A 56,614-nucleotide genomic window follows, 5' to 3' on the forward strand; every position below is an offset into this window, starting at 1 on the left:
CGGCCCGGCTCACGTCGGTGGGGCCGCCGCGTTCGCGACGCAGTCGCCAGCGGCGGTCGCTCGGACGTGAGCCACAAGGGGGCCGCGAACACGCCGCGACGAAGTCGCGGCCAGACCAACAGAGCGCTGAAATTCAACACTGTCGGGGGGAGGGACCATACTGCTTAGCGTGGATTCGGACATCGGTGACCGGGATGGTCGCAAGCGCAACGGAACGGCCGTGGATCGGGCCACCGACGTGCCGGCCGCCTTCATCGATGCCAGGGCGCTGATCGGCTGCCGCCATCGCCTGCGTATGGACGCCGCGCACCCCGATGCATTGGCGGGGATCGTCGAGGACGCGGGCGTGCGCCAGCGCCGGGACGCCGCCGTCGCACACCGCGCCCGAGTGCGCGACGCGCTGGTCGGCGCGGACCCCGATGCCTGGGTGGTGATCGATCCCGGACTGCGCGCCGCCGAGCGCGCCGAAGCGACGATGCGCGCGTGCGAAATCGGGGCACGGCACATCTGGGGCGGACTGCTACCGCAGGAGCCGGACACCGGCAGGCGCGGAGGTTCGGAGATCCTGCTGCGCGACGTCGAACGCGGCGGCTACATCCCGATCATCGTGGTGAACCACAAGGTGACCGACCCGCGTCAACCCGAGCGCGCCGACTTCCACCCGACCACCTCGGACCCGTATCACTGGGACCCGCAACCGGATCCGCACCGCAAGCTACGCCAGCAGCCCCGCGACCAACAGCGGCTCGCCCACCTGCACCGGATGCTGCAACGGCACGGCCTGGCCAGCCCCGCGCTGGTCGGCGGCGTCATCGGCTTCGATTTCGATCGCATCCTGGTCCACGACCTGGCGCCGCTGCTGGCCGATTACGACCGCCGCTACGCCGACCGGATCGCGGTGGTGCGCGGCGAGCTGCCCACCATCCCGTCGAAGGTGCCCGAGTGCAGGCAGTGCCCGTGGTGGACGCGAGGAGTCGATGGCCCGAGCTGCGAGGGCTGGCTGATCGAGCATCGTGACGTCAGCCTGGTGGCGCCCGGCTCCCGCGCCGAGGTGCTGCGCAGGCACAACGTCGAGACCATCGATGAACTCGCCGGGTGGGTGGGTGAGGAGCCCGAGGATTGGCAGCACGGCCCGTTCGACGAGGCCGTGGTCACCGCGCGGGCGTGGATCGTCGGCGCCCCGCTGGTGCGGCGGGTCGAGAGCGTGCAAGTGCGGCGGGCGGACGTGGAGGTCGACGTCGATCTGGAGAGCTTCCAGGAGTACGGCGCGTACCTGTGGGGAACGCTGCTGAACGGCGTGTACCGCCCGTTCGTCACCTGGGACCCGTTGCCCACCGAGGACGAGGGCCGCTCTTTCGGCGAGTTCTGGACCTGGCTGATGACGGTGCGCGCCGAGGCGACCGCGACGGGCAGAACGTTTGCCGCGTACTGCTATTCGCGCACGGCGGAAGACAAGTGGCTGTACGAATCGGCGCGCCGGTTCGCGGGCAGGCCCGGCGTGCCGACGGTGGAGCAGGTGCGCGCGTTCGTGGACGGACCGCAATGGGTGGACATGTTCCAAGCCGTCTCCGACCAGTTCATCTGCCCGAACGGCAAGGGGTTGAAGAAGATCGCGCCGGTCGCCGGGTTCTCGTGGCGTGATCCCGAGGCGAGCGGCGAGGCGTCGATGAGCTGGTACCGGCTCGCGGTCGGCTACGACGGCGCCACGCCCGACGCGACCCAGCGCACCCGTTTGCTGGAATACAACGAGGACGACGTCCGCGCCACCCAGGTGCTGCGCGAATGGATGACCACCCGCGCCGACGCGGAGGTTGCCGGTCTCGCCGATTTCCGGCAGGTTCCCGATGCGCGGTCGCCCGGGACCGTCGCGGGTTACGCGGCGGCCCCACCTTCGGCTCCGTAGTCATCGCACGGCGGTACCATCGCGACCGTGACAGAGCACGTCGAACAACTCGAGTTCCAGGCAGAGACCCATCAGCTGCTCGAGCTGATGATCCATTCCGTCTACTCCAACAAGGACACCTTCCTGCGGGAGCTGATCTCGAACTCCTCCGACGCGCTGGACAAGCTGCGGCTGGAGTCCTTCCGAGACAAGGATCTGCACGTCGACACCTCCGACCTGCACATCGAGCTGGAGGTCGACAAGGACGAACGGATCCTGACCGTCCGGGACAACGGCATCGGCATGTCGCGCGCCGAGGTCGTCGATCTGATCGGCACCCTCGCCAAGTCCGGTACCGCCGAGCTGCGCAGGAAGCTGAACGAGGCCAAGTCCGAGGCCGCCGCCGAGGAGCTGATCGGCCAGTTCGGCATCGGTTTCTATTCGACCTTCATGGTGGCCGACAAGGTCACCCTGACCACCCGCCGCGCGGGCGAGGCCACCGCCACCCGGTGGGAGTCGAACGCGGGCAGCTCCACTTACACGATCTCCGAACTCGACGAGGCCCCGCAGGGCACGTCGGTCGCGCTCCACCTCAAGCCGGTGGACGAGGAGGATCACCTCTTCGACTACACGCTGGAGTGGAAGCTGCGCGAGATCGTCAAGAAGTACTCCGACTTCATCTCCTGGCCGATCCGCATGCAGGTGGAGCGGACCGTCACCGAGGGCGAAGGCGAGGCCGCCGAGGAGAAGACGATCCTGGAGGACCAGACGCTCAACTCCATGAAGGCGCTGTGGACGCGCCCCAAGAGCGAGGTCTCCGACGAGGAGTACAAGGAGTTCTACAAGCACGTCAGTCACGGCTGGGACGATCCGCTGGAGATCATCCCGCTGAAGGCCGAGGGCACGTTCGAGTACCAGGCGCTGCTGTTCATCCCCTCGCACGCGCCGTTCGACCTGTTCACCCGTGAGCACAAGCGCGGCGTCCAGCTCTACGTCAAGCGGGTGTTCATCATGGACAACTGCGAAGAGCTGATGCCGGAGTACCTGCGCTTCGTCAAGGGCGTGGTGGACGCGCAGGATCTGTCGCTCAACGTCTCCCGGGAGATCCTCCAGCAGGACCGGCAGATCCAGATGATCCGCAAGCGTCTGGTGAAGAAGGTGCTGTCCACGGTCAAGGATCTGCAGGGCGCCGAGGATCAGGCCGGCTACCAGACCTTCTGGAAGGAGTTCGGCCGCGTCCTGAAGGAGGGCCTGCTCTCGGACTTCGACAACCGCGACACCATCCTCCAGGTCTCCTCGTTCGCCTCGACGAACTCCGAGACCGAGCTGACCACGCTGGCCCAGTACGTGGAGCGGATGCCCGAGGGGCAGGACACGATCTACTACATGACCGGCGAGACCCGTCAGCAGGTCGAGAGCTCCCCGCATCTGGAGGCGTTCAAGGCCAAGGGCCGCGAGGTGCTGATCCTGACCGACCCGGTCGACGAGATGTGGGTCGGTTCCGTACCGGAATTCGACGGCAAGGCGTTCCAGTCCATCGCCAAGGGCGAGGTCGATCTGGAGACCGAGGAGGAGAAGAAGGCCTCCGAGGCGCTGCGCGAGCAGCAGGACAAGGACTTCGCCGATGTCCTCACGTGGCTGGGCAAGACGCTGGAGGAGAACGTCAAGGAGGTGCGCCTGACCAACCGGCTCACCACCTCTCCGGCTTGCCTGGTCGGTGACGTGTTCGACTTCACGCCGATGCTGGAGCGGATGTATCGCGCCTCGGGCCAGGCGCTGCCGGAGAGCAAGCGGATTCTGGAACTCAACCCGACCCACCCGCTGGTCACCGGCCTGCGCGACGCGTACGCGGCCGAGCGGGAGAAGGCCGACGCCGGCACGGCGACCGAGCTGTCGGAAACCGCTGAACTGCTGTTCGGCACGGCGGTGCTCGCCGAGGGCGGTGAACTCAAGGATCCGGCGCACTTCGCCCACATCCTCACCGATCGGCTCACTCGCACTCTCTGAACCATCCGCGACCGGAGGACCAGCAATGTCCTCCGGTCGCGGCCGGTGCGGTCGGCGGCGTTTCGGCCATTTCTCGGTTACGGTGACGGGCGGGATGGCATATTCGCAGGACTGGGGAGTTCGCCCCCGGGTGGCGCGGTTAGATGTGGATGCCTGAAAGGATCGTCACGACATGTCCGCAAACCCGCTTGCCGTCGCCGAGCCGTGGGATCTCGTCGCCGACGGATATGACGAGTTCGCACCCGCGATAATGCAACCGTTCTCGGCGCGGGCGCTCGAGTTCGCCTCGCTCTCGCCGGAATCGCGCATCGTGGATGTCGCGGCGGGGCCGGGCACGCTCAGCCTGCTGGCCGCGGCTCACGTGGCGCAGGTCGACGCCATCGATTTCGCGGAGTCGATGATCGCGCGCTTGGCGAAGAACGCCGCTGCCGCCGGGCTGGTGAATATCCGGGCGCAAGTGGGTGACGGACAAGAACTGCCGTACGAATCCGACCAATTCGACGCCGGGTTCTCCATGTTCGGACTGATGTTCTTCCCGGACCGCGCTCGTGGGTTCGCCGAGCTGTTCCGAGTGTTGCGGCCGGGCGGGACGGCGGTGGTGTCGAGCTGGGCGCCGATCGCGGACTCGCCGCTGATGCGGATGATGTTCGGTGCCTTGACCGCGGCCGACCCGGACATCCAGGAGCCGCAACCGAATTTCCTGAGCCTGGAGAACCCGGAGGTCTTCGAATCGGAGATGCGCGGTGCGGGCTTCGAAGCCGTGTCCATCCAACGGCATTCGATCGCGCTCACCTTCGGCAGCCCCGAGGAGATGTGGGAGACCATGGTGCGCAGCAGCGCCCCGTTGGAGCTCATGCGCCACAACGTGAGCGCGGAGGTCTGGGCGCGGCGCGCCGCCGTCATGAAAGCGTTTCTCGCCGAGAAGTACCGGCCACACTGCCCGTTGTCCACCACGGCCTACCTCGGCATCGGCCACAAGCCGGGGGAATGAGAACAGCGCGCGACCCTTCGGTGAAGGGTCACGCGCTGCCGGGACTGCGGAGCGGAATTACCGCGGCGCCATGCGCAGCGCGCCGTCCATGCGGATGGTCTCGCCGTTCAGGTAGTCGTGCTCGATGATGTACTGCGTCAGCTGCGCGTACTCGTCCGGACGGCCGAGGCGGGACGGGAAGGGCACGCCCGCCTCGAGTCCCTTGCGGTACTCCTCGGTGACGCCGGCGAGCATCGGGGTGTCGATGATGCCGGGAGCGATGGTGTTCACCCGGATGCCGAACTGGGCCAGATCGCGCGCGGCCGGAACCGTCATACCGTGCACGCCGCCCTTGGACGCCGAGTAGGCGATCTGACCGATCTGCCCCTCGAACGCGGCGACCGAGGCGGTGTTGATGATGACGCCGCGCTGGCCGTACTCGTCCACGGCGTCGGTCTTGGCGATCGCGTCGGCGGCCAGTCGCATGACGTTGAAGGTGCCGAGCAGGTTGACCGTGATGACCGTGCGGAACAGCTCCAGGTCGTGCGGGCCGTTCTTGGACAGGATGCGGCCCGCCCAGCCGACACCGGCGCAGTTGACCACGATGCGCAGCGGGGCGCCGGACTCGACGACCTGCGCGACGGCCGCGCTGACCTCGTCGTTGCTGGTGACATCGGCGGGAATGAGGGTGACCCCGGCGGGCACGTTGTCGCCGGCGCGCTCGATCGACTGCGGTACGTCGAGCCCGAAGACGGTGGCGCCGAGATCGGCGAGACGCTTGGCGGTGGCGGCGCCGAGGCCCGATGCGCCTCCGGTGACAATGGCGGCGGAACCCGAAATCTCCACGATGGTCCTCTCGTTTGTGACAGCCAGTTGGCCCTTCGTCAATGGCACCCTAACCGGTACGCGGCGAACGGCCCTGCACGGCTCCCGCGACTCGTTTCCGGCGCGGGCCCTTTCCGGCAAGTCGGCGGAACCGACCGAGCAGAATGGAACAGCCCAGTCAGCTCGACCGAACACCCGGAGTCACCGAATGACCGAATCGGCCACCAGCGCACGCCTCCCCCGAGGTAGGCACGGCCTGCCACGGGAGCAGGTGATCGCTTCGCAGCGCGAACGAATCCTCGTCGCGACGGCGGAGGCCATGGCCGAGAACGGTTACATCGGAACGTCGGTCGCGGCGATCCTCAAGCGGGCTTGCGTGTCCCGGGAGACGTTCTACGAGCAGTTCCGCTCCAAAGAAGACTGTTTCGAAGCGGCCTATCAGCGCGCGGTGGATTTGTTGCTCGACCGGATCGCCGTCGCCACCGAGAGGGAAGACGGGGCGGCCGATACCGACGCCGTGGCGCGGATGGACCGGATCCTGCGCGCCTATCTCCAGTATCTGGTGGACGACCCGGCCAGCGCGCGGTTGTTCTTGGTCGAGGTCTTCGCGGTGGGGTCGGCCGCCATCGCGCGCCGGGCCCAGCTGCAGGAGCGATTCGTCGAGTTGATCGCCGCCGTGCTCGACGCGCGGACCGACCAGCAGCGTTTCGCCTGTCAGGCCCTGGCCGCGGCGGTCGGGTCGATGGTCACCGCTCGGATCGCGGCCGGAGACTCGAGCGGTCTGCAGGCGCTGCGGGAACCATTGCTGGATCTGTTGCGTCAGGGTGGCGGACTGTACGGGGCTGCGCTGGACTCGAGCGACGAGCCATCCGCGTGAGCAGCAGCGCCGCACCGGCCAGCGCGGGAGCCAGCGCCGCGAGCCCGGCGACGGCGACACCGCCGAGGGCCGGTGCGGTCGCGCCGAGCAGGGTCGCCGCGCCGAAGTAGAGGAACAGCAGGCCCGAGCCGATGCCGATCGTGTGCTCCGGCAGATGCTTGCCGACCAGAATGCCAACCGCGATGGCGAGCGCGTCGGCGGCGACCATGCCGATGGTCGAGCCAAGCCAGACGCCTACCCAGTCGTAGTCCGTGGCCAGCGCGGCGGTCGCGAACATGGTGCGATCGCCCAGCTCGGCGAGCAGGAACGCGGACAGCACCACGAAGAACGGCGCACCGCCCACTTTCGGCGCCTTCGGCTCCGGGTCTTGCTCGCCGGTGCCGAAGTGCTCGCGCAACGTCCACAGGCCGACGGCCAGGAAGGTGACGGCGGCGATCAGCGCGATCGCCGTGGTGGGCAGCGCCGCACCGAGGAAATAGCCGATGCCGACCGAGATCAGGTGCACCGCCGCGGAGGCTGTCGCGATGCCGCCGAGCACCACCCACCAGCGGTAGCGCAGCGCGAACGTCAGCGCCATCAGCTGGGACTTGTCACCGAGCTCGGCGAGGAAGACGACGCCGATGGTGAGCAATACGGTGGCGATCATGTGTGGCGGCTCCAAGGTCTCCGGCCTGCCGACCGGAGATATGGGGACGCTCCGGCCGACAACGAAATGGTTGTCCAGGCCGAAGGTCTCGCCCACCGGCCGGAAGCCGGTTCACACAGCCGGACCCGGCCCGAGCGGGCTCGGCGGGTCAGTATGTCGACTGTGCGATTGGGGGCTACTCCCCTTCGCTGCTTGCGACTCTACCGCCACGTTCCGCTCGTGCCAACCCGCTGTAATCGAAATCGCAATGCGCACAATAAGTTTGGCGATCCACGTGCGGAATTTCGGTTACCCTCACGCGGCCAGCAGCATAGCCAGAACCGCGGTGTCGGGATCGCTGATCGGGTCCAGTCCGACCCGGCTGACCAGCGAGGTCACGGTTCCGTCCGACTCCGCCTCGACCCACGCGGCACGGTGTTCCAGCCCCAGGTGGGGCACGCCGGGCAACAAGACGCACCCGGAGGCCGCACCCGCGCATTCGGGCAGCGTCGGGCGGGTTTCGGACGGCGGATGCAGCATCAGCAACGCCGGTGGCACATGGTCGGCGAAACGGCCGGGTTCCACGGCCTCGTCGCCGAGCACGGGCCCTTCGGCCAGCACCAAGCCGACCGTGCCCGGGGCGGGGTCGTCGGGCAGGTCCTCACGGACTCCGAACACCGTCGAGGTGGTCAGCAGCCCGGGTAACGTGGCCACACGCACCGCTAGGACCAGCACCTGCGCCCACTCCTTGGTGGTGTCCGGCCAGCGGCCGGAGATCAAGAAGCCACGCAGCGACCCGCGCGAATGGAACGGCGTGATGCCGATCGGTTCGTTCGTGCGCATTCCTGCCTCCCGTTGTCGAACCCGGGGGCGACCTTGCCCGTCCCTTTGGTGTGGATTTCCCGAATATGAACCACGAGTCACCTGGCACACAAGTACCAAAGAGTGCCAATCGGGCGGCCGGGGGCGTGGAGGAGGGCAATCCGGCTGCGCACTCGACGGATCCCGCCCCACCTCAGGGACTCCGGATACGCGCGGGGCGGGTGGCGTTCTCGGCAACATGTCCGCGTCACCGGAGAACAGAACGGGCCCGCGAATCCGGCCGCGCGTGGCGGACGGATTCGCGGACCCGGTTCCGGCGTGCCGAACAGGCTCAGCCGAAGATGAGGCCCTTGGCCTGCGAAGTCGCCTTGGCGAAGCGCTCCTGCACGTCGGCCCAGTTGACGACGTTCCAGAACGCGGTGACATAGTCCGCCTTGACGTTCTTGTACTGGAGGTAGAAAGCGTGCTCCCACATGTCGACCTGCAGCAGCGGGATGATGCCCAACGGGACGTTGGCCTGCTGGTCGTAGAGCTGGAAGGTCAGCAGCTTCTGGCCGAGGGTGTCGAAGCCGAGCACCGCCCAGCCGGAACCCTGCAGGCCGTTGGCCGCGGCGGTGAACTGCGCGCGGAACTTGTCGAACGAACCGAACTGGTCGTCGATGGCCGCGGCCAGTTCGCCGACCGGCTTGTCGCCGCCGTTGGGGGAGAGGTTCTTCCACCAGATGGAGTGGTTGACGTGCCCACCCAGGTGGAACGCGAGGTTCTTCTCGTGCAGGAAGATGGCGCTGTGATCGCCCGACTCGCGAGCGGCTTCCAGCTTCTCCAGTGCGGTGTTCGCGCCCGCGACGTAAGCGGCGTGGTGCTTGGAATGATGAAGCTCGTTGATCTGCCCGGAGATGTGGGGCTCCAGGGCGCTGTAGTCGTAATCCAGATCTGGCAGCGTGTACTCGGCCACGTTGTCCCTTCCTATGTCGGGCTGGTTGTGCCCCGTTCCGGACACAGCCAACCATCATTCGTACACCCGGTCGATTCCAACTCGGGCCCGCGCCCGCGCATTCCGGTGACGCCGCTCACACCTAGCGCGTCGCGCACCGTCACATCACGCACATCGGCCCCACTGGAAACTCACGCGTAGCATCGAACCATGTCGTGGTACGACGAACTAGTGGGGCGTCTGAGCCTCCCCGAACCCGCCATGGTCGCTCCCGAGCAAGCCCTGCCCGGCCGGGCGGAACCGCTCGACGTGCCGGATACCCACTACGTCAACGGTCACCCGATCCGCCCGCCGTTTCCCGAGGGGCTCCAGCTCGCGGTCGTCGCGATGGGCTGCTTCTGGGGCGCGGAGAAAGGCTTCTGGGAACTCGACGGCGTCTACTCCACGGCAGTCGGTTATGTCGGCGGGTACACGCCGAATCCCACCTACGAAGAGGTATGCAGCGGACGGACGGGCCACGCGGAAGCGGTGCTCGTCGTGTTCGATCCCGCGGTGATCGGCTACGCGGGCATCCTCAAACACTTCTGGGAGAACCACGATCCCACCCAAGGCATGCGGCAGGGCAACGACCGCGGCACCCAATATCGTTCGGCCGTCTTCACCTTCGGCGCCGAGCAGGCCGACCTCGTCGGCTCGACGGCCGAGTCCTACGGTAAGCGGCTGGCCGCGGCGGGATACGGGCAGATCACCACGGAGATCACGCCGCTGCCCGGGCTGGCGGCCTTCTACTATGCCGAGGGCTATCACCAGCAGTACCTGGCCAAGAATCCCGGGGGATACTGCCCCGTCCACGCCACCGGAGTGAGTTGCCCGGTTGGCACGGGCGCCTGAGCGCCGAGGTGCGACGAACCGCACCCGAATGTGCGGTTCACTCGCGACGGTTCGGCGATCAGAGCGGCGGCGCGATTCCCGGACGACTGGCTCGCGGGTCGCCCGCATCGTGCGCCCGCCACCACCGCGCGCCGCCCGCGACGAAGTCGGCCAGCGGGATCTGCTTGCCCCGCGCGTCGTGCACGGTGATGCCGTCGAACCACACTCGGACGTCCAATTCGCGCGGATCGATGCCCTCCTCCTGGGAGAACTCCAGAACATGTGCGGATTCGCGATCACCGATGCGGGTGTCGAAGCTGAGCAACTCGCTCCACAGCGCCCAACTGCTGTCGTCGAGATCGATGAACTCCCAACCGTGCAGCCGCCCGCCGCCGAAACTACGGATCGCCTCGTCCAGGCCTTCCAGTCGCAGCGGCAGCACCCTGGGTTCCAGGTCGTCCCAATGCTGCGTCCGCAGTGACGCGGCGACCCGGCTCACGCCGGTGAACGTCACCTGCACCCGATAGTCCTCCGCCGCCGTTCCGCGTTCGGGAAGAGTCAGCACTTCGAGGTCGAGTCGCAGTTCTGCGGCGGCCTCGTCGATCGCGAGGCCGAGGCACGTGGCCTCGGACAACGCGATATTGAGCCCTGCGATGTCCATTCCGTGGCGTAGCCCCCTGCTCACGTTCATGCGCCCAGGCTACCGATCGTCTTCGCCGGATCGCGGGATTTCGGCGGCGTTCTGGATTCGATGGAACCGAATGCGCCTCGGCGCCGTCCAAGTAGATATCGGACCCTCTTCGGCCGCGGGTTCCGATGTCGGCGACGAATGGCCGCTCCGGGATTGGTATGGAGGGGAGTCCCGGATCGGCCATTCGCATCGCTCGACCGTTAGGGGCTGATCCGTACTTCGATCAGGTAAAGCGCGCCGAGAACGGACCAATGGTTCGCAACGACAGCAGGTCGATAGCTGATCAGTTGCTAGAAAGCCGGTTCAATCCGGCGAAACGCCTTCGACACCTGCGCCTTGTGGATCGAGCTGTGGATTATGTGGATAACTTCGCCCGAGTTATGCACAACCAGCATCGGGCGGGTGCGCGGTCGAGTTCCGGAGGGGAGAACATACCCGAAGTCGTGGCTCCCTGTCGAGGTCGCTCCCCTGGCATGGAACTGCACGGCGGTCCGCCACGCATGGCAGGATCGAATCTGTGACGAGCCCCCACGTTCCGTCGGTCACGGTGGAGGACGTGCCTGCCGAATTCGACAGCAGCGCGCCCGCGTCGGCCGACACGCCGCGATCGATCCTCCTCGACGTCTGTGAGGACGACGAGTGGCGGCTCGGACACGCCCCGGGCGCGATCCACATCCCGATGGTCGACGTTCCCGCCCGGATCGACGAGCTGGAGTACGACGCGGATCTCTACATCATCTGCAGGCAGGGCGGTCGGTCGCTTCAGGTGGTCGAATATCTCACGCACATCGGCTATGAGGCCATCCAGGTCAACGGGGGCATGGTGGCATGGCAGCACGCCGGCCGCCCGCTGGTCGCGGAGGGCGACCACGAGGCGAAGATCTACTGACGAAAGAACGAGGTGCGCGGGTGAGTACGGTGGTGCAACCTTGTGCGCGCTGCGGTGCGCGCTGGGCCGTGCAAGGGGCGCCGATGCACTGGTGCCCGCGCTGCCGCGGCGTACTCCTCTCGCCGGGGCCGATCGACGCGCCCGCCGACCGTCGCAACTACCGCTGGGTGGCGCGCAAGCCCGACCAGCGAGGTCGGCGAGCGCAGTCGTCCGTCCGACCGGCCCCGCCGAGCCGCACGCCTCGGTACACGCAGATCCCGCGCTGGGGCCTGATCGACCCGCCACCGCACGCGGGCGGCGCGGCGCGTCGCCCGTTCGGCAAGTTGACCCACTCGGTGATCAGACTGCTCGTCGCGACCGCCGTCGTCTTCGGACTCGCGGCCGTCGCCGAACTGGCGCGCTACGGGGTGTTGCTGCGCAACCGGACGCGCCTGATCCACCCCGCCGTCCTCTTCGCCTCCGACGCGTTCGTGATCGGCGCCGGAGTGCTCGCGGTCGTGCTCGCGCTGCTGGCGGCCGCGGCCACGGTCGGAAGACTGATCGAGATCAGGCGCTCGGCCTACGCCGCCACGGGCAGGCGCGACCCGCGTTCGCCGCGAGCGCTCGCGTTCGGCTGCCTGATTCCGGTGGTCAACCTGTTGTGGCCGGGGGTCTTCCTGAGCGAAGTGGCCGCGTTGCAGGGTGATCCCAGGACGGGACGGGCGGTTCGGATCTGGTGGGCCGCGTGGGTCTTCGGCGGCCTCGTCACGGTGGCCGCGCTACTGTGGCGGACCGCGGATTCGTTGCAAGCCGAGGCGGACGGGGTGCTGTTCACCGCGTTCACCGACGCGGTCGCCGCCGTGGTCGCGTTGCTGACCCTCTGGGTGTTGCGCACGATCGAGGGGCATGACCTGCTCGGTCGCGGCCGGACCGCGCGCCGCTGGCTGATCGCGGTCGACCCCGCGGTGCCGGTGATCGAGCCGGTGCATCCCGGCGGACGTGCACAGGCGGGCGCTGACGCGCACGAGGACAACGGTGCTGAGGACCGTGAGCAGGAGGAGGTTATGGCCAAGTGAGCCAGGGCAGTCGCGCGCCGTTCGTCGTCGCGCATCGAGGCGCCTCGGCGGCGCGCCCCGAGCACACGCTCGCCGCCTACGAGTTGGCGCTCCAGGAGGGCGCCGACGGCGTCGAGTGCGATGTCCGGCTGACCAGGGACGGACATCTGGTGTGCGTGCACGACCGCACCGTCGACCGGACCTCCTCGGGCAGCGGTCTGGTCAGCGAGATGACGCTGGAGGAGCTGCGCGCACTGGATTTCGGCGCCGACGGCGATCCGGCCTCGGTGCTGACCCTCAGCGAGCTGATCAGCCTGGTGCTGGACTGGCGTAGCAGGCCGACCAAGCTGTTCATCGAGACCAAGCACCCGGTCCGCTACGGCGCGCTGGTGGAGAACAAGCTGCTCGCCGAGCTCCAGCGCTTCGGCATCGCCACCCCCGCCTCGGCGGATCATTCCCGCGCGGTCGTCATGTCGTTCGCGGCCACCGCCGTGTGGCGCATCCGCCGCGCCGCCCCGCTGCTGCCCACCGTCCTGCTCGGCGAATCGTCGCGCTACCTGGGCGGATCGGCGGCCACCACCGTCGGCGCCACAGCCGTCGGCCCCTCGGTGAAAACACTGCGCGAGCACCCCGACCTGGTCGACAAGGCCGCCGCCGCCGGCCGCGCCACCTACTGCTGGACCGTCGACGACCCCGACGACGTCCAACTGTGCGCCGACCTCGGCGTCAGCTGGATCGCCACGAACCACCCCGGCCGCACCAAGTCCCTGCTCCCCGCCGCCTGACCCGGTTCCGCCGGAAGGGGTTGTCGTGGCTTCCACAATCCTCGATCGTCCGTCGCTGCGACGCACGCCTCGAGGAGAGCGGAATACGGTGCGGTGCGCCACGCCCACCCGGTGAAAGTAGTTTGCGCAATCGCGCCCTGACGCGACCACGCCACCTCAACCCCCTGTTTCGAGCGAAGCGAGACCGAGCATCCGCCGTTCGCGGCCCGGCTCGCGTCCGAGTGGCCGCCGCGTCCGCGCCGAAGTCGCCAGCGGCGGTCGCTCGGACGCGAGCCACAAAGGGGCCGCGAACACCCAGCGCCGCAGGCGCTGGAAAAACAAACACAGCCGAAAAACACGGTAGGTTGACCCCTCGTGGGTAAAAGCAAGCGCAACAGTCCTAAGCCCGGTGGGAACCGGGCGCAGCGTCTCGCCGAGCGGCGGGCGGCGCAGGAGCAGGCGGCACAAGTCGTCACCCGTCCGTTCGAGGGCCTGGCCGCGGAGTGCGATCTGGTCGCGCTGCGCGAATTCGTTCCCTCGGCCACCGCCCGGTTGACGCTGGCGGCCGAGGTCGCGGCGGAGCGGCCGGTCGTGCTCGCAACGGTGCTGCCCGGCGCGGTGGCCGCGTTGGTGCGCGCCGGTGACGAGCCCAGCGGTTACGTCGGCGCGCAGGTGCAGTTCCAGGGCGCGGATCCGGCCGCCGATCTGGCCGCGGCGATCCTATGGACCCAGTCCGCCGAGCCCGGTGATTCGCTGACCTCGGTGGAAAGCGTCGCGGGAGGCCCGCGGCTGGCCGATGTCATCGATCCCGCCGCGAGCCTGGACTTGACCGTGCACCAGGACTTCGACTGGTGGGTGCCCGCAGGGGTCGAGCCGGACCCGCAGGTCGCCGCCACCATCGAGCAGGCCAAACAGGCGATCATGCCCTCGGCGCGGCTCGGGCTCGCCGCCGACACGATCGGTGCCGCCTGGTGGGTGGACGCGGGAGAGAAGGCGCATATCCGCTGGGTGCGGCCGGAGGACGAGGACGCGCTCATGCTGGCGCTGGCCCGGTTGCACGCCTCCGGCGGTCTGCACCTCGGCGAAGGTTCCCGATTCGCGGGGTCGTTCCGCACGCATGGAGTGCTGGTCCCGGTCTTCGACCTGGACCGCGAGCGGCACCCCGACGAATGGGTCGAGCCCGCAACGGAATTCGGCGCTCGCCTGTCCGAGGCGCTGGCCGTCGACGCCCCGTTGACCTCCGACGAGCGGCGCTCCCGCGACGGCCTGCGGTCGCGTCAGGTCACCTTGCGCTGAGCCCGGATATCGGGAAACTTCGGCGGAAAGGCTCTTTTTCGGCGGCCGTGTTTTCCGGTTGCCGCCGGTGCAGCTGGGAATATAGGAAAGACTCACCAAACCACTGCGAAATGTGGTGGAACCGTCGTTCGTTTACGCCGACATTCCGACTCGCCGTCCGATAGAACGCTCAACAGCGACAGGCCCGGTTCCTGATACGGAACCGGGCCTGTTTCACCTATTCGGCGAACGCCGTCAGACGGAGCCGCCCGCCGCCGAAGGCGCGCCGGAGGCGTCGCTCGGGCCGCTCATTTCCCGGGCGACGAATTCCTCCAGGTCGAACAGGTTCGATCCGGCGCGATCGGCGATGGTGAGCAGGGTGGTCATGTTCGCGACTTCCTCGACCTGCTCCTTGAGGAACCACTGCATGAACTGTTCGCCCAGGTAGTCGCCCTCTTCGCGGGCGGTGCTCGCCAGCTGGATGATCTGCTCGGTGACCGTCTTCTCCTGGGTCAGTGCGAGCGCGATCGGCTCCCTGGCGTTCTCGAACCGCGATTTCGCGGCATCGATGCCGGAAATATCGACGCTGATATCCCGGTCCAGGAAGTACTGCACGATCATCATCGCGTGATTGCGTTCCTCGACGGCCTGCTTGTAGAACCGCTTGGCCAGCTGCGGGAGATCGGCATTGTCGAACCACACCGCAATCGCGATGTATTGATGCTCGGCATTGAATTCGTGCCGGATCTGATCGTGCAACAGGCTGTGAAATTTGCTGCGGGGTGATTCCGGATGGCTTGACATGGCATCGACATTAGCGCTGGTCAAGACCCATGTCATCCAAGTGCAGCCTTATTGAGGCTAGTGTTGCCTAATTAATTCTTCGCCACTCCAGCCATTTTCGGCGCCGGGATATCGGTGCGCGGCCGCGGCCGTGTCTCCCGGGCGACGAACTCCTCGACGTCGAACAACTGCCCGTCGGCACGGTCGATCACGGCCAGCAACGTGCTCATCCCGGCGACGTTCTTCACCTGATCGGCGAGGAACCACCCGATGAAGCGTTCGCCGAGATAATCGCACGGAGGTGCGGGCAGTGTGGGCCAGATCGCTGATCCGGGCGCTGCGGACCTGCTCGATATCCAGCAGCGAAGCGACCGCGCCGCGCGGGCTTTCGAAGGTGGACTCGATCTCGTCCAAGCCGCCGATCTGCACCGGGAGATCCCGGTCCAGCAGGTACTGCACCATGCGCAGCGAATTGCCGTAGTGCTCGCGTGACCGGTCGTAGGCGTGTCCGGCCAACTGTGGCAGTCTGCGTGAGTCGAAGTACACGGCGGCCGCGAGATATTGCTGGGCAGTGGTGAATCCGTGACGAATCTGGGTGCGCAGCAAGTCGGGAAAGGACTCGTCGGCCTCGTCGATGTCCGGCATGGCATCGACGCTACCGCGTCAGCAGGTCCTCCGGGATCGGACGGTCGCCGGCGAGCGCGTCGAAGAACCGGCCCGCTTTGGCCTTGTCCCATAGCAGGACGTTGCCGCTGTCGGTGTCCTCGAATCCGCCGACCGGTACCGCCGTGGCAATGGTGTCGCCACGCAGCGCCCAGCCCAGGCCGCCCAGATCCCAGATGTGGTCGCCGTTGTCGACCTTCAGCGACTTGGCGGTGTCGGTGGCCAACGGCCAGAGCTTGAACGGATTGGCCAGCGTGGCCCCACTGGTCGCCTTCTTCAGCAGGGCGGCCATGAAGATCCGCTGGTTGTTCATTCGGTCCAGGTCGGCGAGCGCGGTCGCGCGACTGCGGACGAAACCCAACGCCTGTGGTCCGTTGAGTCGCTGGCAGCCCGCGGGCAGGTCGATGCCGGCGAGCGGGTCGTCGATCGGTTTGGGCACGCACACGTCGATGCCGCCGAGCGTATCGACCACGCTGGCGAAGCCGCCGAAGCCGATCTGCGCGTAGTGATCGATCCGCAGGCCGGTGGCGATCTCCACGGTCTGGACCAGCAGCGCGGGGCCGCCGATGGCGAACGCGGCGTTCAGTTTGTCCTTGCCCTGGCCCGGGATGCTGACGTACGAGTCGCGCGGCAGGCTGACCAGCGTGGTCTTCCCCGACTGCGGCACGTGCACGAGCATGATCGTGTCGGTGCGCTCGGGGCCCACCTCACCGCCGGTGGCGAGTTCCCGCTCCTGCTCGGCAGTCAGTCCGCCACGGCCGTCGGACCCGACCAACAGCCAGTTCGTGCCGGGTGTGTCGCCGACGCGCTTGGCGTAGTTCGCCAGCGCGGGGATGCGGTTGAGCGAGTTGTCCAACTTGATGACGGCGCCGACGGCGGCGAGCACCAGGACCAGCAGGATCACCAGGAACCAGCGGAAAGGGTGGCGCTTGCGGCGCGGTCGTGGAGCCCGCGGCGGACGCCCGCCGCGTGGCGGCACCGGTGGGGGGCCTTCGCGGAACGGCCTCGGTTTCCGGGGCGGCGTGTGCGGCGGACCTTCGTGATACGGAACCGGCCGCTGTGTCGGCGCGTGCGACGGAACTTCGTGATGCGGCACCGGGCGCTGCGTGGGGGCGTGCCTGCGGGCCGGGGGAGGCGGCGGCATTCGACGCGCCTGTTCGGGCGGGACCTGCGAATACGCCAGCGGCTGTGCGTGGGGGTCGGCGGTTCCATCACGGCGCACGACCTGCGTGGGCTCGATCGGCGGCGGGCCGCCGGACCCCGGAGGCGGCATTCGACGGCGCATCGGAGGTTCACCGGGTCTGCCGGGCGGCGGCATCCGGCGCGTATGCGCGTTGCGCTGGGGGTCGTCGCCGTTCATCACTGGAACTCTACTTATCGGGCGGTTGTGACGTGCCGCATGCGGACGCGGGCGCACGCGGAAGCGGCGCTGTTCCGTAATTCGCAGGCGGCACCAGGTTGTTAGCGCTGCCGAGGGCACAGTTGCGTCACGGCAGCCACGAAACATGGCCGCGCAGAACGGTGTAGCCGATGTAGGCGACCGCATCGATGGTCGCATGGGCGAGGACCAGCGGCCACAGCCGATTGGTGCGCTGCCAATAGCGGCCGAATATGACGCCCATCATAAAGTTTCCGAGCCCGCCGCCGATTCCTTGGTACAAGTGATAGCTGGCCCGCAGCACAGCCGAGGCCAGCAGAGCCGAGTTCGCCGACCATCCGAGCCTGCGCAGCCGGGTGAGCAGGAACGCGACCACGATGACCTCTTCGGCCAAGGCGTTCGCGCAGGCCGAGAGGACGAGCGCGGGCAGTCGCCACCAGTAGTCGCCGAGCGAGGCGGGGACGATCGTCACGCTGACGCCGAGTGCGTGCGCGGCGAGATACAGCCCGAGTCCCGGCAACCCGATGATCGCGGCCAGCGTCAAGCCGGGTAGCACGTCGGCGCGCCAACGGAGCCGGTTCGCCAGCCCGATCAGTCGCGGGCCGATGCCCCCGCGCCACAGCAGATATAGGCCGAGCGCGGCCCAGCCGAGCAGCCGCAGCACGCTGAGCAGCTGGAACAGCAGGTCGATGGTGGACTGCGTGGCTCGCGACGGATTCAGCGCGACGGTCCGTCCGCCGATCCCGCCCGGGGCGAGCGCGCTCTCCACCAGCGAGAGCGCGGCGCTGAGCCCGCTGAGCCCGAACGTGACCAGCAGCACCACGGCGATCTCGAGTTTGATCGCCAGCCGCTCCCGATCGGTCGGCTCGGCCTCGTCCCACTCGGCTCTGGACTCCGCACGCATGGGTCGAATCTATTGCGCTCGTCCGCCGCGGCGTGCGGCGCGTCGGTATGTGAACTGCCTGGTGCGTCGTCGGCGTCTCCGCTGCGGCGCATGCTTCCGGGCCTGGTGTCCCAACCCGGCCCGCCACTCGGTCGAGCTCGGACATCGGGTCTGCGCGCGCTGCGGCGAGCAGCCGCCTCCGGCTCACCGGAGCATCCGTCCAAACGACGGTTCACCGGAGGAGGGTGCGACCAAGCGGCGCTGGATCAGCCCGGGCACGATGCGCTCGAGGCAGCCGGACCGCTCACCGCGGATTCGCCACAGGTCGGGATTGAACGAATCGGTGTGGTTGACGTCCGTCGTCCGCCCGCGTTGAACGAATCGGTGCGATTGTCGTTCGCCGCGTTGGTGTGCGTGTCAGCCGAGCAGCCAACCGTGCGTCGAGAATGTGTGCGCCCAGCCGATGCGCCGCCCGTCTCTCACCCTCATTCCCGCCGCTGTCACCAGCAACGCGGTCAGCGCGGCCGTCGCGCGGGTCGTCGAGTCCGGCGCTCCGCTGCGCATCGTGGTCAACTGCGGCGGTTGTCCACAACATCTGCGGGCAGGGGCCATGGAACGCTATCTCGTCCGTCTTCTCGGGCCGGTCATCCCGTTCTTCGCCTTGGTACTTCCGTTCGCCGGCCCGATGCCGCTGAAGATCGTCTTGATCGTGCGGCGGGTCAGATCCGGCGCAATCCATTGAGGAACGGGCAGCCCGCCAGCGTGCGTACGGCGCGGCTGAGCCCCTCGATGTCGTGCGCCGGTGCGCTGAACGGCAAGCGGAAGTCGTGGTCGCCGTCGTGTCCTTCCACCCGCAGCGTGAGCCCGTACCGGTCGATGGCCAGCGGGTGCACGATGCCGCGCCGCAGGTGTGGCGGCAGATGCCTGGCCAGCTGGGCGACGACGTCGGCGTGATCGGCCTGCATGTGCTGCAGCCACGCGGATTCCATGGCGCAGAACGGATCCGGCTGTGCCAGGCGCAGTTCGTCGCTGCGCACCGATTCCGCGCCGGTCGAGTCGGCCACCACCTCGGAGTCGATCACCAGCCGCAGCAGGGTGGCGCCGAAGCCGATGTCGAGCAGGCCCGGATGCGGGTAATCCTTGGCCACCTCGGTGGCCAGGGCGCGCTGCGCCTGGGTGGGCACCGCCCGTACCCAACCGCGCAGCCAGACCAACGCGCGCACCGGCTCGCGCAGCGGCAGCGGGGCGTGGTCGGTGAGCTCCAGCACCGCGGGCGCGCCGTGGTCTCCGGAGTTGCCCGCCAGGATCGCGGCGACCGAGGCCGTCGGCACCGCGATCACGGCATCGCCGCACTGCTGTACGTGGTGCACGGACGCGGGCGTCGGATCGATGCCCGGCATGGCCAGCACCGCTTGCTCCGCGTGCGCGCATGCGCTGCGCACTCGCTCGGCGGTGGACGGTGCGAAGGTCGAGGACGGACGCGGCATACAAACCTCCGTGGAGCGTGGCGCGCTTGACTGTTGATTAGGTTACCCTAAGCTAAGTGACGAGGCGGGGTTCCGCAAGCGTTCCGATCCGGCTGATCGCAGCGAACTGGATCGGTTCCGGTCGAACCGGGTTGTTACGGTGAGGGCGTGTCGGAAGGGACGGAATTCGCAGAACCGGTGCTGGTGACGTTGTCGACGCCGCCGCGGCGCAGTCTGGTCGACGGGCTGGTCCGCAACATCGGCGCAAGTCCCGCCGCGCCGACGCTGGAGCTGGACGCGCCCGACACCGGGATCGCCGACTTCCTCGCACACGTGGCCCACTCCGATACCGGCTTCGTCGCGCGCACTTCCTCGGGGGAACGGGCGCTGGCCATCGTCGCCGCCACAGCCGCCGCCCTGTGCGGCGAGGACATCGGCGCGGCCCTGCGCGCCCCCGACATCGCCTTCCTGACCTCGCTGAAACCGCCGGCCGTCGAGGCGGTCCGTTCGGTCCTGCGCGCCATCGAGACCGAGGCCGCGGACCGGGTGAACGCCGCATTGCGCGTGCTCAACGGAGGTTGAACACCGCTAGGGCGGTCCTGGAACAGATGACCCGGACCGGCAGGCCCTTCGCGATTGGTGGGGAGCCGGGCGAGCGCGCAAGTAATCTCGTAACCGTGCCGCGAATCGCGTACTTCGGGCCGTCCGGAACTTTCACCGAGATGGCTCTCGCTCAATTGGAATCCTCGGGAGCCTTCGCCGGGCCCGTCGAGCGGATCGCCGTGCCCAGCCAAGGCGCCGCGCTCGACTTGATCCGTTCCGGTGACGTCGATGGCGCGGTGGTGCCGATCGAGAGTTCCGTGGAGGGGTCGATCTCGGCGACGCTCGACTCCCTGGCAATCGGTCCGCGCCTGCAGATCGTCGCCGAGACCGAACTCGAAGTGAGTTTCACGATCCTCGGCAAGCCGGGCACGGCGTTACCCGACGTGCGCACTCTCGCCGCATACCCCGTGGCCGCCGCGCAGGTCCGGCTGTGGGTGGCGCGGCATCTGCCGCAGGCGCAGCCCTACACCTCGGCGTCCAACGCCGCCGCCGCCGAGGACGTGGTGGCGGGCCACGCGGACGCGGCCGTGTCGACCGCCCTGGCCGGAGAGCGGCTGGGATTGATCGCGCTGGCCTCCGGGGTGGCCGATCACGAGCAGGCGATCACGCGGTTCGTGCTGTGCACCCGGCCCACGGCGGCGCCGCCCGCCACCGGCGCCGACCGCACCTCGATCGTGCTCGAGCTGCCGAACGTACCGGGCTCGCTGATGCGCGCCTTCGCCGAGTTCGCCACGCGCGGTATCGATCTGACCAGGATCGAGTCCCGGCCCACCCGAACGGGCATGGGCACCTACCGTTTCTATCTGGACTGCGTCGGGCACATCGACGACACCGCGGTGGCCGAGGCGCTCAAGGCGCTGCACCGCACCGCGCGGATCCGCTTTCTCGGATCTTGGCCGGCGACTTCCGCGACCGGTACGCCACCACCGTCGGACGAAGCATCCGCGGAGTGGTTGATCCAGCTGAGAAAGGGGATGGCCGACCTATGACCGGGAGGTTGATTCTGGTCCGGCACGGCGAGACCGAGGGCAATGTCGCCAAGCTGCTGGACACCCGGATTCCCGGGTTGCCCCTGACCGAACGCGGTGCGGCACAAGCGAAGACGTTCGGTGAGGGCCTGCTCCGCCCGCCGCAGGTGCTGTTCTCCTCGGCGGCGCTGCGCGCGCGCCAGACCGCGAGCTACATCGAGGCGGCGACCGGTGTCGCCGCCATGGTGCTCGACGGACTGCACGAGGTACAGGCCGGCGACCTGGAGGGAGAACACAGCGAGGAGGCGCACCAGACCTTCCAGCGGATCTACCGTGCCTGGCACGAGGGCGATCTCACGCTGCGGGTGCCCGGCGGCGAATCCGCCCAGGATGTGCTGGATCGGTACCTGCCCGCGATCGAGGAGCTGCGGAATACGTATCTGTCACCGAATGACGCCGCGCACGGTGACGTGATGGTGGTCAGTCACGGTGCGGCCATGCGGCTCGTCGGCCGCACGCTCTCGGATGTGCGTCCGCCGTTCACCACGAACAACCACTTGGACAACACCGAGACCATCGAACTGGTACCGAAGCCGGACGGCGGGTGGGAGTGCATTCGGTGGGGACGATTCACGCCGCCATTCGGCTACGAGGTCGCACCGACTTCGGACGATCCCATGGGTTAGCGACGCTCGCTCGGTGCTTCAGGACAGCTTCGGATTCCGCGGGAACTCTTCGCGTTCCGGTAGGAAGTTGATCAGATCCTGCACGGCCGTGCGCAGTCGCGCGGGAGTCCCGCTGCTGAGCGACGTCCACTTCACACCGTCGTCGGACCTGCTCGCGGTCGCGATGAATCGGCCCGCGCGCGTGTTGAAGACGGCGATGTGGTTGTCGGCCGCGTCTCGGGTGCCATCGCCGTAGATCACACCGACGATCTCGGCATACGAGTGGATCTCGACCAGAGCCGCGGCCAAGGTCTTCGCGTCCTGGGCCGGGTTGCCCACCTTCGCCAGCCGTTCCGCGGTGGCCGCGGCGTCGCCGGTGTCGCCGAAGATCGTGGCCAGCTCTTCGGTCGGGGCGTTCATGCCGTACAGCTCGAGCGGCTCGGCATAGCCGAGTGCCGCGAGAACCGTTCCGGGCAAGTCGTTTCCCGCCTCGTCGATGACGTAGGAGTCCTGTCCCCGAAGGGCGACGACCGGGAGGTCGACGCCCTTCGCCAGACAGAAGCGGCTCACCCAACCATCGACGACCAACCGCAGCGCGATGATCCAGTGGGGCCGGTGTAGCGCGCGGAGCCGATTCTCCAGATCACGATGCAGCACATCGTCGATCAGGAGTTCCCGCTGGGCGAGCGACTCGGCGGCCGCGTCCATCGCCGCTTTGTGGTCGGTCAGATTGTCGTACCGTGCCCTCGCGTTCAGGACGACGGGAACCTCGATCTGCAGTTTCTCTACGAGGAACTGCATTTCGTCGAGCGACAGGACGACCGCGTCGAGCGTCGACGGGCTGCGGCCCGCACCGAGTACGGTCACCTAACCGTCCCGGTGAGGTCACCGCCGATGACCCCATCGGCGGTGAAGCGGCCGTCGTTGAAGTGCTCGGTCGACCGCAGGTAGTCCCGGCCGTCGTGTTCGGTCTCGTCGTCCTCGTCGCTGCGCGCCTGGTTACCGAGCAAGGGGTTGCCGTTGCCGGTGTTGGCGGGCCGGACCGGCGCCGCCTCGACGCCCTTGACCGCGACGCTCTCCTGCACCGGAGCCGTGCTGCCACCGATCGTGCCGTTGGAGCCCCAGCCTTCCGGAAGCTTGAGCGAGCCGCTGCTGATGCCCGCCGCCGATCCGAGACCGGAGAACGACACGGCACGCGTCGCCGCACCGGTAGCCGTGGCTGCCGCACCGATACCCATGGCCATGGGAGCCATGCCAGAGAAGGAGGGCGCGGAGCTGGTGGTGGCCGCCGCGATCGCGCTGCCCGCGACATTTCCGACGGTGGAGACACCGGTGGTGGCGATCGAGCCGACGGCCTGAGCGGCCTGGGTGGCAGCGCTCGCCACCCCGGGGTTGCTCAGGAACGCCTGGGTGGCGGCCACGGCAGCCTGGATCGGATCGGCCGGGACCTCGGTGGTCGTGTCCGCCGCCTGCTCGGGACTTGCCGTCCCCGCGCCCTTGGCGATCGCCGGCGGCAACAGGAACTCGGCGGGCGTGGCGACCATGGCGCTGGTCGCGGCCTCATAGGTCTCCATGACCAGCGCGGCACGGATGTCCATCGCGTTCCTGGCGACTTCGGCGGCTTCGAACGCACCGCTCAACACGCCCGGCGGGTTCGCCGACGCGGCCAAAGCGGTGTTGACGGCCGCGATCTCGGGCGGGCTCGGCATCGCCAGCGCGGCGACGGTGTAGGCGGTGGCGTTCGCCGCGGCCTTGGCGCCCATCGCGGCCGCCTGCACGCCCTGCTGCTCGGACCAGCCGAGGAAGCCGGTGAGCTTGCCCAGCGCGGCGATGCCGTTGATGCCCTGCATTCCGACGCCGAGTTCGGCCATCACCCTGGCGACCGTCGTCGTCGCGTCGATCCAGGCGGCGGTGAGCCCGCCCCATGCGGTGGCGGCGGCCGAGATCGGAATCGCGTGCGCGCCCGCGTGAAGTGTGGCCGAATTGATCTCCGACGGGCGCGCCGCCCAGATCACCCCGGTGACTCCTGCAACCATGTCTGACTTCTCCCCTGCTTAAAGCGTTGCTGATGGATCTCGCTTGCGGAACTACACCTGGATGGCGCTGATGCCGGCGGCGCGGACCACGTCGCCCGCGACGTGCTGGGCCAGCTGCATGCGCAGCGTCGCCGCGGCGTGGTGGCATTCCAGAATCGCCTGCGCGATCGCGCGATCGTGCGACATCGCCCCCTGATTGAAATGGCTCGCGCTGAGGAAGGAGACTTCCTCCGCCCCGGAGGGCAGCACGTGCGTCGCGGGCGCGGTGATCGCCGCGGCGGCGGCCAGACGTTCGGCGACGAGGTCGAGTTCGGCCGCGGCGGCGAGAATGGCTTCGGGTGCGATCAGTACATGTCCAACCATGACTCGACTCCTTCTAGTGGCTGTGGGGCGGAACCACGAGAATTCCCCCTTCGAGTGATAGGACGCGACAGCAACGCGATCGGTTCCATCGAATCCCCAATTTTTCGATCTCCGTGCCGATTACACACCCACCGCTGGTGGTGCGCAATACAGCTCGGTTCAGACTATCCCCATCCCAGCTGATGCAGGCGGTCTTCGTCAATGCCGAAATAGTGTGCGATCTCGTGGATCACGGTGATCGCCACCTCTTCCACCACTTCGGACTCGTCGGCGCAGTGTTCGAGGATCGCCTCGCGGTAGATGGTCACGGTGTCGGGAAGCGCTCCGCCGTAATGACTGTCACGCTCGGTGAGGGCGATGCCGTGATACAGACCGAGCAGATGTGGATTCTCCGGATCGCGCGGCTCGATCAGCACGACCACGTTGTCGATCGCGCGGGTCAGCTCGGGCGGGATGAGATCCAGTGCGTCGCCGACCAATTCCTCGAACCGGTCGGCGGACATCGTCACGGGCATCGGCGCTCGGCTACCTCGGCTGGGGCTGCGGCGGCAGGGGCGCGGCGCCCGGCAGCGGTGCGGGCGTGGAACGTCCGTTGTTCGGCGGCGGCACCGGAGCCTGGCCGTTGATCAGGATCTCGCCCTTGGCCGACCCGGTGATCGGCGCGAAGCCCTCCCGATCGGCTCCCTTGCCGATCATGCAGTCCAGCTTGCGGCTGCCCGCCATCCAACTGCGGGCATCGATGTAGTCGAAGAACAGCGTGAGCGTCTTGTTCCGGATGACGTCCGGCCCGCCCAGGTAGTCGGTCGACGTGCGGGTGCACTCCTCCTCGACGAACTTGTCCTGGTCGTCCTTCGCGGGCGGGCCCCCGTTGAAGTGGGCGGCCAGATCGACGGTGGAGACGATCTCCACGGCGTGCGGCTGGGCGCAGTCCACCGGATCGGTGGGCAGGTTCTGGTTGATGCCGAGGCACACGCCCGCCTCGTACACCTTGGACTGATCGTGCTCGGTGGCGCTGCCGACCGACGGCGGGGTGCCGACGCTGGCCGCGATCTGCAGGCCGCAGCGCAGGGTGCGGTCACCGTGCTGCCAGCCGTCCGGGCTCGGATACATCAGCCCGACGATGTACTTGCCGCGCGGATCGAACCGGCCCGACATGTACTTCTGCACCGCGGGCACGCAGTGCTCCTCTTTCAACTCGGTCAGGCGCAACGAGTCCGGGAACCGCGAGCCGGGACCGAACTCCTTGCCCGGATACCTGCTCATGTCGATGTCGGCCGCGACCTCGAACATGTGCTTGCTCGAGCAGTTCACCTTGGCCAGGTCCGATCGGTCCGGCTTGGTCCAGCTCAGGCAGTCGCCCTTCGCCGCGGTGCCGAACTCCTTCTCCAGCACCGGCTGCGCCGGGGCGCCGGGATTGTGCGCCTCCAGGCCCTTCTCGTTGTCGAAGCCGGTGACGAACAGCGTCACCAGGGCCGCCACCACGGCGCCGACGGCCACCGCGAGCAGGCCCCAGCGCAAGGTGGGGGCCGACAGATGCAGATCGCGCAGCTCGCCGTCGGCGAGGGCGGCTCTGGCCGAGTCGAACGAGCGCCGTACCGAGTCGGCGCGCGACGAAGCGCCGCGCTTGGGCGCCTGCGGGGACCGGGACATGCGTTCGGATGACATCGCGGTCCATCATGGCAGTGTCGGTGCCGCGGTGCCACGACCTGCCCCGATCGGCGCGGCACGGGCCACGAGCGATTCAGCCGCGCAGGGCCGAAAGGAAGACGCCGGGCAATCGGGCGGGGTTGGCGTCGGCGTAGAACTCGGTGAGCCTGCGCCCGGTGGTCGCTGCGGTGGCGTTGCCGACGAACCACGGCGGCTTCGGAGAGAGGGCGAGTTCGCCGCCCAGCAGCGAGCGCGGCACCGGCCGGAACGGGCCGTGCACCACGGTGCGCTCCACATCGTCGAGCAGCAGGGCGTTGTGCACCACGCCGATACCGCTCTGCACGTCGTCGAGGGTGTGCCCAGGGAATGCTCCCCAGGCGGCACGCGGCGCGAGGAAGGCCAGACCGGTCCAGCTGTTCACCGCGATCGCGCCGTAGCGCAGCCGTTCGATCGCGCGGTCGAAGGCGACACCGAGCCTGCGGATGGTCGTCGGATCGGCGATCAGGTTCGCGCCGAGCGTGCCGGTCAGCTCGGCGTTGGCGAAGTCCACCGCGCGTTGCAAGAACTCGCCGCCCGTGTAGGGCAACTCCACCACGCCCAGCACGGGGGAGAAGTACTCCGTGCGCAGCAGCGGCGAGCCGGTGCGCGGCAGTCCGCCGACCAGCACCCGTCCCGCGCCGAGACGCTCGGCCTCCGGGTACGAGGCCAGCGCGTCGGCGACCCGCGCGTCGCTGCCCGGGTAGTAGGCCGTGCGCTGTGGCGCCCGCTCCATGGCCAGGCGGAGTTCGGCGAGGAACTCGTCCTTGCGGTCCCACTCGGAGCCGATCACCACCGCCTGCGCGGCCACGCAGTTGTAGCCGCCGTTGTGCAGCCGTTGGGTGGCCACGTGCTCGGCCTGGTAGCGCAGATCGGCGTCGGACCAGTCGCCGGGCACCACGATGGTCGGCGAGACGCCGCCCAGTTCGCTGCTGATCGGCTTGTCCAGCAGTGGCCGGTTGTGCTGCTTGCGTTCCGCGCCCTCGGCGCCAGGGCCCCACACGATGGCGTCGTGGGTCTGCGCGCTGCCGGTCATGTGCACGTGCGCGACGTCCGGATGACGCACCAGGTAACCGCCCTGCTGCGCGCCGCCGGTGAGGATTCGCAGCGCGCCGATCTCCAGCAGCGGTTCGAACACCATCTCGAACACGGTGAACAGCGGGTCGGTGATCGGGTTGAGCTTCAGCGCGACCACCCGGTTGTGCGCGAACAGCTCGTACAGCGCGTCCAGCGGCGGAATCGAGGTGATGTTGCCAGCGCCGAGCACGGCGCCGATCCCGCCGGTCGCGGTGGGATCGAGCTGGGCGAGTCCGGCTCGCCGACGGGCGGCGTCGGCGTCGACGCCGGGACGCAGCCACACCTCGCCGCGGAAACCGTTGAGCAGCAAGCGATCGTAGACGCCGAACGGGAATACCGGCACCGCCAGTCGCCCGCCCGGCGCCTTCCGCAGCGTGATGCCCGCCAGTGGACTTCGCCCGGTCTCCAGCGCGGCCAGGGTCGCCGACAGCGCGGCCGTGGCTTGCAGCAGCGTGAGCGGCCCGGACATCCACTCCTCACCGACCAGCGCGGAGTGCTCGCCGAGATCCTTGACGACGCAGGCCGCGCGCACCCAGTCCTCCGCGAGGCGGCCGGTCCTGGCGTGGATCTCGTCGAGCAGCGCGCGGCGGCGGCGCAGCGACGTCGCGGCCCACACTTTCTCGCCCGCCGCGAGATCGGCCAGCGCGTTGTCGATGGCCGTCTCGTCGAATGGGGTGCCCACAAACCCACTATGCGCGCGATCCGAGGTGGATGGTCCGCATCCTGGGATATCGGCGTGAAAGCGCAACACACCGACTACTAGGCTGGTGGCCCATGATCGACCTCCGATTCCTGCGGGACAACCCGGACGCGGTCCGCGCCTCGCAGCGCGCCCGCGGCGAAGACCCCGTTCTCGTCGACGCGCTGCTCGAGGCGGACGCGGCGCGGCGTGCCGCGGTGGCCACCGCGGACAACCTGCGCGCCGAGCACAAGGCGATGGGCAAGCTGATCGGTAAGGCGAGCAAGGACGAGCGGTCCGCGCTGCTGGCGCAGGCGTCGGAGATGTCGGTCAAGGTCAAAGAGGCCGAGGCCGCCCAGCACGCCGCAGACGTGGATCTGGACACCGCGCACCGCGCCATCTCCAATGTGGTGCAGGACGGCGCGCCCGCGGGTGGCGAGGCCGATTTCGTCGTGCTGCAAACGGTCGGCACGCCGCGGGAGTTCGACTTCGAGCCGAAGGACCACCTGGAGCTCGGCGAGTCGCTCGGCCTGATCGACATGGAGCGCGGCGCGAAGGTCTCCGGCGCCCGGTTCTACTTCCTGACCGGCTACGGCGCGCTGCTCCAGCTGGGAATGCTGCAGCTGGCCGCGCAGAAGGCGGTGGCCAACGGCTTCACCATGATGATTCCGCCGGTGCTGGTGCGCCCGGAGGTCATGGCGGGCACGGGGTTCCTCGGCCAGCACGCGGCGGAGGTCTACCACCTCGCCGACGACGACCTCTACTTGGTCGGCACCTCGGAGGTGCCGCTGGCGGGCTACCACTCGGACGAGATCCTCGACTTGAGCGACGGCCCCAAGCGCTATGCGGGCTGGTCGTCGTGTTTCCGCCGGGAGGCGGGCAGCTACGGCAAGGACACCCGCGGCATCATCCGGGTGCACCAGTTCGACAAGGTGGAGATGTTCGTCTTCACCACGCCCGACCAGGCCGACGCCGAACATCAGCGTCTGCTCGCCTGGGAACAGGAGATGCTCGCGGCGATCGAGGTGCCCTACCGGGTGATCGACGTCGCGGCCGGTGATCTCGGCAGCTCCGCCGCGCGCAAGTTCGACTGCGAGGCGTGGGTGCCCACGCAGCAGACCTACCGGGAGCTCACCTCGACCTCCAACTGCACCACGTACCAGGCGCGGCGGCTGGCCGTCCGCTATCGAGACGAGAACGGAAGGCCGCAGATCGCCGCGACCTTGAACGGCACGCTCGCCACCACCCGCTGGATCGTGGCCATTCTGGAGAACCACCAGCAAGCCGACGGGTCGGTCCGGGTGCCGTCCGCCCTGGTCCCGTTCGTCGGTACCGACGTGCTCCGACCGACGAATTGACAACGGACGAATGACGTTCAGGTAAATAGCTACTGGTTCGCCATGCCGTATTCCCGGGATGTGGCAACCAGGGGGATTCCTTATGTCTAGGCTATTCGTCGTGCGAGGAATCGGGTCTCGCGGCGATACCCGAACCCGGGTGCGGGCCGCGTCTGCGTTGGCGACGGCTATGGTCATGGCTCGGACCACCGGGGCGTTCTACGTCATGGGCGGGGTGCTCGGTCTGCTGATCACCGCCATCGCCCCTGGTGAAGAGGGTAATCGTCCGCTGGTAGGCGGGGCGGCAGCGGTGGCGCTGGTGCTCGGTCTCACGCTGCTCGCTTGGGGTCCACGGCTGCCGCATTCGATTCATCACGTCTATGTCGCGATCGCGACGGTGTTGGTGACGATCGCGGTGCATTCGTTCCCGAACACGGTGGGCGCGATCAGCCTCGCGGCGTTCTATGTCTTCATCGCGTGCGACGCGGCCCTGTTCTTCGCCTGGTCGCAGGCCGCCGCCCATATCGCGTTCGCCTTGGCGCTGTGCCTGTGGGTGCTGCCCGCGCGGCCGGTGACGCCCGGGTTGCCGTGGTGGTCGGGCCTGATCCCGGCCGGCGTGACCTTCGGTGTCGGCGTCGTCGTCGGGATCCTGACCAGGATGGCGTCCGAAGCCGACATCGACGTGCTCACCGGTCTGCTCAACCGGCGTGGTTTCGACCGGGCGCTGAACACCGCGATCCAGCAGGCCACCAGGTCCGGGCACGGACTCGCGCTGGTGCTGGTCGACCTGGACCGCTTCCAGAAGATCAACGACCATCTCGGGCACCGCGCCGGTGACGCCGTTCTGCAGCGGGTGGCCGACACCTGGTCGAAACTTCTGGCTCCCGATCAGCGCCTGGCGCGTTACGGCGGGGACGCGTTCGCCTTGCTGCTGCCGAACACCACCGAGCAGGCCGCGATCCTGCTCACCGAACAGCTGCGCGCCGCGGTGACCACCGGCTGCTCGGCAGGCGTGACCTCCTGGCAGCCGGGCGAATCGGGGTCGCTGCTGGTCAGCCGCGCTGACGTCGGCCTGTACCGGGCCAAGCAGGCCGGACGCAACCGGACGGTACTGGAGTCCTCGCGGCAGCTGCCGCTGGCGGTGGAACTGCGCGAGGCGATCGACCGGGGCGCCCTCGACGTGCACTACCAGCCGATCGTCAGCCTGACCGAAGGCGGCGGCAAGGCCGTCGGTGTGGAGGCGCTGCTGCGCTGGTCGTCGAGCGCGCAACCGGATGTCACCACCGAGGGCTTGATCCGCGTCGCCGAGGAATACGACCTCATCGCCGATCTGGACGAACTGGTGCTGCGCCGGGCCTGCGCGGACGCCGCCCGATTGCAGGAAACCTTCGCCCAGCTGGATCTCACACTGAACGTGAACGTCAGCGGGCTGGAGCTGGCCGAGACCGGTTACGCCGACCGGGTGGCGGGCATCCTCGCCGCCACGGGGTGGCCCGCCGACCAGCTGGTGCTCGAAGTGACCGAAAGTGAGCTGGCCGCCGAATCCCAGACCGCGATCGAGAATCTGCACACCCTGCGCGACCGTGGCGTGCGCATCGCCATCGACGACTTCGGCACGGGATACTCCTCGCTCAGCCGACTGGCCACGCTGCCGAGCGACATTCTCAAGGTCGATCAGTCCTTCGTCGCCGCGATCCGCTCGGATTCGCCCGCGCCGCCCTTGCTCGGCGTGATCGCCGCGCTCTCCAACGCGCTGGACCTGCAGGTCATCGCCGAGGGCGTGGAGACCGAATATCAGGCCGCCGTGCTCACCGAACTGGGCTTCGCGCTCGCGCAGGGGTATCACTACAGCGATTCGCATCCGGTCTCGGAGCTGATCAGCGACCTCAACGAGAACAAGGGCCGGATCGGCCAAGGCGTCACCGACCGGGAGCTGGGCGACGGAGATTCGGTTCCGGCGAACGGCTGGGTGCCGTTGCCCTGATTCGCGCGGCGACCGATTCCCTTCGACGCGCCCGAGCGGTAATTCCCTTGACGCCGCGAGGCAGGGATGGCCATGCTGATCGGCATGCGGTTGCTCGTCTACGCCTATTGATTCGCTGGATCGCCGCGCGCCCGTCGGACGGGTAGCGCGCGTACTTTCAGTCTGCGCTCGCTGACGGTTCGGGCGGTGCTCTTCAAGAGCACCGGTGAACTGATTCCGCTGTACGCGCTGTATGCCCTGCTGTTCGCCGACCACGGCATGAGCACGGGGCAGATCTCCTTGCTGTTCGCCATCTGGTCGATGACCTCGTTCCTGCTCGAGGTGCCCTCCGGTGCGTGGGCCGACACGGTTTCGCGGCGCGGACTGCTCGTGCTCAGCGGTGTTCTGCTGACGGCGGGCTTCGCGCTGTGGACGGCGGCGCCCTCCTTCACGGGCTTCGCCGCCGGGTTCGTGCTGTGGGGTACCTCGGGCGCTCTGGCCTCCGGCACCTTCGAAGCGTTGCTGTACGACGATCTCGCCGCCCGCGGTGCGTCGTCGACATATCCGCGCATCCTCGGTTACACCCGGGCCGGTGCGGAAACCGCCGTCGTCATCGCGATCGTCGCCGCGACGCCGCTGTATCTCATCGGTGGCTATGCCCTGGTCGGCTGGGCCAGTGTCGCTCTGGCCGCCGTGCACACGCTGGTCGCGCTCTCGCTGCCCACCGCGCCGAAGGCGGTGTCCGCGGCGAACGTCGATGATCTCGAAGAGGACGAGTCGGCATCTTTCGCGTCACCTTCCGTGGTGGCCGGTGAGACGGGCGGCTCCGCGGGTTCGAATGCGGATGTACGCGGGTCCGTCTCGGTGATCGAGGGCTATGACGAGACTCGGGATGATCAGGCGGACGTCACGAGAAGATCGGGAACGTTCGCGCGCTACCTCACCATGCTGAATGCCGGTGTGGGCGAGGCCCTTCGCGTGCGGATGGTGCGCTACGGCGTGCTGCTGGAGGCGCTGCTGTTCGGGATCACGGCGTTCGACGAGTATTTCGCCTTGCTGGCGGAGGAGGCGGGCGTATCGACGGCCGTCGTGCCACTGCTGGTCGGACTCACTGTGCTCGGTTCGCTGACCGGGTCGGTGCTGGCGGGGCGCACCGAAGGAATGTCGGGCCGGACGATGTCGATCGCGGTGGGTGTCGCGGGCGTGCTCTTCCTCGTCGGCGCGCTGATAGCCGGTCTCGCGACCGGTCGTCCGGACGCGGTGTACTTGCTGACCACCCTCGGCTTCGCGTCGATCGGAATCTCCTACGGCATCGTCTACAACGCGGGCATCGTCGCGGCCGCCCGCCTCCAAGACGCCATCGAGGGTCCCGCCCGAGCGACCGTCACCTCGGTCTCCGGTCTCCTGGGCGAGGTGATCGCCCTAGCGGTCTTCGGATTCGCCGCCCTCCTGACCCTCCACGCCGCCATGTCCACCCTCTTGGCCATCCTCGGCGCTTCCATCCTCGCCATCGCCGCCCTCATTCCCCGCTGGCTCCCACCCCGTCACTGACCACGAGTGGCACACCATCGAGAGCGCTTCTCGCGAAATGCCGAAGTGATGTGCCACTCGACGATTGGGTAGCGTGCGGGAGTGCGGTTGGGGCTGTTTGCGGGGTTCGGGATCGGTGCCGGGGTGGCGGTGCAGGGGCGGATCAATGGCGCGTTGGGGGCGCGATTGGAGGATGGGATCGCCGCGGCCACGATCAGTTTCGGGGTGGGACTGGTCGTGTTGGGCGTGGCGTTCGCGGTGAGCGGGCGGCTGCGGGACGGTGGGCGGCGGGTGCGGCTGGCTCTGGCCGAGGGTGGACTGCGGCCGTGGCAGTTGCTCGGCGGGCTGTGCGGCGCGTTCTTCGTCGCGTGCCAGGGGCTGACGGTCGCCGCGATCGGCGTCACCGCGTTCACCGTTGCGACCGTCGCGGGGCAGTTGCTCAGCAGCCTGGCCGTCGACCGGCTCGGGCTCGGTCCGAGTGGGCGGACGCCCGTCACCGGGGTGCGTCTCGTGGGTGCGGCGCTCGGGGTGGCGGCGGTGCTGGTAGCCGGATTCGGGCACCACCGCGCTACCGGTGGTCTCTCCGTGCCCGACGCGCTACGCGGCACGCCGACCGTGTTGTTGATCGCGCTGCCCGCGCTGGCGGGCATCGGCCTGGCTTGGCAGCAAGCGGTGAACGGCAAGGTGGGCGCGGTCGGCGGAGCCATGTCGGCGGCGATGGTCAATTTCTGCGTCGGCCTGGCCGCGCTGCTCTTCATCGAGGCCGTGGTCATCGCGACTTCGGGCGGCCCGGCCGCATTCCCAACCGAGCCTTGGCTCTACACCGGCGGTTTCATCGGCGTCGCCTTCATCGCCCTCGCCGCCCTGGCGGTGCGGTGGATCGGCGTGCTGCTGCTCGGGCTCACCTCGGTGGCGGGACAGTTGCTGGCCTCTCTGGTCCTCGACGCGCTCACCCCGACCAGCGCGGGCTTGTCCGCCACCGCGATCGTCGGCTGTGTGCTGACGTTGGTCGCGGTCGCCATCGCGACTCGGTCGCAGTCCTGAGGACACTCGCCCGACATTCATGTTCGAAGTGCATGAATGTGGGAGGGTGCGCTCATGCTGATCGAATACGGGGTGTGGGTTTCGCGGCTGGGACTGACTGCCGTCTTCGCGCTGTCGGCCTGGGGCAAGCTGACCGATCGCGGCGCGGCACGGCAGGCGGTGAGCGATTTCGGGGTGCCGCTGCGCTGGGCGTCCGCGGTGGCCTGGGGGTTGCCGATCGCCGAGGCGATGATCGCGGTCGGTGTGCTGTTTCCATGGGTTTGCGGCCCGGCGGCGCTGGCGGCGCTGCTGCTGCTCGCCGTGTTCACCGTGGCGATCACGCGCTTGCTGCGCCGGGGTGAGCATCCTTCCTGTTCCTGTTTCGGTGCTGCGAGCGCGGCGCCGATCGGACCGAGGACGCTGGTGCGCAATGCTCTTCTCGCGGCGCTCGCCGTGGTTGTCGGCATCGGCGCGCAGACACATCCGCGCGTTCCGATGGGTCTGCCCGCCGACAACGCGGTCGGCTGCGCGGTTGTCGCCGCAGTGGTCGCGGTGCTGGTCTGGTTGACCGGCCAGCTGCGTGTCCTGCGCCGCCGAGTGGACGAGCAGGCGTTGTCCACGCTGGGCGCTGAGGGCTTGCCCGTCGGTGCGGTGGCGCCGGAGTTCGAACTGTTCGGCCCCGAGGGAACGAAGACCACGCTCGAGGATCTCTTGGCCTCGGCGAGGTCGGTGCTGCTGGTCTTCGTGCACCCCGGCTGCGAGCTGTGCGCGGCGCTGGCACGGGAACTGCCCCGCTGGCGTGCGCGAACCGGAGACGCCCTCGCGATCGTCGCGGTCGGCAACGGCGATGCCGCCGAGCAGGCCGCGTGGGGAGCCGAGCACGGGTTGGGCGACATTCCCTCGCTCGTGCAGCAGGGCAACGAGGCGGCCCTGCGTTACCGGGTGCGCGGTACGCCGTCCGCCGTGCTGATCGATCCCGAGGGACGTGTCGCCGCGCCGGTGGCCAGAGGGGGCATCGCGATCCGCGAGTTGATCAGCACGGTGCGGGCAACGCCGCGCAAACCGGCGCGCGACAAGATCCCGGCCGGGGCCGCGCGTTAGTTTCGGGGCGTACCTCTTTTTCTGCCGCCGAGACCGACCCGAGTCCGGTTATCTACTGGTTAGCAAATTTCTAGCAAATCTGCGGTGATGCGCCGATAGGATCGAACCGCACCGGTGCGGAATTCGCCATCCAACCAACACGACCCATCGACAAGAGGGGAAGACATGGCGCTCTTCGCATTCACCGACTACTCCGGCAAAGAGTTCGTCATCCAGCTGACCAACGAGCAGCGGATCGCCGAAGCACGCCGCATCCTGTCGGGTGACGAGCAGATGTCCGTCCACGTCATGGGCCGGATCCGGAAGATGCCCGCCCCCTACAACCCGGGTTGGGACTTCCATCTGGACCCCGACACCATCACCTTCTTCACCATGGCGATCGAAGTCTGCGACGCCAGCATCATGTACGTGAACGATCACCTGGACGAGGCGTGCGGCGCGTTTCTGCCGGGCTGCTTCTGGTGTCCGTGGTCGTCGAAGTTGACCCGCGAGGTCGCCGACCGGTAATCGGTTGGCAAACGCTTCCGGCCGGCGTGTGAACGCCGGCCGGAAGTCTCGGATTCAGTCCAACTTGCGCGAGCGCAATTCGTGGCTCTTGGACGTCTTGCACCGTCCCGACTCCAGGTCCCACTGCCAGCCGTGCAGGTTGCAGGTCAGCGTGTTGCCTTCGACCACGCCGAACTTCGACAGGTCCGCCTTCAGGTGCGGGCACCGCCGCTGCACCTCCCAGCCGCTGAGTTCGGTGGAGGCGGAGTCGTCGTGCGCCTCGGAGAACCAGCCGTCGGCGTAGGCGATCCGCTCGTCGGTGAGGCACTTGAAGAAGGTGTAGAGGAACTCGTTGTATCCGCCGATGCGCCAGGCCTGGAAGCGGGTGGACAGGAAGATGGTGTTCACCCAGTCGGGCTCCCGGTCGCGCAGCACCGTGCGCACCAGCTCCGGCGCGATGCGGAAGCCGTAGCGGTAGCGCCCCTCGCCTTCGATCGGCTCGCGCACCGTGCGCTTGGGGAAGTCCAGCACGACGGTCTCCTCGCCGATCACCAAGCCGACCGGGTAGCCGATGCCGTCGCAGATCACGTCGCTCTGGGCCATGATCGGCTCGAACACTTTGCGCAGCGGCTCCAGCAGCGAGCCGTCGCCGCGCTCCCAGGTTGCCTTCTCGGCCTCCAGTACCGGGGCGAGGCGCTGGGCCATCCGTTCGATGTACTCGGCCTTGTTGTCGTAGATCTCGGCGGGGTCGCTCGGGTGGGTCAGGGTCAGCTCGGCGCCGCGCACGTCGGCGACCGAGCCGGGGATCATCAGGATCCCGCCCGCGTTGCCGTGGATCTCCATCTGCTCCAGGAACACCTTCTGGTCGGGGAAGATGTTGCCTTCGTCACCGCGATCGTCGTTGAGGTAGCGCAACTCGTCGTCCAGGAACACCGGCGGACCCGCCGACGGCACCACCCAAGTCGCGCCGACCTGCTCGATGTAGCTGCGGGCGCGGTCCATGCCGCGCTGACGCTTCTGCTTGCCGAAGTTCGACTTGGTGCGGGCCGGGATGTCGTAGACCATCGGGTACCAGATCGCGCCCGAGTACTGCAGCAGGTGGATGTCGACATGGCCGAAGGCGTCCTGCAGCACGTCCATGTCGACCGGGCGGGCGTCGTTCATGTTGAAGCAGGTGGTCTCGCCGTCGGAGACCACGAGCCCGGAGTCGCCGATCGGGCCGTCGGCGGGCGCGCGCAGCGCGATGATCATGACGTCCAGGTCCCCGCCGGGGCCGGTCACCGTGTGCTTGACCGAGTCCTCGGTCTCGAAGAACTTGTGGAAGCCCAGCTGCTCGAGCTCCCGGCGCAGATCCGGCACGGGATAGTCCGGCAGCAGCACGGTCGCGTCCTTGTTCACGTGCTCGGCCAGCGTCTTCGCGTCGAAATGGTCGCGGTGCAGGTGCGAGACGTAGAGGAAGTCGCATGCGCCCAGCTCGTCCCAGTCCAGCTGGGTGTTGTCGGGGAACGGGAACCAGGAACCGAAGTACGCGGGGTTCACCCAGGGATCGCAAAGGATCGACCCGGCCGCGGTGCGGATGTGGAATCCGGCGTGTCCGACGCTGGCGATCTGCACTAGCTGCTCCTCCTGCTGTTTACCAGCCAACCAGGGTAGTGGTTACGGCGAGACATCGCCGATGCAGTAGCCGTCCGTCCCGGAGCGCAAGGTGAAGGTGCGGGTCTGCGTCACACCGGAGGAGTTGGTCACCGGCACGAGCACCGCGATGTAGTCGGTGTTCACCTGCTCCGACCGGATCTGCTGGTCGGCGAACTCGGTGGCCCCGGTGAGCACGCCCTGGTTGTTCGCCAGCGGCGCGGGGCTCGGACGCCCGGTGCCCTTGGGATCCCAGGACGCCGGGGACGCCTTACAGATCAGAGGGTAGTCGCCTTCTTTGTCGGCGGGGTCGAGCGGAGTGCCGACGAAGCGGGAGAGGTACCGGCGCACGGTGTGCCGGGCGTCGGCGTCGTTGTAGGCGATCTCCGCACCGGCCGTCGCGACGCGCGGGCAGGCGTAGCCGGTCTCGATCTCGGCGCGCTGGACGGCGACGGTGGTGGTCGGGCTCTTCCAGACGACGGCGTCCTCGCCCGCCGTGCCGGGCTGGGCCAACGCGGTGAGGACGGCCTGCTGGTCTCCGTACATCTCGGCGACGTTCCTGGGCGCGATGGTCCAGCACTTGTCCTGCATCTCGGCGATGGTGTGCGAGCGCAGGTCGGCCGCCCAGCGCCGCATCGCCGGGGCGGCGGCAGGCACCCCCGCGACCGCGCCGACCGGCGGAGCGTCGGCGGGAACCGGCGGAAGCGCGGAGGTGCTCGGCGGGGGCGTGGCCGGGACGGCGGCCGGCGGTGTCGTGCGAACGGCCGCCTGCGGCGGGGTCTCCTCCGGAATGCCGACGACGGAATCGCATCCGGTCAGCGCGATCGCAGCGATCAGGGCGGAGCCGCAGGCCAGCGCGGCGCGGGTCGCTCGCCCGGCCCGGTTCCGCTCGCGTGCTGCACTGCGGTCGTACTCGCGCGGTACCGATCGGGCGCGTTCCACTTCGACGATCCTCTTCTCTCCGGACGTGCGGTCGGGGCTGCTCATGCGTCCTCGCTCCGGCGCGGCGCGCGGCGGCGGCGAACTGCCGATGGGGACGAGCAGCGACTACGCTAGCGGACTTGTGGAACCCGTCTACCGGACGATCATCGGCCTCGCCCGTACCGTCTTCTTCATCGAAGGTCTGAAGTTCACCGTCAAGGGCGATGAACACATTCCCGCCCGAGGTGGCGCCGTGCTGGCGGTGAACCACACCGGCTACATGGACTTCACCTACGCGGGCCTGCCGGTGCGCACCCCGAAGCGCTACGTCCGGTTCATGGCCAAGAAGGAGGTCTTCGACGACAAGATCTCCGGCCCGATCATGCGCGCGCTCAAGCACATCCCCGTCGACCGTTCGGCGGGCGCGGATTCCTACAAGGCCGCTGTGGACTATCTGCGCCGTGGCGAGCTGGTCGGCGTGTACCCCGAGGCGACGATCAGCCGCAGTTTCGAGATCAAGGAATTCAAGTCCGGCGCGGCGCGCATGGCCATCGAGGCGGAGGTGCCGATCATTCCGATCGTCATCTGGGGCGCGCAGCGGGTCTGGACGAAGGGGTTCCCGAAGCGGCTGGGCCGCACCAACACGCCCATCTCGATCGCGGTCGGCGAGCCGATCCAGCCGTTCGAGCCCGCCGCCGAACTCACCGCCAAGCTCCGCTCGACCATGCAGGAAATGCTGGCCGACCTGCAGAAGGACTATGTGCACGAGCCCGGTGCGTACTGGGTTCCGGCCCGGCTCGGCGGCAGCGCTCCTACCCTGGAAGAGGCGGACGCGATGGACGCCGCCGAAGCCGAGGCGAAGGCCGCGCGCAAGAACGCGGCGGGGCAGTAGCGGGAGGCGTGATGGCGCGCGAACCGGTTTACGACATTCTCACCGGATTGGCCCGCGCCATCTTCTTCGTGCAGGGTCTGCGCCTCGATATCCAGGGCAGGCAGCACATTCCGCGTTCCGGCGGCGCGGTGCTGGCGGTGAATCACACGGCTTATCTGGATTTCATGGAAGTCGGACTGGTCGGGCGCAAGTCCGGCCGCAACGTCCGGTTCATGATGAAGGCCGAACTGGAACACGGCATCGTCGGCTTTCTCATGAAGCACTGCAAGGCGATCGGCGTCGATCGCACGGCCGGAGCCGAGTCGTACGCCCGCGCGGTGACCGCCTTGCGCGAGGGCGAGGTGGTCGTGGTCTATCCCGAGGCGACGATCAGCCGCAGCTTCGAGTTGAAGGAATTCAAGTCCGGTGCGGCGCGCATGGCGGTCGAAGCCGGGGTCCCGATCGTTCCCCTGGTCATCTGGGGCGCTCATCGGATCTGGACCAAGGACATCCCCAAGCAGTTGGGCCGCCATAATTTTCCGGTCACCATCCGGATCGGCGCACCGATCCCACCCGATGAACCGGCCGAGAAACTCACCGCCACCTTGCGGACGCGGATGAGTGAGCTTTTGGATCTCGCTCAACGCGACTATCCGATGGTGGAAGGCGCCCGCTGGGTCCCCGCACGGCTCGGTGGAACCGCACCGACTCTCGCGGAGGCGGCTGTGCTGGAACGCGAGGAGATGGAGAGGCGGCGGCGCGCGAAGGCGCGGTGACGGCGCTGTACCCGCCACGCTGCCGTGTCACGAGGTCGGGCAAAGGACCTCGTGACACGTCGTAGGGCGGCACTCGATCAGGCCGCGTCGAGCGCTGCGGTGATCTTGCGGACCATCTCGACCAGGACGGGGCCGGGCGCGCCCTTGTGGGATCCGGCGGCTGCGTCGATGGCGACGAGGACGGTGCTGCGGAAGTTGTCGGCCTCGGCCGGGTCCTGATTCGCGAGCAGCCTCATCGCCGCGGTCAGGGCAGGCAGCACATGGTCGGCGAGTTCGGCGACGTTCTTGCCGTTCAGGGTGATGTCCTTGGACTTCGCGGCGAGTACGTGCCCGACCAGGCCGGTTGCCGACGACAGGGCGATGCTGCCGTGCGTGGCGGCCTTGTGGGGTGAGCCGGTGGCGTCGGCGGCGACCATGAGCGATACGGCGCCGTAGGCGGCGGTGCGGACGGTGGCCTTGTCCTGGTCGGTCAGGGTGATGGACATGGTGGTGTGCTCCTTCGAAATGTGTGTGGGGGGGTCGGCGGGCCGGTCAGTGGCTCGGCGAGCCGTACTGGTCTCCGGCCGGTGCGGTCTGGCGGACGGCATCGGCGATGGCGCGGAAGTCCTTGCGCAGGATCGCGCCGTGGTTGCCGGCGACCTTCGCGCCGATCCGGATGTTCGGATTGCGGGCGCACACGCCGTCGAGGCTGGTGCGGATTCGCTCTTGCTCGTCGCCACGGCTTCCGAACGACGTCCCCGAAGCAACCACATACCGCACCGGAACAGTGCTGCGGTCCAGCAGGGGACCCAATTCACGCTCGCGGGAGAGCTTGCCGAGCTCGATGTTGCTCTCGGCCATCTGTTCGGCGGTCATCCGCGGGGTCAGACCGGTCGGGCGCAGCAGCGGCGTGAACCAGCTCAGCCGCTTGAACAGCTTGCGGATCCGCTGCTCCATGGCCTCGTCGAGCCAGTCGTACGGGAACGCGCCGTCGACCAGCACCGCGCCCATGGCACGGTCCGGATTCCGGTCGGCCCAGTGCGCCGCGACGACTGCCCCGTAGGACCAGCCCACCAACAGCGCCCGGTGCACGCCTCTGGCCGCCGAGACCGCATCGACGTCCCGGACGGCGGCCTCGAAGGAATAGTCCGCCGAACGCCGGGATTTGCCGCGGGCGCGCTCGTCGAAGGTGATGTGCCGGTAGCCGGGGCCGAGCTCGGCGATGACCCGCCGCCAGTAGCCCTGAGTGGCGAACTGGCCATTGCAGTAGATCACGGGGATACCGGGACCGCCGGTGTCGGTGACCGCCAGGGCGGTATCGTCCACCGGCACCGTGCCGGTCCACTTCGAAGCGCGGGTCGGGTTGCTGTTCTTCTTCATGGCAACAACTCTCGGCGTCCGGGCTGACACTGCCCTGACACCCGCCTGACACGGCCACTGACACCGTGTTTCGCGGCGGCGGTTGTGCTCAGCCCGAATCGGGTGCGTTCTCGACCGCCCTACGCGAGCGGCGGTCGGAACATCCGACTACCGCCCGGTCCGCAGGGTCTTCAGTACGCTCCGTCACCCCGGGCCACCACACCGACCGTGCGCGCGATCAGCCGCAGGTCCATCCGCATGGACACGTTCTCCACATAGGACAGATCGAGCCGCACGGCGTCTTCGAGCGGAAGGTCCGACCGGCCACTGACCTGCCACAAGCCGGTCAGCCCCGGCTTCACCAGCAGGCGTCGGCGCATCATGTGGTCGTAGGTGTCGACTTCCCGCCGCACTTGCGGTCGCGGCCCGACCACGCTCATGTCGCCGCGCAGCACGTTGAGGAACTGCGGCAGCTCGTCGAGACTGTACTTGCGCAGGAATCGTCCCACCGGCGTGACGCGGGGATCGATCTTCATCTTGAAGAAGACCGGATTTGCACCCTGCTGTGCGATCAAAGCTTCGGCATATCGGTCGGCATCGTCGTGCATACTGCGAAACTTGATCATGCGGAAGGGCAGGCCGTATCGGCCGATGCGTTCGGACAGGTAGAAGACCGGGCCGCGGCTGGTGGTCTTCACCGCGATCGCGATCACGAGGAACACCGGCAGCAGCAGTAGCAGGCACATCGTCGCGAAGACGATGTCGAAGGCCGTTTTGCTGACCGACCGAGCCCGCTCGTACTGCGGTTCGGCGATGTGCATCATCGGCATTCCCGCGACCTGCCGATTGGTGAGCCGGGATATGGCGATGTCGACCGCCCCTGGCGCCAGCATGAACTCGACTCCCAGCGCATCCAGTTCCCAGGCGAGCCTGCGCAACTCGGTCGGACCGAGATGCCGGGTCGGACCGATGGCGACGGTGTCGGCGTGGGTGTGCAGGACCGCCCGCAGCACGGCGCTGTCGTCGCCGACGACCGCGACCGTGCCGCCGGTGAACGCCAGCGGCGCGTCCCCTGATTGCCCACCCGGCACGCAGGCGCCGACAACGTTGTACCCGGTGCCCGGGTCTGTGGCGAACGCCGCGGATATCGCCGCGGCCGCTTCGGCCGTACCGACCACGAGTACGGCCGAACGATAGCGTCCCCGGCGGCGTGCCCTGGCAAGCTGGTGGCGCCACCACAGTCGTCCGCCGACCACCGCGAGTACGCCCGCAGGAAAGGCGATCGCGAGATACCCTCGGGCGAACTTGATTTCGAGTGCCAGTGACGTGAATGCCAGTACGCCGAACAGGTGCATCGTCGCCGACATCAGCCGCCGGAATTCCTCGACGCCGCTGCCGACCAGCTGCGGCGCACGGCTGCCCGCACTACCGAGGATCGCGAACCAGCCCGCGACCAGCGCCCCGGATACCATCGTGTAACCGACCCGGTACGGCCCTTCCCAGGCCAGCGGCGGGGCGCCGCCCTCATTGAAACGGATCAGCTGCGCACTCCCCACAGCGATGGATACGGCGGCGAAATCGGTGATGGCGAGGCGGCGTACGTACTCCGATCGCCAGGCCTTACGGGTCGAGACGGTAGCCGGGGTAACCGTGAAGGATCGTGGGATTTCGGCGGTCCCATGCCATTCCGGGACAGCCTTGGATTTCATCAAGAGAACACCCCTCCTGGGGCAACGGTGGAATTGCTACCCGATCCGAGGATCGGCTGTCCCGGCAGCGTCCCGACCGCCTCTACCGAGCGCTTCCTCGGCACTTGATCGGCAAGTGTCACAACATTTCTCGCCGGTCAGAAGGTGTGCGCGAGGCAGCGTGATCGGGATGTTAACTGATGCGAATCCACCCAGCGACCGATTGTGATGCGCGTTTGGAATAACACCACGAATGTGAATACGTAATGTGCCCTATATCACAGTTAGTAACGCGGATGTGTAACCCGGCCGATATTGCCGTCGGTACGCTGAAGGTCGCAACAGGTGCGGTCGGTACCACGAATGACGTTCTCGTCGCGCGCATCTCGTGATACGCCGGGCAGCTTCTGCTTCCGTGTGCCGCGACAGGCGTTCCGGCGGGCCGGGGCGTTTCGAGCAAAGGATCGGATCTGTGCGCTGTCGACTCTGTGACTCCGACAGGCTGTCCAGCATTCTGGACCTCGGCGCCACGCCGCCGTGCGAATCGTTCCTCACCGCCGATCAGCTCGACCTGCCCGAGCCGACCTATCCCTTGCACCTCCGGGTGTGCGCCGACTGCCTGCTACTGCAGATTCCGGCGCTGATCACGCCGGAGGACACCTTCACCGAATACGCCTACTTCTCCTCCTACTCCGACAGCTGGGTCCGGCACGCGGGCGAGTTCGTCGACACCGCGACCGCACGGCTGGGGCTGGGCAGGAACTCCTTCGTGGTAGAGGTCGCCAGCAACGACGGCTACCTATTGCGCCACGTCGTCGACCGCGACATCCGATGCCTGGGCATCGAGCCATCGGCCAACGTCGGAGCAGCGGCTCGCGAGTCGGGCGTGCCCACCGAAACCGCCTTCCTCGACGAGGATTCCGCACGCCGCGTCCGTGCCGAACACGGCCCCGCGGATCTGGTGATCGCGAACAACGTCTACGCCCACATCCCGGATCTGCGCGGGTTCACTCATGCGCTGCGCATCCTGCTGGCGGATGACGGCATGCTGACCATCGAAGTCCACCATGCGCTGAACTTGGTCGAGTCCGGTCAGTTCGACACCATCTACCACGAGCATTTCCAGTACTACACCGTGCTGTCGGCGCAGCGTGCGCTCGCTGTCGCCGGATTGACCGTGGTAGATGTCGATCGGCTACCGACGCACGGCGGATCGATCCGGCTGTGGGTGCGCCCCGATGCCGCCGCGGAGGCGGTGAGCGACCGGGTGCGGGTGGTGCTCGACCTCGAGCGCGCCGCCGGACTGCACTCGGTGGCCGGCTACACATCGCTGCGGGAGCGTGCCGAGTCGGCGCGGCATGAATTGCTTCGGTTCCTGCTCGACTGCAGGCACCAGCGCAAACGCGTCGCCGGATACGGTGCACCGGGCAAGGGCAACACACTGCTCAACTACTGCGGGATCCGACCTGACCTGCTCGAGTACACCGTCGACCGCAACCCCTACAAACACGGCAGATTCACACCGGGAACGCGAATCCCGATCCACCCGCCGGCCCGGCTCGACGCCGATCGCCCGGACGTGATCGTGGTGCTGCCTTGGAATCTCGAGTCCGAGATCACCGCACAGTTGCGGCATGTCGCCGAGTGGGGCGGTCGGCTCGCCTATCCCTTGCCCGAGCTGCACGTGATCGACCCGGCGTTTCCGGCCCGCACGGTGCAGGCCGGAGCCGAGTCGAAAGGAAACCGGCGCCGATGAAAGTCGTCTTGTTCTGCGGTGGCTACGGCATGCGCATGCGCGGAGGCAGCGATGACATGGTGCCCAAGCCGCTGCAACTCGTCGGCCCGCGGCCCTTGCTCTGGCATGTGATGCGGTACTACGCGCACTACGGCCACACCGAATTCATCTTGTGCCTCGGATACGGCGCCGAGCACATCAAGAATTTCTTCCTCACCTACCGGGAGTCGGCGTCCAACGACTTCGTGATCCGCAACGGCCGGGTCGAGTTGCTCGGCAGCGACATCGATGACTGGACGATCACCTTGGTCGATACCGGCGTGGAGTCGGCCATCGGGGAGCGCCTGCGCCGGGTGCGCGAGCATCTCGGCGACGACGAGCACTTCCTGGCCAACTACGCCGACGTCCTCACCGACGCTCCCCTGGACGAGATGATCACCCAGTTCCACGCTTCGGGGGCGGCGGCATCTCTCATGGTGGTGCCGCCGCAATCGTCGTTCCACTGTGTGGACCTCAGCCCTACCGGCGAGGTCAAGGACATCGTTCCCGTGGCGAATATGCCATTGTGGGAGAACGGCGGCTATTTCGTACTCGGCCGGGAGATCTTCGACCTGCTGCCACCCGGTGGAGATCTGGTGGAGGACGCCTGCGGAGCGCTCGCAGGCCAGGGCCGGTTGTTCGGTTACCGCCACGACGGATTCTGGAAGCCGGCGGATACATTCAAGGAGCGCGCCGAGCTCGACGCGGCCTACCGCAGCGGACACCGGCCATGGATGGTGTGGGAGCCGTGATCGCGCTGCTTCCCCCGCGGCCCGCCGAGATCGCCCTGCTCGGCGCGCACTGCGATGACATCCCGATCGGCATGGGCGCCACGCTGTTGTCGCTGACCCGCGACCATCCGGGTATGCGGGTGCGCGCGCTGGTCCTCTCCGGTGCGGGCACCGAGCGCGAAGAGGAGGAACGGGCGGCGCTCACCGCCTTCTGCGCCGGACGGACACCGGAGTTGACGGTGCTCGACGTCCCGGACGGACGAGCACCGGCGCACTGGGATCGGATCAAGACGGCCGTAGCGGAGTTTCGCCGGGCGGGTGAACCGGACCTGGTGTTCGCCCCGCAACCGGTCGACGCGCACCAAGATCACCGCACGCTCGCGGAGCTGGTGCCGACCGAGTTCCGCGACCACCTGATCCTCGGCTACGAGATCCTCAAGGCAGAGGTCGACACACCGGCGCCGACCGTGTTCCACCCGGTCGACGCGGAGCTGGTCCAGCGGAAATCGCAACTGCTGCACCGGCATTACCCGTCCCAGACCGGTCGCGACTGGTTCGACGAAACCGCGTTCCTGGCCCTCGCGCGGATCCGCGGCGTGCAGTGCCGCACCGAGTACGCCGAAGCCTTCGTGGTGGACAAAGCCGTCATTCGATGGGAGAAGCAGTGACAACGATGCGAGTCCTGGTCACCGGGCATCAGGGATACCTGGGCACCGTCATGGTCCCGATACTGCGGGCCGCCGGGCACGAGGTCATCGGGCTCGACACCGGTTGGTTCGCCGACTGCCTACTCGGCGAGTTCGCCGGTGACCCGGTGGGCCTGCGCCTCGATCTGCGATCGGTGGGGATCGAAGACCTCCGCGGCATCGATGCGATCGTGCATCTCGCCGCGCTGTCCAATGATCCTCTGGGCGCGCTCGCGCCGGAAGTCACCCATGAGATCAACCATCGCGCCTCGGTGCGTCTGGCTCGGCTCGCGAAAGAAGCCGGTGTGTCACGGTTCCTGTACGCATCCACCTGCTCGGTGTACGGGGCCGCCGGAGACGAGCTGGTGACCGAGTCGGCGCCGCTGCGGCCGATCACCCCGTACGCCGAGTCGAAGGTGCGGGTCGAAGACGACGTCGCGGCGCTGGCCGACGACCACTTCGTTCCGGTGTTCCTGCGCAACGCCACCGCGTTCGGATTCTCGCCTCGCCCCCGCGCTGACATCGTGCTCAACAATCTCGTCGGTCACGCCGTCCTCACCGGTGTGGTCAAGGTGCTCTCCGACGGCACGCCCTGGCGGCCGCTGGTCCACGCCCGCGACATCGCGGCAGCCTTCGAACGCTGCCTCACCGCACCGGCATCGGCCGTCGCCGGCCGGGCGTTCAACATCGGGACCGAGCGAAACAACCTCACCGTTGCCGAGATCGCCGAGTCGGTGGTGGCCACCGTGCCGGGGTCGCGGCTGCTGGTCACCGGCGAGACCGGGGCCGACCCACGCTCCTACCGGGTCGACTTCTCCGCCGCTCGCGCGGTGCTCGGGTTCGAGGCGCAGTGGTCGGTGCCCGACGGCGCCGCCGAACTCTACCGTGAGTACACCGAACGCGGCCTCACCCAGGACGCCTTCTTCCAGCGATTCACGCGACTCACGTGGCTCCAGCGGCTGCGCGCGTCCGGCGCGCTGGACCCGCGGCTGTGTGCGGTCACCGCGCCGGCGACAGGGTAGCCCGCAGATGCTCCCATCGTCCCGCGTTCGCGTCGCGATCCGACACCACCGTCACCGGCAGGGGCCAGGCGATCGCCAAGTCCGGATCATCGAAGGCGACGCCGAGATCCTCGGCGGGATCGTGCGGCCGATCGATGCGGTAGCACACGTCGGCGGTGTCGGTGAGCGCTTGGAATCCGTGCAGGAATCCCGGCGGCACGTACAGGTGCCGGAACTCCTCGTCGTCGAGCCGGAACGCCTGCGTCCGGCCGAACGTCGGCGACGACGGCCGGATATCGACCAGCACGTCGTGCACCGCGCCGTGTGCGCAGCGGACCAGCTTGGCCTCGCCGCGCCCGGATCGGCCGTGCATGCCGCGCACCACCCCCCGGCGCGACCGGGACTGCGAGTCCTGCACAAAACTGGCGGAAATTCCCGGAATCCCCAGGTGGGAGTCGAATTCGGCGGCATCGAAGGTCCGGGTGAAAAGGCCCCGGTCGTCCCGGACGGGCGCTGGGATCAGCACCACCACGTCGGCCAGGTCGGTCTGCTCGATACGCACACCGGCATCGTGTCATGACCGGCCGCTGCCGCGCCTGCTCCGGCGCCGTTCTGCACACCGTCCTGGATCTCGGGACGGTGCCCGCGGCCGATGATTTCCCGCCCGCGGCACGACCGGTGACGCCGGCGGAGACCACGCATCCACTGCGGATGGTGCGGTGTGCGCGATGCGAGCTGGCACAACTCGCCGAAGACGACACCGTGGCGTCCGAACCCCGTGGAGTGGAGCCGCAGGCTCTCCGTGATCAGGCCGCTGACGCGATTGCGCGGGTCGACGCGGCCGGCCTGCTGGGCGGCAACACGGTCATCGAATTCGGCAGTCCGCACGGTGGTTCGTGGCTGCCGTTGCTGGCCGAGCGTGGCTGCGCGGAAGCCGACGCGGCGCGGGCGGACCTGGTTCTGGACTGTTTCGGCATCATGCACGAACCCGACCAGCGTGCAGCCTTCGCCGCCCGCGCCGCGGCCGTCGCCCCGGGCGGATTGTTGCTGTTGCAGTACCACTCGCTCGCCGCCATCGTGGCACAGCGGCAGTGGAACGCGTTGCGCCACGGGCATTTCGCGTACTACTCCCTGCATGCGCTGAGCCTGGCGCTCACCGGCGCGGGCATGGGCGTGACCACCGCGTGGGAGTTCGACCTCTACGGCGGGACGGTGCTGGTGGCAGCTCGGCGCGGCCCCGCAGCGCCCGACCACACCGTGCGCGAGATCCTGTCCCGCGAAGGAGAGCTCATCACCTCGGAATCGCTGCGCCGGCTACAGCGGTTCGTGGACGATCACGTGCGCGCGCTGCGGACCTGGCTGATCGATGCGGCCGCAGCCGGGCAGCGAGTCTATGCCTACGGGGCGGCGTCCCGGGCAGTTGCCCTGCTGTCGCTGGCTGGTGCGCACCAGGGGCTTGTCGCAGGCGTCGCCGACGTCGCGCCCGCCAAGCAGGGACGCCGAATGCCCGGCACCGACATCCCGATCATCAGCCCACGGGAGCTGATCGCGGCAGCACCCGACCGGGTGCTGTTGACGCTGCCCGACCTGCTGGGTGAAGTGTCGTCCGGACTTCCGGAACTCGACGGTCGCTGGTTCCTCGACGATCCCCACGGACCCAGAAAAGGAGGTGGCGACGACCGCCACACCCCCCGGGCCGCCCCCGGCCAGCAGTTCACGAGCGAAGGACAGCCGTACCGATGAACACCACCCCTCGGATGCGCCGACACCGGCTGCACTGGCCCACTCACTCGGTCGCACCGGCCACGGCGCTGATGATCGTGGCTGTCTTGCCGATGTGCGGCGGCACCGCCGCTGTCGACGGCACGAGCTCGACGGTGTGATCGACAGTGGACCCTACCGGACAGAAGCGACCGCGATCGTGCTCAGCGGCCTACCGTTGCCCGCGCGCGCACCCGCAGCCGCGTCCCCAACGCCCGGACCAGACGCAGATCACCGGCCAGCACGTCGGCCGGACGCACGAGATCCGGGTGATCGGCGCCCAGGCGATGATGGAATCGCAGCTGCTCGGTGAGCTTGCTACGGGTCGAGGTGCGACTGCACAGGTTGAACGAGGAGTTCCGCCACGCGGCAACGATGTCACCGAGCCCGACGAAAGCGCCGCGGCTGCCGACGCGGGCGAACAGGTCCACATCCATCGGAAACACCAGGTCGCCGCGCAGTCCGCCGACGGCGTCGTAGTCGGTACGCCGGAACATGGCGGCCGCGGTCGGGCCGAAGTCGGCCGGTCCGCGGCGCACGATCATCCGGGCCAGATGGCGGCTGCCGTGCCTGCCGACCAGCTGCGGCAGCCCAAGCCCCGTCTCGAGCATGTCGCCGGACTCGTCGATCACGTCGAACCTGCCCGCGCACAACGCGATCGCGTCGTCGTCGAACTCCACCGACTGCGCGGTGAGGGCGCCGGGACGCAGGATGTCGTCGGCGCAGACCACCTTCACGAGGTCCCCGGTGGATTCCCGGATCGCCCGGTCCCAATTGGCGCCGATCGGCAGTACCCGATCGTTGCGCAGCACACGCACGCGCGGATCGCGCCGCGCTCGTGCGATGTCACCGGTGCGGTCGGTGCTCGCGTTGTCGAGGATCACGACTTCGAAATCGAGATCTTGGGCCAGCACCGAGTCCAGGGTCGCGGACAGAGTTCGTTCCGCGTTGTAGGCCGGCACGCACACCGACAGTTTCCGCATCCCAAGCCGCCCCTTTGCCAGAATCGCGATCGTACATTGCCTCGTAATTGCCGAAACTATGCCACATTTCACCGCGAGTTGGCATCTGCATTCGGAATTCCCAGCGCTGGATATCAGTTGCCCATCCTCTGCGCGACCAGGATGAATCCGGTGCGCGGCCTTATACTTTCCGGCCGTGAACGAGTTCGGCAGACGACTTCACGGTGCGGCGAACGGGACGAAGGGATCGGGTCATGACGAGTGCGTCCGGCGCGGTGAAGGTGCACATGACCGGATCGGAATGGTTCGGCGCCGCGCCCGGCGGCCTGGGCCGATATTTCACGGACTTGCACGGCGCTTTATCGGATGTACCAGGGATTTCGATGTCGGCCGCCGCATTCGGACTGCCTGACCGGACGCATGCCGGGGCCCGATCCTGGGGGCCGGTCGGCGGGTCGACCCTGCGCCGCGCCCGCACCGCGTTCTGCGCTCGCGACGCATTGGACCCCGGCACGATCGTGGATCGCCACTTCTGCCTCTACGGCCCGGCCGCCAGGGACCGGCGTGGTCGTCGGCTACCACTCGTCGTGCATTTCCACGGCCCGTGGGCGGCGGAAAGTCGAATGCACGGACAGCATCCCGTCGCAGCCTTCGCCAAATACCTCATCGAACGTATGCGATACGTTTGCGCGGATCATTTCGTTGTGCTCTCGGAACACTTCCGCAACGTGCTGTGTGACGATTACCGCATCGCGCCCGATCGCATCGAGGTGATCGCGCCCGGGGTCGATCTCACCCGGTTCCGCCCCGCCCCCGTCCCCGCGTCTGCGCCGGTCGTGCTCTGTGTGCGTCGGCTGGAGCGCCGGATGGGGATCGATGTGTTGCTGCGCGCTTGGCCCGGGGTGCTCGCCGAACACCCGGAGGCTCGTCTGGTCATCGTCGGAACCGGCAGCGCCGAGGCGGATCTCCGGCGCGGAGCCACCGAGGGTGGGCTCGACGGCAGCGTCGAGTTCACCGGCCGGATTCCCGACCATGAGTTGGCCGCCCGCTATACCTCCGCCGCACTCACGGTGGTGCCGACCGTAGCCCTGGAGGGATTCGGCCTGATCGCCCTCGAGTCGCTCGCCGCGGGCCGGGCGCCGGTGGTCACCCGGTGCGGTGGTTTGCCCGACGCCGTACAGGGCCTGGATCCGTCGCTGATCGTGCCGCCCGGCGACCCCACCGCGCTCGCGGCTCGGATCAGCGCGGCGATCGCTGGCCGTCGGCCCACGCCGGCGCAATGCCGCGCCCACGCGGAGACTTTCAGCTGGCATGTCGCCGCCCGGCGGCACGCGGCGCTGTACCGGGAGCTCGTATGAGCGGACCCGCCGTCTTCCTCGGCCACACCGCCGCGCCCTCCGGAGCCGAATTGGCCACCCTGCGGCTGCTGGGCACGCTGCGGGCGCAGGGCACCGAAGTGGCGCTGGTGTGCACCGAGGACGGTCCGGTGATGGCCCGTGCCCGCGACGCGGGGATCGGGACTCGTGTCGTGACAGGCCGATTCGACAGCCGGGCGATGACCACCGCATCCGGTCCGTTGCGGCTGATCACCGGGTTTCTCGCGCTGCTGCGGCTGGGCTGGACGGTCGGTGGAGCGGTCCGCGAGCTGCGCGCTCGGGTATTGGTCGCGGAGAGCAGCAAAGCGCTCGTGCTGGGGGCGGTCGCGGCCCGCCGCGCGCGGGTGCCGCTCGTCTGGCAGGTCCACGACCGGGTGTCCCGGGACTACTTCGGCTTGCTCCCGGCCACCACGATCCGGCTGCTGGCCGCCCTGGTCTGCCGGGGACTGCTCGCCAACAGTCACGGCACCCGTGCCACGCTGCCCGCGCGTGTCCCGGCGGCCGTCGCCTATCCGGGCGTCGCCCTGCCTGCCGCGCCGCCGTCGCCGCGCGGCCGCGCGGCCGCCGACGCGGTCGTTGTCGTCGTGGGACGGTTGAGCCCCTGGAAAGGCCAGGACGTATTCCTGCGGGCCCTGGCGGCGGTGCCGACCCGGCCTGCTGCGGTGTACCTCGTCGGCGGCACGTTCTTCGACGATCAGCCGTTTCGGCAGTACTTGGAACGACTCGCCGACGAACTCGGTCTGGCCGTGACCTTCACCGGTCACGTCGACGACCCCGACCGCTACCTCGCCGAGGCCGACGTGCTCGTGCACTGCTCGGTGCTGCCCGAGCCGTTCGGGCAGGTGGTCGTGGAGGGTATGGCCGCGGGCTGCGCGGTGATCGCTACGGTGCCCGGCGGCCCGGCCGAGATCATCGACGACGGGCGTACCGGCCGATTGGTTCCTGCCGGTGACGAAGCCGCCCTCACCGCGGCTCTCACCGAACTGCTCGGCGATCCGGTCGCACGCGCCCGGATCGCCGCCGCGGGCGCCGACCGCGCGCGCGACTTCGACATCCGCGCCACGGCACATGTGGTCACCCGCTTCCTCGACGAGGTGGCGCCGCCGTGACCGAACCCGATTACCTGGCCACGCTCACCACCGACGTCTTCCCCCGCGTCGAACTGCCCCCGCGCCCCCGCGGGGTGCACCGGCGCGCCGACGGGGCGCGCGGGCCGGGAGGTGGTGGCGCGCACAGCAAGCCGAGCCGGTTCGAGGTGCTCGGCGATATCGCCCTGGTGAGCTTCGGCAGATACGGTCAGTACATCGTCACGGTCGTGACCGTGCCGTTGATCGCCCGGGTGCTCGGCGCCAACGGTCTCGGCCTGCTCGCCATCGGCATGTCGGCCTACTTCATCGGTTCGCTCGTCGTGGATCTGGGAGTCACGCAGTTCCTGTCCGCCCGCGTGCCGGAAATCAACGCGCGCAAAGACACCCGCTTGCGGGAGATCAACCAGCTGCGCGGCGACTATCTGGCCATCCGGCTCACCACGGCGACGCTGTTCGGTGCCGCGCTCGCCGTAGCCTCGGCCGTGCGCGTGCCGGAAGCAGCGCAGATGGTGCTGCTCGGGCTGTTCGTCGGTGGCTTCTGGTCCCTGTCGGAGGACTGGCTGCTGATCGGTGAGGGACGATTCGGCACCTCCACCGCGTATCAGACCATCGGCCGGCTGTGCTATCTCGGGCTGCTGGTCGGCTTGCTTCCCCAGCTGCCGAACTCGCACATCGCCCTGCTGTGCTTACTGCTGTCCTCCGTGCCGACGGTGGCGTTGACATGGTGGGACGCCTGGCGCCGGTACGGGTCGCCTGCTCGTCCTCGCTACTACGGCGTCGTGCTGCGCCGCAGCGTTCCGGTGTTCGTCTCCCGGTTGCTGGTCACCGGCTACGGTCAGGGCGCGGCGACGCTGTATTCGACCGTGCTCGACGCCATCTCGCTGGGGCTGTACTCGGCGGGCGACCGCCTGGTGCGCGCGGTCCAATCCCTGCTCGACGCCATCGGCTTCGCGCTGCTGCCACGGATGGCCCGGCGCGGCGACGACCACGGGTTCTGGCGGCACAGCCTGCAAGCGCTGGCCGTGACCGTCGCCGTCGCCGCACTCGCCTCGGTCGGCATCTGGCTGGCCGCGCCACTGCTCATCCGGCTGGTCTTCGGTACCGAGTTCGCCGCGTCCACCGGCCTGTTGCGGATCGAGGTGCTGATTCTGCCCGCCACGACGGTCACCTCCTTCATCACCACGGCCATCCTGCCGGTGCGCCAGGACACCACCGGCGTCCTGATCGGCGCGCTGCTGGGGACTCTCGTCGCCGCGGGCGCACTGGTGCTGACCGTGCGGACCCGCTCGGTGCACACTCTGGTCTACGGCCTGCTGGTGGCCGAAATCACCGTCGCCACCTGGCATTTGCTGCGGGTGCGCTTCCTGACGCGCCGGGATCGGGCCGAAGCCGACACCGTGCCGCTGCCGATCGTGCCCCGGAAGGAAATCCGACCATGAGAATTCTGTTCGTCGGCGACGACTGGCTCGGCAGCAACGCGCGTTCGCTGGCCGACGGCTTTCGTCAGGCCGGCCACGACGTGCTCGTGGTCGACTCCACACCGGTGACTCTTCCGGCCAGGCTGTCGCCGCCGTGGGTGTACGCGAAGGCGACCGGCCGACGCGACCGGCGCACAGTCGAACGGGTACACGCCGAGATCGAACGAAACGCTGCCGCATTCCGGCCCGAGATGCTGTTCGTGTTCAAGGGAATCCATCTGGACCAGCAGCGACTGCTCGACGTGCCCGCCGCGTTGCATGTGCACTACAGCCCTGACGACGTGTCCAATCCCGAGAACCTGACCGATGCCTACCTGGCCGCCGAACCCGGCTGGGACCTCATCGTCACCACCAAACAGCACAACGTGCCGGAGTTGCTGGCGCGTGGCGCCCGTGCCGCGGGCTTCGTGCTCAGCGCCTACGACCCGGCCTGGCATCATCCGGCGGCGCGCAGAGGCACAGGTGATCATCTGGTCGGTTTCATCGGAGTCTGCCGACCCGACCGACGCGCCGAACTGGTGTCGCTGGCACGCCGCTACGGACCGCGCCTGCTGGTCCGCGGCCCCGGCTGGCGCCGGGTTCCTGAGTTGCGCGCCACCCGCGCCGTCGTCGGCGGCGCGGTGTACGGTCCGGAATACTCCGCGGCGGTCGCCGAGGTGACAGCCAATCTGGTGCTGCTCAACTCCGGCAACCGCGACACCCACACCTGCCGTACCTTCGAGGTGCCCGCGGCCGGTGGATTGTTCGTCGGTGAACGCACCGGCGAACACGCCGAGCTGTTGCGCGACACCGTCGAGTGCTTCCTGTTTGACGGCACCGACGAACTGGTCTCGATTCTCGATTGGGTGGCCGCCCACCCGGAGCGCGCGGCCGAGGTCGCGGCGGCCGGGCACCGGCGGATCACCGCCGAGGGGCATCGTTACGTGGATCGCGCCCGGCAGATCATCGGCCTCGCCGCGGAGGTCGGGAACTGAACGCCTACACCGATATAGCCGCCGTCGCGGCTGCACTGGTCACGGTTGCGGCGGCCGCGCTGTGGGTTCCCGGCATCGCCCGCGTGTTCTTCATCGCGCAGGCCCTGTTCTGGTCGCTGTCCTACGTGGCGCGACCGCTGGTGCTGCTCGCGGTGCTGCCCGATCCGCACTACGGCGACAACATCTCCGACCCCCGGCTGGCCGGACTGGGATACGACCGCGGGATCGGTCTGGTGCTCGACCACGTGGTGTTCGGCTTGTGGTGTTACGCGCTACTGGTGATCGGTTACGCGCTCTGGCGGCGGCGGCACCCCCGGAGCACCGTCCCGGCCGCGGTCGAAGACCCCGACGTGATGCCCACGCTGATCGTGCTCTACGGGCTCGGACTGTTGGGCCGGGCGGCATCGGTGGCCACCGGATCGCTGGGCGCGGCCGGTGAGGTCAGCAGCGGCAACCCCCTGCTCAGCTTCGTCGCCACGTTCGCCGGGATCGCGGCGCTCGGAATGATCGTCTTCCTCCGGCCTGCACGGCCGCAGACCACGGCGCTGGCGCTCGGCGCGCTGTTCGCGGGCGAGCTGTACTGGTCGTCGGCCGTGCAGTCCAAGACACCGATCCTCGCCGCCGCACTCGCGCTGGCCGTGCGGTTTTCGATGCTCGGCTGGAACCGGCGCACCACGATCGGCGTGGTGCTGATTGGCGTGCTCGGCGTCGCCGGATTCGGCTGGCTGCAGTCGTTCAAGAACTCCGGCACGGCCGCGCTCGACGCGGCACTCGTCGACTCCCGCTACCCGGAGAACGTCCGGCCGTTCCTGAGTATCCTGCGGCGCTTCGACCTGCTCGAAGCCGCCACCGACGCGTACTTCGTCGGTCCCGGGGGCTGGCTGTCGCCCGGCGAGGTTCTCCACCACGCGAGCCTGAGCCTGATCCCGGCGCAGGTACTCGGTATCGAGAAGCTCCAATCCGGTACGGCCTGGGCGAACGACGTGCGTGGCGCGTCGGTGGATATGAGCACCGTGTCGGTGTCCCTCGCGGAGGGCAACGTGAACGAAGGCTATCTGCTCGGCGGTGAGGTCGGCGTGCTCGTCGCCGTCGTGTTCACTTTCGGGCTGTTGCTCGCGTGGGAGCGCGCACTGTATTCGCGGTTCTTCCCGGTCCTGGTGCTGGGGCTCGCGATCACCGGCGCCTCCACCCTGTTCGAACGCGGGATTCTCGGCAGTTTCGAGAATCTCGGCAAGTTCGCCCAGTCGGCCGTGCTCGCCTGGTTCGTCCATCTGATCGTCACGGAATTCCGCCGCCGCCCGACGCCGCTCCCGTCACCGGCGCACGCTTCAGCAGTTACCAAGACATGAGGTCGCAGTTCATGGGTTTGATCGATATCTGGCATATCGTCCGGCGGCGGTGGATGCTGATCGCCGCCATCGCGCTGACCGTCACGGTGGCCGGCGTCTGGTACGCCTCCTCCCGCGCCGTGACGTACGTGGCCAGCAGCACGATGTACGTCTCGATGGCCACCGGCACCTCGGTCAACGACTCCTACCAGGGCGGTCTGGCGGCCCAGCAGCGCGTGCGGTCCTATCTCGAACTGGCCACCAGCGCCGCGGTAGCTGAGCGGGTCGTCCACGACCAAGGGCTGACGGAATCGCCGGACGAGTTCCGCGGCCGGATCACCGCCTCGTCGCCGCCCGCGAGCACGATCCTGGAGATCGCGGTCTCCGCGCCCACCGCGCAGCGGGCGCGTGATCTCACCGACGCCACGGTCGCTCAGTTCCGGGCTCTGGTCGACAGTCTCGAATCGATCGAAACAGGCGCTGCTCCCGCCGCCCGCGTCTCGGTCGTCGACCGTGCCCGGCTACCGGCCGCTCCGGCAGGCCCCGGCACGAGCCGGTTCGTCGCCATGGGCTTGTTCGGTGGACTGCTGCTCGGCTTCGCGGCCGCATTTCTGCGCGAACGCACCGACCGGCGTATTCGCACCAGTAGCAACCTCGCCGAGGTCGCGCCGGTCCCGGTGGTCGCCGCGTTCGACCAGGGAGAATCCACCTCCGAGGCGGCCCGGCGACTGCGTAATCACCTGCGGGGCGCCCAGATCATCGAATGCACCAGCCTCACCGACCGATCACAATCAAAGGTGGCGAACACCCTGGCGCTGGCCTTCGCCGATGCCGGTCATCCGGTGATCCTCGTCGACGCCGACACCTCCGGCGACGGAAGCTCCGGCACGGTGCCCGGTCCAGGCCTCACGACGCTGCTGCGCGGCGGTGTACCGCTGGACCGGGCGATCACCGAGGACTGGGGCGGGACCGGGGTCGCGGTGCTGCCGATCGGGCACATCGAGCCGGATACGTCCGACCTGATCGCCTCGGAACACTTCGCCCATCTCATCGCCGATCTGCGCGAGCGCTATTACC

Annotated in this window: 54 protein-coding genes and 2 pseudogenes (1 of these 56 only partly in view); 33 read left to right on the plus strand and 23 right to left on the minus strand. The window is 68.4% G+C overall.

The annotated features are described in order from the left end of the window. Positions 1-295: 295 nt before the first annotated feature. From ACIA5H_RS19180 to ACIA5H_RS19190, 3 genes are all read left to right on the plus strand, one after another. Positions 296-1,903, plus strand: a complete 1,608-nt coding sequence (locus ACIA5H_RS19180; protein WP_397077022.1) for a TM0106 family RecB-like putative nuclease — start codon at positions 296-298, stop codon at positions 1,901-1,903. Positions 1,904-1,930: 27 nt separating this feature from the next. After that, positions 1,931-3,889: a molecular chaperone HtpG gene (gene htpG, locus ACIA5H_RS19185; protein WP_355073307.1), complete on the plus strand. Its 1,959-nt coding sequence runs from the start codon at positions 1,931-1,933 to the stop codon at positions 3,887-3,889. Positions 3,890-4,061: 172 nt separating this feature from the next. Further along, on the plus strand, positions 4,062-4,880 hold the full coding sequence (locus tag ACIA5H_RS19190) for a class I SAM-dependent methyltransferase (RefSeq protein ID WP_379249748.1): 819 nt from the start codon (positions 4,062-4,064) through the stop codon (positions 4,878-4,880). Between the two features lie 57 nt (positions 4,881-4,937). On the opposite strand, the gene ACIA5H_RS19195 is transcribed toward ACIA5H_RS19190, so the two are convergent. After that, positions 4,938-5,705, minus strand: a complete 768-nt coding sequence (locus tag ACIA5H_RS19195; protein WP_379249750.1) for an SDR family NAD(P)-dependent oxidoreductase — start codon at positions 5,703-5,705, stop codon at positions 4,938-4,940. Positions 5,706-5,892: 187 nt separating this feature from the next. Here ACIA5H_RS19195 and ACIA5H_RS19200 point away from each other — a divergent pair. Then, positions 5,893-6,108: pseudogene (locus ACIA5H_RS19200) on the plus strand (TetR/AcrR family transcriptional regulator); the annotation flags it as partial. Between the two features lie 322 nt (positions 6,109-6,430). On the opposite strand, the gene ACIA5H_RS19205 reads toward ACIA5H_RS19200, so the two are convergent. The 3 genes from ACIA5H_RS19205 to ACIA5H_RS19215 all read right to left on the minus strand — a co-directional run bounded on the left by ACIA5H_RS19205 (position 6,431) and on the right by ACIA5H_RS19215 (position 8,963). After that, complete coding sequence (locus ACIA5H_RS19205) at positions 6,431-7,207, minus strand: TMEM165/GDT1 family protein (protein WP_379250123.1); 777 nt, start codon at positions 7,205-7,207, stop codon at positions 6,431-6,433. 294 nt (positions 7,208-7,501) lie between these two features. Further along, positions 7,502-8,029, minus strand: coding sequence for a peptidase (locus tag ACIA5H_RS19210; RefSeq protein ID WP_355073302.1), 528 nt, complete (start codon positions 8,027-8,029; stop codon positions 7,502-7,504). Between the two features lie 310 nt (positions 8,030-8,339). Beyond that, a complete protein-coding gene (locus tag ACIA5H_RS19215) occupies positions 8,340-8,963 on the minus strand; it encodes a superoxide dismutase (protein ID WP_039794275.1) in 624 nt (207 codons plus the stop codon). 189 nt (positions 8,964-9,152) lie between these two features. Between ACIA5H_RS19215 and msrA the strand changes: the two genes are divergently transcribed. Beyond that, positions 9,153-9,833 carry a peptide-methionine (S)-S-oxide reductase MsrA gene (gene msrA / locus ACIA5H_RS19220; protein WP_397076952.1) on the plus strand — a complete coding sequence of 227 codons (681 nt, stop codon included), beginning with the start codon at positions 9,153-9,155 and terminating at the stop codon, positions 9,831-9,833. A gap of 58 nt (positions 9,834-9,891) precedes the next feature. On the opposite strand, the gene ACIA5H_RS19225 is transcribed toward msrA, so the two are convergent. After that, positions 9,892-10,503: a hypothetical protein gene (locus ACIA5H_RS19225; RefSeq protein ID WP_397076953.1), complete on the minus strand. Its 612-nt coding sequence runs from the start codon at positions 10,501-10,503 to the stop codon at positions 9,892-9,894. Positions 10,504-11,020: 517 nt separating this feature from the next. On the opposite strand from ACIA5H_RS19225, the gene ACIA5H_RS19230 reads away from it, so the two are divergent. The 4 genes from ACIA5H_RS19230 (at position 11,021) to ACIA5H_RS19245 (ending at position 14,486) form a co-directional block, all read left to right on the plus strand. After that, on the plus strand, positions 11,021-11,392 hold the full coding sequence (locus ACIA5H_RS19230) for a rhodanese-like domain-containing protein (protein ID WP_397076954.1): 372 nt from the start codon (positions 11,021-11,023) through the stop codon (positions 11,390-11,392). Positions 11,393-11,412: 20 nt separating this feature from the next. After that, positions 11,413-12,447: a DUF4328 domain-containing protein gene (locus ACIA5H_RS19235; protein WP_379249757.1), complete on the plus strand. Its 1,035-nt coding sequence runs from the start codon at positions 11,413-11,415 to the stop codon at positions 12,445-12,447. Further along, positions 12,444-13,211 (plus strand): glycerophosphodiester phosphodiesterase, encoded by a 768-nt coding sequence (locus ACIA5H_RS19240; protein ID WP_355073296.1) that lies wholly within the window; start codon positions 12,444-12,446, stop codon positions 13,209-13,211. The genes ACIA5H_RS19235 and ACIA5H_RS19240 overlap by 4 nt, the downstream gene beginning before the upstream one ends. Before the next feature lie 354 nt (positions 13,212-13,565). Then, on the plus strand, positions 13,566-14,486 hold the full coding sequence (locus ACIA5H_RS19245; RefSeq protein ID WP_379249759.1) for a DUF5926 family protein: 921 nt from the start codon (positions 13,566-13,568) through the stop codon (positions 14,484-14,486). Positions 14,487-14,720: 234 nt separating this feature from the next. On the opposite strand, the gene ACIA5H_RS19250 is transcribed toward ACIA5H_RS19245, so the two are convergent. The 4 genes from ACIA5H_RS19250 to ACIA5H_RS19265 form a co-directional block, all read right to left on the minus strand. Then, the gene (locus tag ACIA5H_RS19250) at positions 14,721-15,269 is read right to left on the minus strand and encodes a ferritin (RefSeq protein ID WP_355073293.1); all 549 of its coding nucleotides are present in this window, start codon (positions 15,267-15,269) and stop codon (positions 14,721-14,723) included. A gap of 57 nt (positions 15,270-15,326) precedes the next feature. Then, complete coding sequence (locus tag ACIA5H_RS19255) at positions 15,327-15,893, minus strand: ferritin (protein WP_397076955.1); 567 nt, start codon at positions 15,891-15,893, stop codon at positions 15,327-15,329. Positions 15,894-15,903: 10 nt separating this feature from the next. Continuing rightward, entirely contained in the window at positions 15,904-17,184 is a 1,281-nt protein-coding gene (locus ACIA5H_RS19260) for an LCP family protein (protein WP_397077023.1), read from the minus strand. Positions 17,185-17,398: 214 nt separating this feature from the next. Continuing rightward, a complete protein-coding gene (locus ACIA5H_RS19265) occupies positions 17,399-18,193 on the minus strand; it encodes a CPBP family intramembrane glutamic endopeptidase (RefSeq protein ID WP_397076956.1) in 795 nt (264 codons plus the stop codon). Between the two features lie 469 nt (positions 18,194-18,662). Between ACIA5H_RS19265 and ACIA5H_RS19270 the strand changes: the two are divergent. Further along, positions 18,663-18,755, plus strand: a pseudogene (locus ACIA5H_RS19270) (3-hydroxyacyl-CoA dehydrogenase); the annotation flags it as partial. A gap of 136 nt (positions 18,756-18,891) precedes the next feature. Here the strand turns inward: ACIA5H_RS19270 and ACIA5H_RS19275 are convergent. Then, positions 18,892-19,659, minus strand: a complete 768-nt coding sequence (locus ACIA5H_RS19275) for a DUF2470 domain-containing protein (RefSeq protein ID WP_397076957.1) — start codon at positions 19,657-19,659, stop codon at positions 18,892-18,894. Between the two features lie 147 nt (positions 19,660-19,806). Between ACIA5H_RS19275 and ACIA5H_RS19280 the strand changes: the two genes are divergently transcribed. From ACIA5H_RS19280 to ACIA5H_RS19290, 3 genes are all read left to right on the plus strand, one after another. Further along, on the plus strand, positions 19,807-20,220 hold the full coding sequence (locus ACIA5H_RS19280; RefSeq protein WP_397076958.1) for a hypothetical protein: 414 nt from the start codon (positions 19,807-19,809) through the stop codon (positions 20,218-20,220). 95 nt (positions 20,221-20,315) lie between these two features. Further along, entirely contained in the window at positions 20,316-21,230 is a 915-nt protein-coding gene (gene pheA, locus ACIA5H_RS19285) for a prephenate dehydratase (RefSeq protein WP_397076959.1), read from the plus strand. Next, the gene (locus ACIA5H_RS19290) at positions 21,227-21,895 is read left to right on the plus strand and encodes a histidine phosphatase family protein (protein ID WP_397076960.1); all 669 of its coding nucleotides are present in this window, start codon (positions 21,227-21,229) and stop codon (positions 21,893-21,895) included. The genes pheA and ACIA5H_RS19290 overlap by 4 nt, the downstream gene beginning before the upstream one ends. An 18-nt stretch (positions 21,896-21,913) precedes the next feature. Here the strand turns inward: ACIA5H_RS19290 and ACIA5H_RS19295 are convergent, their stop codons facing one another. The 6 genes from ACIA5H_RS19295 to ACIA5H_RS19320 all read right to left on the minus strand — a co-directional run bounded on the left by ACIA5H_RS19295 (position 21,914) and on the right by ACIA5H_RS19320 (position 27,715). Beyond that, positions 21,914-22,741, minus strand: a complete 828-nt coding sequence (locus ACIA5H_RS19295; protein ID WP_356963291.1) for an ESX secretion-associated protein EspG — start codon at positions 22,739-22,741, stop codon at positions 21,914-21,916. Next, a complete protein-coding gene (locus tag ACIA5H_RS19300) occupies positions 22,738-23,910 on the minus strand; it encodes a PPE family protein (RefSeq protein ID WP_379249775.1) in 1,173 nt (390 codons plus the stop codon). The genes ACIA5H_RS19295 and ACIA5H_RS19300 overlap by 4 nt, the downstream gene beginning before the upstream one ends. 51 nt (positions 23,911-23,961) lie before the next feature. Beyond that, positions 23,962-24,273 (minus strand): PE domain-containing protein, encoded by a 312-nt coding sequence (locus ACIA5H_RS19305; RefSeq protein WP_159849106.1) that lies wholly within the window; start codon positions 24,271-24,273, stop codon positions 23,962-23,964. Positions 24,274-24,437: 164 nt separating this feature from the next. Beyond that, positions 24,438-24,788, minus strand: coding sequence for a metallopeptidase family protein (locus ACIA5H_RS19310; protein WP_355073276.1), 351 nt, complete (start codon positions 24,786-24,788; stop codon positions 24,438-24,440). Between the two features lie 10 nt (positions 24,789-24,798). Continuing rightward, positions 24,799-25,938 (minus strand): septum formation family protein, encoded by a 1,140-nt coding sequence (locus ACIA5H_RS19315; protein WP_379249779.1) that lies wholly within the window; start codon positions 25,936-25,938, stop codon positions 24,799-24,801. A gap of 76 nt (positions 25,939-26,014) precedes the next feature. Then, positions 26,015-27,715: an aldehyde dehydrogenase family protein gene (locus ACIA5H_RS19320; protein WP_397076961.1), complete on the minus strand. Its 1,701-nt coding sequence runs from the start codon at positions 27,713-27,715 to the stop codon at positions 26,015-26,017. Between the two features lie 92 nt (positions 27,716-27,807). Here ACIA5H_RS19320 and serS point away from each other — a divergent pair, with 92 nt between their 5' ends. The 6 genes from serS to ACIA5H_RS19350 all read left to right on the plus strand — a co-directional run bounded on the left by serS (position 27,808) and on the right by ACIA5H_RS19350 (position 35,173). Then, complete coding sequence (serS, locus tag ACIA5H_RS19325; RefSeq protein WP_355073272.1) at positions 27,808-29,070, plus strand: serine--tRNA ligase; 1,263 nt, start codon at positions 27,808-27,810, stop codon at positions 29,068-29,070. Positions 29,071-29,245: 175 nt separating this feature from the next. After that, positions 29,246-31,033, plus strand: a complete 1,788-nt coding sequence (locus tag ACIA5H_RS19330; RefSeq protein WP_355073270.1) for a bifunctional diguanylate cyclase/phosphodiesterase — start codon at positions 29,246-29,248, stop codon at positions 31,031-31,033. 186 nt (positions 31,034-31,219) lie between these two features. Next, positions 31,220-32,563, plus strand: coding sequence for an MFS transporter (locus tag ACIA5H_RS19335; protein WP_397076962.1), 1,344 nt, complete (start codon positions 31,220-31,222; stop codon positions 32,561-32,563). Between the two features lie 81 nt (positions 32,564-32,644). Next, complete coding sequence (locus ACIA5H_RS19340) at positions 32,645-33,586, plus strand: DMT family transporter (RefSeq protein ID WP_397076963.1); 942 nt, start codon at positions 32,645-32,647, stop codon at positions 33,584-33,586. Between the two features lie 54 nt (positions 33,587-33,640). Beyond that, positions 33,641-34,666, plus strand: a complete 1,026-nt coding sequence (locus tag ACIA5H_RS19345; RefSeq protein WP_397076964.1) for a peroxiredoxin family protein — start codon at positions 33,641-33,643, stop codon at positions 34,664-34,666. Between the two features lie 165 nt (positions 34,667-34,831). Then, entirely contained in the window at positions 34,832-35,173 is a 342-nt protein-coding gene (locus ACIA5H_RS19350; protein WP_379249787.1) for a calmodulin, read from the plus strand. Between the two features lie 54 nt (positions 35,174-35,227). Here the strand turns inward: ACIA5H_RS19350 and ACIA5H_RS19355 are convergent, their stop codons facing one another. After that, the gene (locus tag ACIA5H_RS19355; protein WP_397076965.1) at positions 35,228-36,766 is read right to left on the minus strand and encodes a Rieske 2Fe-2S domain-containing protein; all 1,539 of its coding nucleotides are present in this window, start codon (positions 36,764-36,766) and stop codon (positions 35,228-35,230) included. A 42-nt stretch (positions 36,767-36,808) separates the two neighbouring features. Beyond that, a complete protein-coding gene (locus tag ACIA5H_RS19360) occupies positions 36,809-37,771 on the minus strand; it encodes a hypothetical protein (protein ID WP_379249789.1) in 963 nt (320 codons plus the stop codon). Positions 37,772-37,847: 76 nt separating this feature from the next. On the opposite strand from ACIA5H_RS19360, the gene ACIA5H_RS19365 reads away from it, so the two are divergent. Together ACIA5H_RS19365 and ACIA5H_RS19370 are read left to right on the plus strand one after the other, a co-directional pair. After that, positions 37,848-38,597 carry a lysophospholipid acyltransferase family protein gene (locus ACIA5H_RS19365; protein WP_356963299.1) on the plus strand — a complete coding sequence of 250 codons (750 nt, stop codon included), beginning with the start codon at positions 37,848-37,850 and terminating at the stop codon, positions 38,595-38,597. An 11-nt stretch (positions 38,598-38,608) separates the two neighbouring features. Continuing rightward, entirely contained in the window at positions 38,609-39,352 is a 744-nt protein-coding gene (locus tag ACIA5H_RS19370; protein ID WP_397076966.1) for a lysophospholipid acyltransferase family protein, read from the plus strand. Positions 39,353-39,429: 77 nt separating this feature from the next. Here the strand turns inward: ACIA5H_RS19370 and ACIA5H_RS19375 are convergent, their stop codons facing one another. From ACIA5H_RS19375 to ACIA5H_RS19385, 3 genes are all read right to left on the minus strand, one after another. Beyond that, positions 39,430-39,837 carry a hypothetical protein gene (locus ACIA5H_RS19375; protein ID WP_397076967.1) on the minus strand — a complete coding sequence of 136 codons (408 nt, stop codon included), beginning with the start codon at positions 39,835-39,837 and terminating at the stop codon, positions 39,430-39,432. A 46-nt stretch (positions 39,838-39,883) separates the two neighbouring features. Further along, complete coding sequence (locus tag ACIA5H_RS19380) at positions 39,884-40,711, minus strand: alpha/beta fold hydrolase (RefSeq protein WP_397076968.1); 828 nt, start codon at positions 40,709-40,711, stop codon at positions 39,884-39,886. 170 nt (positions 40,712-40,881) lie between these two features. After that, entirely contained in the window at positions 40,882-42,399 is a 1,518-nt protein-coding gene (locus tag ACIA5H_RS19385; RefSeq protein WP_397076969.1) for a sugar transferase, read from the minus strand. Between the two features lie 451 nt (positions 42,400-42,850). Here ACIA5H_RS19385 and ACIA5H_RS19390 point away from each other — a divergent pair, with 451 nt between their 5' ends. From ACIA5H_RS19390 to ACIA5H_RS19405, 4 genes are read left to right on the plus strand one after another with little or no spacing between them, the layout of a single operon-like run. Further along, complete coding sequence (locus tag ACIA5H_RS19390) at positions 42,851-44,134, plus strand: methyltransferase domain-containing protein (protein WP_397076970.1); 1,284 nt, start codon at positions 42,851-42,853, stop codon at positions 44,132-44,134. Continuing rightward, positions 44,131-44,904, plus strand: a complete 774-nt coding sequence (locus ACIA5H_RS19395; protein ID WP_355073250.1) for a glucose-1-phosphate cytidylyltransferase — start codon at positions 44,131-44,133, stop codon at positions 44,902-44,904. Before ACIA5H_RS19390 ends, ACIA5H_RS19395 begins: the two co-directional genes overlap by 4 nt. Beyond that, positions 44,883-45,551 carry a PIG-L deacetylase family protein gene (locus tag ACIA5H_RS19400; protein WP_397076971.1) on the plus strand — a complete coding sequence of 223 codons (669 nt, stop codon included), beginning with the start codon at positions 44,883-44,885 and terminating at the stop codon, positions 45,549-45,551. Before ACIA5H_RS19395 ends, ACIA5H_RS19400 begins: the two co-directional genes overlap by 22 nt. Positions 45,552-45,556: 5 nt before the next feature. Then, complete coding sequence (locus ACIA5H_RS19405; RefSeq protein ID WP_397077024.1) at positions 45,557-46,591, plus strand: NAD-dependent epimerase/dehydratase family protein; 1,035 nt, start codon at positions 45,557-45,559, stop codon at positions 46,589-46,591. Here the strand turns inward: ACIA5H_RS19405 and rfbC are convergent. Continuing rightward, complete coding sequence (rfbC, locus tag ACIA5H_RS19410; protein WP_379249802.1) at positions 46,569-47,132, minus strand: dTDP-4-dehydrorhamnose 3,5-epimerase; 564 nt, start codon at positions 47,130-47,132, stop codon at positions 46,569-46,571. The two genes, ACIA5H_RS19405 and rfbC, sit on opposite strands and share 23 nt — an antisense overlap. Before the next feature lie 14 nt (positions 47,133-47,146). Between rfbC and ACIA5H_RS19415 the strand changes: the two genes are divergently transcribed. Both ACIA5H_RS19415 and ACIA5H_RS19420 read left to right on the plus strand, forming a co-directional pair. Further along, on the plus strand, positions 47,147-48,313 hold the full coding sequence (locus ACIA5H_RS19415) for a class I SAM-dependent methyltransferase (protein ID WP_397076972.1): 1,167 nt from the start codon (positions 47,147-47,149) through the stop codon (positions 48,311-48,313). Next, positions 48,310-48,453, plus strand: a complete 144-nt coding sequence (locus tag ACIA5H_RS19420) for a hypothetical protein (RefSeq protein ID WP_397076973.1) — start codon at positions 48,310-48,312, stop codon at positions 48,451-48,453. The genes ACIA5H_RS19415 and ACIA5H_RS19420 overlap by 4 nt, the downstream gene beginning before the upstream one ends. 42 nt (positions 48,454-48,495) lie before the next feature. Here the strand turns inward: ACIA5H_RS19420 and ACIA5H_RS19425 are convergent, their stop codons facing one another. Further along, positions 48,496-49,314 (minus strand): glycosyltransferase family 2 protein, encoded by an 819-nt coding sequence (locus ACIA5H_RS19425; protein WP_397076974.1) that lies wholly within the window; start codon positions 49,312-49,314, stop codon positions 48,496-48,498. Positions 49,315-49,574: 260 nt separating this feature from the next. Here ACIA5H_RS19425 and ACIA5H_RS19430 point away from each other — a divergent pair, with 260 nt between their 5' ends. The 6 genes from ACIA5H_RS19430 to ACIA5H_RS19455 form a co-directional block, all read left to right on the plus strand. Continuing rightward, the gene (locus ACIA5H_RS19430) at positions 49,575-50,651 is read left to right on the plus strand and encodes a glycosyltransferase family 4 protein (protein ID WP_397077025.1); all 1,077 of its coding nucleotides are present in this window, start codon (positions 49,575-49,577) and stop codon (positions 50,649-50,651) included. Further along, entirely contained in the window at positions 50,648-51,778 is a 1,131-nt protein-coding gene (locus ACIA5H_RS19435) for a glycosyltransferase family 4 protein (protein ID WP_397076975.1), read from the plus strand. The genes ACIA5H_RS19430 and ACIA5H_RS19435 overlap by 4 nt, the downstream gene beginning before the upstream one ends. 146 nt (positions 51,779-51,924) lie before the next feature. Next, positions 51,925-53,196: a lipopolysaccharide biosynthesis protein gene (locus ACIA5H_RS19440; RefSeq protein ID WP_356963501.1), complete on the plus strand. Its 1,272-nt coding sequence runs from the start codon at positions 51,925-51,927 to the stop codon at positions 53,194-53,196. Then, positions 53,193-54,209 carry a glycosyltransferase gene (locus ACIA5H_RS19445; protein WP_397076976.1) on the plus strand — a complete coding sequence of 339 codons (1,017 nt, stop codon included), beginning with the start codon at positions 53,193-53,195 and terminating at the stop codon, positions 54,207-54,209. The genes ACIA5H_RS19440 and ACIA5H_RS19445 overlap by 4 nt, the downstream gene beginning before the upstream one ends. An 83-nt stretch (positions 54,210-54,292) precedes the next feature. Continuing rightward, a complete protein-coding gene (locus ACIA5H_RS19450) occupies positions 54,293-55,558 on the plus strand; it encodes a hypothetical protein (RefSeq protein ID WP_397076977.1) in 1,266 nt (421 codons plus the stop codon). Positions 55,559-55,569: 11 nt separating this feature from the next. Beyond that, positions 55,570-56,614 carry the 5' portion of a Wzz/FepE/Etk N-terminal domain-containing protein gene (locus tag ACIA5H_RS19455; protein ID WP_379249814.1) on the plus strand. The gene runs 221 nt beyond the window's last position, so 1,045 of the gene's 1,266 nt are visible here — the first part of the coding sequence; the start codon lies at positions 55,570-55,572; the stop codon falls past the right edge of the window.

This window comes from Nocardia sp. NPDC051900 (assembly GCF_044452545.1).
Lineage (GTDB): Bacteria > Actinomycetota > Actinomycetes > Mycobacteriales > Mycobacteriaceae > Nocardia > Nocardia sichangensis.

Excerpts from the sequence above, each read along its gene's own strand:
- ACIA5H_RS19350 (WP_379249787.1), top strand. The coding sequence starts at position 34,832 with ATGGCGCTCTTCGCATTCACCGACTACTCCGGCAAAGAGTTCGTCATC.
- ACIA5H_RS19330 (WP_355073270.1), top strand. The coding sequence starts at position 29,246 with ATGGCTCGGACCACCGGGGCGTTCTACGTCATGGGCGGGGTGCTCGGT.
- ACIA5H_RS19225 (WP_397076953.1), bottom strand. The coding sequence starts at position 10,503 with ATGAACGTGAGCAGGGGGCTACGCCACGGAATGGACATCGCAGGGCTC.
- ACIA5H_RS19275 (WP_397076957.1), bottom strand. The coding sequence starts at position 19,659 with ATGCCGCGTCCGTCCTCGACCTTCGCACCGTCCACCGCCGAGCGAGTG.
- ACIA5H_RS19345 (WP_397076964.1), top strand. The coding sequence starts at position 33,641 with ATGCTGATCGAATACGGGGTGTGGGTTTCGCGGCTGGGACTGACTGCC.
- ACIA5H_RS19400 (WP_397076971.1), top strand. The coding sequence starts at position 44,883 with ATGGATGGTGTGGGAGCCGTGATCGCGCTGCTTCCCCCGCGGCCCGCC.
- ACIA5H_RS19445 (WP_397076976.1), top strand. The coding sequence starts at position 53,193 with ATGAGAATTCTGTTCGTCGGCGACGACTGGCTCGGCAGCAACGCGCGT.
- ACIA5H_RS19420 (WP_397076973.1), top strand. The coding sequence starts at position 48,310 with ATGAACACCACCCCTCGGATGCGCCGACACCGGCTGCACTGGCCCACT.
- ACIA5H_RS19310 (WP_355073276.1), bottom strand. The coding sequence starts at position 24,788 with ATGCCCGTGACGATGTCCGCCGACCGGTTCGAGGAATTGGTCGGCGAC.
- ACIA5H_RS19265 (WP_397076956.1), bottom strand. The coding sequence starts at position 18,193 with ATGCGTGCGGAGTCCAGAGCCGAGTGGGACGAGGCCGAGCCGACCGAT.
- ACIA5H_RS19190 (WP_379249748.1), top strand. The coding sequence starts at position 4,062 with ATGTCCGCAAACCCGCTTGCCGTCGCCGAGCCGTGGGATCTCGTCGCC.
- ACIA5H_RS19210 (WP_355073302.1), bottom strand. The coding sequence starts at position 8,029 with ATGCGCACGAACGAACCGATCGGCATCACGCCGTTCCATTCGCGCGGG.
- ACIA5H_RS19425 (WP_397076974.1), bottom strand. The coding sequence starts at position 49,314 with ATGCGGAAACTGTCGGTGTGCGTGCCGGCCTACAACGCGGAACGAACT.
- msrA (WP_397076952.1), top strand. The coding sequence starts at position 9,153 with ATGTCGTGGTACGACGAACTAGTGGGGCGTCTGAGCCTCCCCGAACCC.
- ACIA5H_RS19180 (WP_397077022.1), top strand. The coding sequence starts at position 296 with ATGGACGCCGCGCACCCCGATGCATTGGCGGGGATCGTCGAGGACGCG.
- ACIA5H_RS19360 (WP_379249789.1), bottom strand. The coding sequence starts at position 37,771 with ATGAGCAGCCCCGACCGCACGTCCGGAGAGAAGAGGATCGTCGAAGTG.
- ACIA5H_RS19385 (WP_397076969.1), bottom strand. The coding sequence starts at position 42,399 with ATGAAATCCAAGGCTGTCCCGGAATGGCATGGGACCGCCGAAATCCCA.
- ACIA5H_RS19405 (WP_397077024.1), top strand. The coding sequence starts at position 45,557 with ATGCGAGTCCTGGTCACCGGGCATCAGGGATACCTGGGCACCGTCATG.
- ACIA5H_RS19380 (WP_397076968.1), bottom strand. The coding sequence starts at position 40,711 with ATGAAGAAGAACAGCAACCCGACCCGCGCTTCGAAGTGGACCGGCACG.
- ACIA5H_RS19260 (WP_397077023.1), bottom strand. The coding sequence starts at position 17,184 with ATGCCGCCTCCGGGGTCCGGCGGCCCGCCGCCGATCGAGCCCACGCAG.
- ACIA5H_RS19305 (WP_159849106.1), bottom strand. The coding sequence starts at position 24,273 with ATGGTTGGACATGTACTGATCGCACCCGAAGCCATTCTCGCCGCCGCG.
- ACIA5H_RS19415 (WP_397076972.1), top strand. The coding sequence starts at position 47,147 with ATGACCGGCCGCTGCCGCGCCTGCTCCGGCGCCGTTCTGCACACCGTC.
- ACIA5H_RS19315 (WP_379249779.1), bottom strand. The coding sequence starts at position 25,938 with ATGTCATCCGAACGCATGTCCCGGTCCCCGCAGGCGCCCAAGCGCGGC.
- ACIA5H_RS19435 (WP_397076975.1), top strand. The coding sequence starts at position 50,648 with ATGAGCGGACCCGCCGTCTTCCTCGGCCACACCGCCGCGCCCTCCGGA.
- ACIA5H_RS19370 (WP_397076966.1), top strand. The coding sequence starts at position 38,609 with ATGGCGCGCGAACCGGTTTACGACATTCTCACCGGATTGGCCCGCGCC.
- ACIA5H_RS19205 (WP_379250123.1), bottom strand. The coding sequence starts at position 7,207 with ATGATCGCCACCGTATTGCTCACCATCGGCGTCGTCTTCCTCGCCGAG.
- ACIA5H_RS19255 (WP_397076955.1), bottom strand. The coding sequence starts at position 15,893 with ATGCCGGACATCGACGAGGCCGACGAGTCCTTTCCCGACTTGCTGCGC.
- serS (WP_355073272.1), top strand. The coding sequence starts at position 27,808 with ATGATCGACCTCCGATTCCTGCGGGACAACCCGGACGCGGTCCGCGCC.
- ACIA5H_RS19395 (WP_355073250.1), top strand. The coding sequence starts at position 44,131 with ATGAAAGTCGTCTTGTTCTGCGGTGGCTACGGCATGCGCATGCGCGGA.
- ACIA5H_RS19290 (WP_397076960.1), top strand. The coding sequence starts at position 21,227 with ATGACCGGGAGGTTGATTCTGGTCCGGCACGGCGAGACCGAGGGCAAT.
- ACIA5H_RS19375 (WP_397076967.1), bottom strand. The coding sequence starts at position 39,837 with ATGTCCATCACCCTGACCGACCAGGACAAGGCCACCGTCCGCACCGCC.
- ACIA5H_RS19300 (WP_379249775.1), bottom strand. The coding sequence starts at position 23,910 with ATGGTTGCAGGAGTCACCGGGGTGATCTGGGCGGCGCGCCCGTCGGAG.
- ACIA5H_RS19250 (WP_355073293.1), bottom strand. The coding sequence starts at position 15,269 with ATGTCAAGCCATCCGGAATCACCCCGCAGCAAATTTCACAGCCTGTTG.